At 37.9% G+C, this 57,671-nt stretch carries 50 protein-coding genes and 4 tRNA genes (2 of these 54 cut by a window edge); 17 read left to right on the top strand and 37 right to left on the bottom strand.

The genetic code is table 11. The annotated features are described in order from the left end of the window. The 4 genes from minD to DPX34_RS11205 form a co-directional block, all read left to right on the top strand. A protein-coding gene (minD, locus tag DPX34_RS11190) for a septum site-determining protein MinD (RefSeq protein WP_111978521.1) crosses the window boundary here: on the top strand, window positions 1-69 show its end. The gene continues 741 nt to the left of window position 1, outside the view; the window shows 69 of its 810 coding nt (coding positions 742-810); the start codon falls outside the window, past its left edge; it ends in the stop codon at window positions 67-69. Between the two features lies 1 nt (window position 70). Next, window positions 71-334: a cell division topological specificity factor MinE gene (minE, locus tag DPX34_RS11195; RefSeq protein ID WP_111978522.1), complete on the top strand. Its 264-nt coding sequence runs from the start codon at window positions 71-73 to the stop codon at window positions 332-334. 78 nt (window positions 335-412) lie between these two features. Then, window positions 413-1,030, top strand: a complete 618-nt coding sequence (locus DPX34_RS11200; RefSeq protein ID WP_111978523.1) for a LysE family translocator — start codon at window positions 413-415, stop codon at window positions 1,028-1,030. Window positions 1,031-1,065: 35 nt separating this feature from the next. Further along, window positions 1,066-2,088, top strand: coding sequence for a GGDEF domain-containing protein (locus DPX34_RS11205; RefSeq protein WP_111978524.1), 1,023 nt, complete (start codon window positions 1,066-1,068; stop codon window positions 2,086-2,088). 2 nt (window positions 2,089-2,090) lie between these two features. On the opposite strand, the gene DPX34_RS11210 is transcribed toward DPX34_RS11205, so the two are convergent. Both DPX34_RS11210 and DPX34_RS11215 read right to left on the bottom strand, forming a co-directional pair. Beyond that, on the bottom strand, window positions 2,091-2,642 hold the full coding sequence (locus tag DPX34_RS11210) for a rhomboid family intramembrane serine protease (RefSeq protein WP_111978525.1): 552 nt from the start codon (window positions 2,640-2,642) through the stop codon (window positions 2,091-2,093). 131 nt (window positions 2,643-2,773) lie between these two features. Beyond that, on the bottom strand, window positions 2,774-4,276 hold the full coding sequence (locus tag DPX34_RS11215) for a sensor domain-containing diguanylate cyclase (protein ID WP_157964701.1): 1,503 nt from the start codon (window positions 4,274-4,276) through the stop codon (window positions 2,774-2,776). A gap of 509 nt (window positions 4,277-4,785) precedes the next feature. On the opposite strand from DPX34_RS11215, the gene DPX34_RS11220 reads away from it, so the two are divergent. Further along, on the top strand, window positions 4,786-5,940 hold the full coding sequence (locus DPX34_RS11220) for a patatin-like phospholipase family protein (RefSeq protein ID WP_111978527.1): 1,155 nt from the start codon (window positions 4,786-4,788) through the stop codon (window positions 5,938-5,940). Window positions 5,941-6,035: 95 nt separating this feature from the next. Here the strand turns inward: DPX34_RS11220 and DPX34_RS11225 are convergent, their stop codons facing one another. From DPX34_RS11225 to DPX34_RS11240, 4 genes are all read right to left on the bottom strand, one after another. Continuing rightward, a complete protein-coding gene (locus DPX34_RS11225; protein WP_111978528.1) occupies window positions 6,036-6,488 on the bottom strand; it encodes a hypothetical protein in 453 nt (150 codons plus the stop codon). 75 nt (window positions 6,489-6,563) lie between these two features. Continuing rightward, window positions 6,564-8,051 carry a methyl-accepting chemotaxis protein gene (locus DPX34_RS11230; RefSeq protein ID WP_111978529.1) on the bottom strand — a complete coding sequence of 496 codons (1,488 nt, stop codon included), beginning with the start codon at window positions 8,049-8,051 and terminating at the stop codon, window positions 6,564-6,566. A gap of 14 nt (window positions 8,052-8,065) precedes the next feature. Beyond that, the gene (locus DPX34_RS11235) at window positions 8,066-8,821 is read right to left on the bottom strand and encodes a transporter substrate-binding domain-containing protein (RefSeq protein WP_198673685.1); all 756 of its coding nucleotides are present in this window, start codon (window positions 8,819-8,821) and stop codon (window positions 8,066-8,068) included. A gap of 304 nt (window positions 8,822-9,125) precedes the next feature. Next, complete coding sequence (locus tag DPX34_RS11240; RefSeq protein ID WP_111978531.1) at window positions 9,126-11,144, bottom strand: NADPH-dependent 2,4-dienoyl-CoA reductase; 2,019 nt, start codon at window positions 11,142-11,144, stop codon at window positions 9,126-9,128. A 220-nt stretch (window positions 11,145-11,364) separates the two neighbouring features. On the opposite strand from DPX34_RS11240, the gene sppA reads away from it, so the two are divergent. Further along, window positions 11,365-13,236 carry a signal peptide peptidase SppA gene (gene sppA, locus DPX34_RS11245; protein WP_111978532.1) on the top strand — a complete coding sequence of 624 codons (1,872 nt, stop codon included), beginning with the start codon at window positions 11,365-11,367 and terminating at the stop codon, window positions 13,234-13,236. A gap of 238 nt (window positions 13,237-13,474) precedes the next feature. Here sppA and DPX34_RS11250 read toward each other — a convergent pair whose 3' ends face one another. After that, entirely contained in the window at window positions 13,475-15,085 is a 1,611-nt protein-coding gene (locus tag DPX34_RS11250) for a glycoside hydrolase family 43 protein (protein WP_111978533.1), read from the bottom strand. A gap of 425 nt (window positions 15,086-15,510) precedes the next feature. Beyond that, window positions 15,511-17,118 (bottom strand): PAS domain-containing protein, encoded by a 1,608-nt coding sequence (locus tag DPX34_RS11255; protein ID WP_111978534.1) that lies wholly within the window; start codon window positions 17,116-17,118, stop codon window positions 15,511-15,513. A 287-nt stretch (window positions 17,119-17,405) separates the two neighbouring features. Between DPX34_RS11255 and DPX34_RS11260 the strand changes: the two genes are divergently transcribed. Continuing rightward, a complete protein-coding gene (locus DPX34_RS11260; RefSeq protein ID WP_111978535.1) occupies window positions 17,406-19,697 on the top strand; it encodes an ATP-binding protein in 2,292 nt (763 codons plus the stop codon). A gap of 236 nt (window positions 19,698-19,933) precedes the next feature. On the opposite strand, the gene nqrM is transcribed toward DPX34_RS11260, so the two are convergent. The 15 genes from nqrM to DPX34_RS11335 all read right to left on the bottom strand — a co-directional run bounded on the left by nqrM (window position 19,934) and on the right by DPX34_RS11335 (window position 33,151). Next, window positions 19,934-20,146, bottom strand: coding sequence for a (Na+)-NQR maturation NqrM (nqrM, locus tag DPX34_RS11265; protein WP_111978536.1), 213 nt, complete (start codon window positions 20,144-20,146; stop codon window positions 19,934-19,936). A 33-nt stretch (window positions 20,147-20,179) separates the two neighbouring features. Continuing rightward, the gene (locus DPX34_RS11270) at window positions 20,180-21,211 is read right to left on the bottom strand and encodes an FAD:protein FMN transferase (RefSeq protein WP_232824712.1); all 1,032 of its coding nucleotides are present in this window, start codon (window positions 21,209-21,211) and stop codon (window positions 20,180-20,182) included. 170 nt (window positions 21,212-21,381) lie between these two features. Continuing rightward, window positions 21,382-25,806: a pilus assembly protein gene (locus tag DPX34_RS11275; RefSeq protein WP_111978537.1), complete on the bottom strand. Its 4,425-nt coding sequence runs from the start codon at window positions 25,804-25,806 to the stop codon at window positions 21,382-21,384. Window positions 25,807-25,817: 11 nt separating this feature from the next. Next, window positions 25,818-26,252, bottom strand: a complete 435-nt coding sequence (locus DPX34_RS22295) for a type IV pilin protein (RefSeq protein WP_111978538.1) — start codon at window positions 26,250-26,252, stop codon at window positions 25,818-25,820. An 11-nt stretch (window positions 26,253-26,263) separates the two neighbouring features. Further along, a complete protein-coding gene (locus DPX34_RS11285) occupies window positions 26,264-26,866 on the bottom strand; it encodes a pilus assembly PilX family protein (protein WP_111978539.1) in 603 nt (200 codons plus the stop codon). A gap of 23 nt (window positions 26,867-26,889) precedes the next feature. Further along, complete coding sequence (locus DPX34_RS11290) at window positions 26,890-27,681, bottom strand: PilW family protein (RefSeq protein WP_198673688.1); 792 nt, start codon at window positions 27,679-27,681, stop codon at window positions 26,890-26,892. Window positions 27,682-27,747: 66 nt separating this feature from the next. Beyond that, window positions 27,748-28,257, bottom strand: a complete 510-nt coding sequence (gene pilV, locus DPX34_RS11295) for a type IV pilus modification protein PilV (RefSeq protein ID WP_111978541.1) — start codon at window positions 28,255-28,257, stop codon at window positions 27,748-27,750. Beyond that, window positions 28,258-28,779 carry a GspH/FimT family pseudopilin gene (locus tag DPX34_RS11300; protein ID WP_111978542.1) on the bottom strand — a complete coding sequence of 174 codons (522 nt, stop codon included), beginning with the start codon at window positions 28,777-28,779 and terminating at the stop codon, window positions 28,258-28,260. A 238-nt stretch (window positions 28,780-29,017) separates the two neighbouring features. After that, window positions 29,018-29,091, bottom strand: a tRNA-Cys gene (locus tag DPX34_RS11305). A gap of 31 nt (window positions 29,092-29,122) precedes the next feature. Further along, window positions 29,123-29,198 (bottom strand) — tRNA-Gly (locus DPX34_RS11310). A gap of 110 nt (window positions 29,199-29,308) precedes the next feature. Continuing rightward, entirely contained in the window at window positions 29,309-29,857 is a 549-nt protein-coding gene (pgsA, locus tag DPX34_RS11315) for a CDP-diacylglycerol--glycerol-3-phosphate 3-phosphatidyltransferase (protein ID WP_111978543.1), read from the bottom strand. A 354-nt stretch (window positions 29,858-30,211) separates the two neighbouring features. Continuing rightward, window positions 30,212-32,044, bottom strand: a complete 1,833-nt coding sequence (gene uvrC, locus DPX34_RS11320; RefSeq protein ID WP_111978577.1) for an excinuclease ABC subunit UvrC — start codon at window positions 32,042-32,044, stop codon at window positions 30,212-30,214. A gap of 6 nt (window positions 32,045-32,050) precedes the next feature. Beyond that, window positions 32,051-32,695 (bottom strand): UvrY/SirA/GacA family response regulator transcription factor, encoded by a 645-nt coding sequence (uvrY, locus tag DPX34_RS11325; protein WP_111978544.1) that lies wholly within the window; start codon window positions 32,693-32,695, stop codon window positions 32,051-32,053. Window positions 32,696-32,938: 243 nt separating this feature from the next. Beyond that, window positions 32,939-33,029: transfer RNA gene (locus DPX34_RS11330), tRNA-Ser, on the bottom strand. Window positions 33,030-33,060: 31 nt separating this feature from the next. Then, window positions 33,061-33,151, bottom strand: a tRNA-Ser gene (locus tag DPX34_RS11335). A 374-nt stretch (window positions 33,152-33,525) separates the two neighbouring features. Here DPX34_RS11335 and DPX34_RS11340 point away from each other — a divergent pair. The 5 genes from DPX34_RS11340 to DPX34_RS11360 all read left to right on the top strand — a co-directional run bounded on the left by DPX34_RS11340 (window position 33,526) and on the right by DPX34_RS11360 (window position 35,622). Then, window positions 33,526-34,194 (top strand): Bax inhibitor-1/YccA family protein, encoded by a 669-nt coding sequence (locus tag DPX34_RS11340; protein WP_111978545.1) that lies wholly within the window; start codon window positions 33,526-33,528, stop codon window positions 34,192-34,194. 82 nt (window positions 34,195-34,276) lie between these two features. Next, the gene (gene tusD, locus DPX34_RS11345) at window positions 34,277-34,663 is read left to right on the top strand and encodes a sulfurtransferase complex subunit TusD (RefSeq protein WP_111978546.1); all 387 of its coding nucleotides are present in this window, start codon (window positions 34,277-34,279) and stop codon (window positions 34,661-34,663) included. Further along, a complete protein-coding gene (tusC, locus tag DPX34_RS11350) occupies window positions 34,660-35,013 on the top strand; it encodes a sulfurtransferase complex subunit TusC (protein WP_232824713.1) in 354 nt (117 codons plus the stop codon). Before tusD ends, tusC begins: the two co-directional genes overlap by 4 nt. Window position 35,014: 1 nt before the next feature. Beyond that, window positions 35,015-35,290, top strand: coding sequence for a DsrH/TusB family sulfur metabolism protein (locus DPX34_RS11355; protein ID WP_111978547.1), 276 nt, complete (start codon window positions 35,015-35,017; stop codon window positions 35,288-35,290). Further along, window positions 35,284-35,622, top strand: a complete 339-nt coding sequence (locus DPX34_RS11360) for a TusE/DsrC/DsvC family sulfur relay protein (protein ID WP_111978548.1) — start codon at window positions 35,284-35,286, stop codon at window positions 35,620-35,622. Before DPX34_RS11355 ends, DPX34_RS11360 begins: the two co-directional genes overlap by 7 nt. Here the strand turns inward: DPX34_RS11360 and DPX34_RS22300 are convergent. The 6 genes from DPX34_RS22300 to DPX34_RS22445 form a co-directional block, all read right to left on the bottom strand. Further along, window positions 35,619-35,747 (bottom strand): hypothetical protein, encoded by a 129-nt coding sequence (locus DPX34_RS22300; protein ID WP_269815522.1) that lies wholly within the window; start codon window positions 35,745-35,747, stop codon window positions 35,619-35,621. The genes DPX34_RS11360 and DPX34_RS22300 overlap by 4 nt on opposite strands. A gap of 127 nt (window positions 35,748-35,874) precedes the next feature. Then, complete coding sequence (gene serS, locus DPX34_RS11365) at window positions 35,875-37,167, bottom strand: serine--tRNA ligase (RefSeq protein WP_111978549.1); 1,293 nt, start codon at window positions 37,165-37,167, stop codon at window positions 35,875-35,877. 40 nt (window positions 37,168-37,207) lie between these two features. Next, on the bottom strand, window positions 37,208-37,603 hold the full coding sequence (gene crcB / locus DPX34_RS11370) for a fluoride efflux transporter CrcB (protein ID WP_111978550.1): 396 nt from the start codon (window positions 37,601-37,603) through the stop codon (window positions 37,208-37,210). 124 nt (window positions 37,604-37,727) lie between these two features. Continuing rightward, on the bottom strand, window positions 37,728-39,059 hold the full coding sequence (locus DPX34_RS11375) for a replication-associated recombination protein A (protein ID WP_111978551.1): 1,332 nt from the start codon (window positions 39,057-39,059) through the stop codon (window positions 37,728-37,730). A gap of 3 nt (window positions 39,060-39,062) precedes the next feature. Further along, window positions 39,063-39,713 (bottom strand): outer membrane lipoprotein periplasmic chaperone LolA, encoded by a 651-nt coding sequence (gene lolA, locus DPX34_RS11380; protein ID WP_111978552.1) that lies wholly within the window; start codon window positions 39,711-39,713, stop codon window positions 39,063-39,065. A gap of 8 nt (window positions 39,714-39,721) precedes the next feature. Further along, window positions 39,722-42,439 carry a DNA translocase FtsK gene (locus tag DPX34_RS22445; protein WP_499698291.1) on the bottom strand — a complete coding sequence of 906 codons (2,718 nt, stop codon included), beginning with the start codon at window positions 42,437-42,439 and terminating at the stop codon, window positions 39,722-39,724. A gap of 392 nt (window positions 42,440-42,831) precedes the next feature. Here DPX34_RS22445 and ald point away from each other — a divergent pair, with 392 nt between their 5' ends. Then, complete coding sequence (gene ald / locus DPX34_RS11390) at window positions 42,832-43,962, top strand: alanine dehydrogenase (RefSeq protein WP_111978553.1); 1,131 nt, start codon at window positions 42,832-42,834, stop codon at window positions 43,960-43,962. Between the two features lie 301 nt (window positions 43,963-44,263). On the opposite strand, the gene hemH is transcribed toward ald, so the two are convergent. Next, window positions 44,264-45,232 carry a ferrochelatase gene (gene hemH / locus DPX34_RS11395; protein WP_111978554.1) on the bottom strand — a complete coding sequence of 323 codons (969 nt, stop codon included), beginning with the start codon at window positions 45,230-45,232 and terminating at the stop codon, window positions 44,264-44,266. Window positions 45,233-45,530: 298 nt separating this feature from the next. Here hemH and DPX34_RS11400 point away from each other — a divergent pair, with 298 nt between their 5' ends. Then, entirely contained in the window at window positions 45,531-46,676 is a 1,146-nt protein-coding gene (locus tag DPX34_RS11400; RefSeq protein ID WP_111978555.1) for a response regulator, read from the top strand. Window positions 46,677-47,050: 374 nt separating this feature from the next. On the opposite strand, the gene DPX34_RS11405 is transcribed toward DPX34_RS11400, so the two are convergent. From DPX34_RS11405 to kduD, 6 genes are all read right to left on the bottom strand, one after another. Beyond that, complete coding sequence (locus DPX34_RS11405; protein ID WP_232824714.1) at window positions 47,051-47,968, bottom strand: DUF4861 family protein; 918 nt, start codon at window positions 47,966-47,968, stop codon at window positions 47,051-47,053. Between the two features lie 24 nt (window positions 47,969-47,992). Further along, window positions 47,993-49,291 (bottom strand): TRAP transporter large permease, encoded by a 1,299-nt coding sequence (locus tag DPX34_RS11410; RefSeq protein WP_111978556.1) that lies wholly within the window; start codon window positions 49,289-49,291, stop codon window positions 47,993-47,995. After that, a complete protein-coding gene (locus DPX34_RS11415) occupies window positions 49,281-49,799 on the bottom strand; it encodes a TRAP transporter small permease (RefSeq protein WP_111978557.1) in 519 nt (172 codons plus the stop codon). Before DPX34_RS11415 ends, DPX34_RS11410 begins: the two co-directional genes overlap by 11 nt. 4 nt (window positions 49,800-49,803) lie before the next feature. Continuing rightward, window positions 49,804-50,808 (bottom strand): TRAP transporter substrate-binding protein, encoded by a 1,005-nt coding sequence (locus tag DPX34_RS11420; RefSeq protein WP_111978558.1) that lies wholly within the window; start codon window positions 50,806-50,808, stop codon window positions 49,804-49,806. A 159-nt stretch (window positions 50,809-50,967) separates the two neighbouring features. After that, window positions 50,968-51,810 carry a 5-dehydro-4-deoxy-D-glucuronate isomerase gene (gene kduI, locus DPX34_RS11425; RefSeq protein WP_111978559.1) on the bottom strand — a complete coding sequence of 281 codons (843 nt, stop codon included), beginning with the start codon at window positions 51,808-51,810 and terminating at the stop codon, window positions 50,968-50,970. Window positions 51,811-51,879: 69 nt separating this feature from the next. After that, window positions 51,880-52,644: a 2-dehydro-3-deoxy-D-gluconate 5-dehydrogenase KduD gene (kduD, locus tag DPX34_RS11430; RefSeq protein ID WP_111978560.1), complete on the bottom strand. Its 765-nt coding sequence runs from the start codon at window positions 52,642-52,644 to the stop codon at window positions 51,880-51,882. Window positions 52,645-52,996: 352 nt separating this feature from the next. On the opposite strand from kduD, the gene DPX34_RS11435 reads away from it, so the two are divergent. Further along, window positions 52,997-53,731 carry a FadR/GntR family transcriptional regulator gene (locus DPX34_RS11435; RefSeq protein ID WP_111978561.1) on the top strand — a complete coding sequence of 245 codons (735 nt, stop codon included), beginning with the start codon at window positions 52,997-52,999 and terminating at the stop codon, window positions 53,729-53,731. Window positions 53,732-54,254: 523 nt separating this feature from the next. On the opposite strand, the gene DPX34_RS11440 is transcribed toward DPX34_RS11435, so the two are convergent. Next, window positions 54,255-55,196: a LysR family transcriptional regulator gene (locus DPX34_RS11440; RefSeq protein WP_111978562.1), complete on the bottom strand. Its 942-nt coding sequence runs from the start codon at window positions 55,194-55,196 to the stop codon at window positions 54,255-54,257. A gap of 131 nt (window positions 55,197-55,327) precedes the next feature. Between DPX34_RS11440 and fdhD the strand changes: the two genes are divergently transcribed. Both fdhD and DPX34_RS11450 read left to right on the top strand, forming a co-directional pair. Beyond that, on the top strand, window positions 55,328-56,140 hold the full coding sequence (gene fdhD / locus DPX34_RS11445; protein WP_111978563.1) for a formate dehydrogenase accessory sulfurtransferase FdhD: 813 nt from the start codon (window positions 55,328-55,330) through the stop codon (window positions 56,138-56,140). Window positions 56,141-56,214: 74 nt separating this feature from the next. Further along, a protein-coding gene (locus DPX34_RS11450) for an FdhF/YdeP family oxidoreductase (protein ID WP_111978564.1) crosses the window boundary here: on the top strand, window positions 56,215-57,671 show its 5' portion. It continues 826 nt past the right edge of the window; only the first 1,457 of its 2,283 coding nucleotides appear in the window; the start codon lies at window positions 56,215-56,217; the stop codon falls past the right edge of the window.

The raw sequence follows: 57,671 nt of genomic DNA on the forward strand, positions 1-57,671 counted from the left end.
CAATCAGTCGACTTCCGCTTTCTAAATACTGAAAAGAAAGGCATCTTTAAACGTATATTTGGAGGATAGCATGAGTTTACTTAATTATTTTCGCCAAGAAAAAAAACCAGCAGCCTCTGTGGCAAAAGAAAGGTTGCAAATTATTGTTGCGCACGAGCGCAGCCGTTTTCGTAGTACTGGGCCTGACTACTTACCCGACCTAGAGCGAGATATTTTAGCCGTGATCCGTAAATATGTTGAAATAGACAGTGATGCGGTCACCGTTCAGCTTGATCAAAAAGCAGACGATCTTTCGGTGCTTGAGCTAAATGTAACACTGCCCGACGAAAAATAAATGCCTTAGGGTTGTTAAAAGATCCACTCGGTATTCCTAACTTATTAGGAATACCGATGCTTTGAGCCTGCAAGTAATATGTTATTCACACCTGAATTATTACTTTTTATACCCACTTTTTTTTTAGTTTCTATTTTACCCGGCATGTGTATGACTTTAGCATTAACCCTCGGTATGCAAATTGGGTTAAAGCAGACTTTATGGATGATGCTAGGCGAGCTAACTGGCGTCGCTTTAATTGCGTTTTCCGCCGTATTGGGTATTTCAGCGCTTTTATTACAATACCCAGATTTATTTACCATAATAAAAACAATTGGCGCGACTTACCTCTTTGTAACCGGCTTTCAGCTGTATACCAAAAAAGCGACGACATTAAAGCTTACAGAAACACCGTTTACATTAGATGCTAAGCAATTAATCGTGCAAGGCTTTATTACGGCAGTCGCGAATCCAAAAGGCTGGGTTTTTATGGTTACATTTTTACCGCCTTTTATTGTGCCAAGGTTACCCTTTTCACCACAGTTAATAACATTTATCGTTGTTATCATTATTATCGAGTTTTTTAGCTTACTCATTTACGCATATGGCGGAACAAGTTTAAGAAAGCTAATGACGAACTCAAAAAACATAAACGCTTTAAATAAAATATCCGGTGGATTAATGATGCTAGTTGGTGTTTGGCTAGGCATCAGTTAAACTCATATTAAATACTCTAAAACAGCAACATTAATATGACAGATGCGCTGGCACTCATAAATAATATGCGTAAAAATGAAGAAATTGCGCAAAAACTTTTTGAGATTGAAACACAAATATTAGGTTGTAAAAACAGCGGACAACTGTTTAATACCCTGTTTAAATCACTACAGCAGAAGTTTAATTTAGGTGGAGTCTATTTATTATTAAATAGTTCTGCGCCTATTAGTTTACTCTCACCCAATACAGCAAAACTCAATAATCAATTTTATAAACAGCATCCAAATATATTTTCGACTTCGCATCAACATTTTGAACGCTTTTTAAAAGGCGTGAATATCACACTAACAAATCGATTACATGAAGTTCCGGGTTTATTACCGGCTTCAATATTAAGTGATTTCAAATCACTGGCTAATATTCCTCTCTATGTAGAAGGTAAATTATTTGCCAGTTTAATTTTTACTGATAAAGCCGCAGATCGGTTTCACAACCGATTAGGCACTTATCATTTAGAGCAATTAGCCGTAAAAATATCGCTGTGTATCACGAATGTAATTGCACGTGAACAACTCGAATATTTAGCATCACACGACCCGTTAACCGGTATTAAAAATAGACGTTGTTTAGCCGAAACAATAAAATCAGAAATTTCGCGATATAAACGATACAACAACCCTTTTTCGATTATTTTTATCGACTGCAATAAATTCAAACAGATTAATGACACGTATGGACATGAATGTGGTGATCAAGTTTTACAATATATCGCTCAAACATTATCTCAACAAATAAGAGAATGCGATGATGTATTTAGATATGCGGGCGATGAGTTTGTAGTAACACTTTCCAACCAAACGTTAAACGAAGGGCAGCAAGTTGCTTTAAGACTACAAACCTACTTTGATACTCACTCATTAGTTTATAATGAACATAAATTACAACCTTCAATTAGCTGTGGTGTTGCACAATGTATGCAAGATGATCATATTGACCCTTTACTTAAAAGAGCAGACGATGCTTTATATCAACAAAAACACCGCCTAAATCCAAAATAAGTTTAAGCTTTTTTACGTGCTAAAAACCAAGCAGATAATATCCCTGCAATAACGCCAAAAAAGTGATATTCAAAAGAAATGTATGACCGAAAGCTAAATAGACTAAAAAGTAAACCACCATAGAAAATAAACACAACAATTGCTGTTAATATGGCTTTCCAATCTCGCTGAAAGTAGCCTAAGGCCAACAAAAAAGCCCACCAGCCAAACACCAACCCGCTGGCACCAATATGATAATTACTACGGCCAAAAAGCCATACAAGGATACCTGAAATTAAAACGATACTCACAAACGAGAGAACTAAATTACGGTAACCATGAAGAGATAAGATAAAACCTAAAATAGCGAGTGGAATAATATTACTAAAGAAATGCCAAAGGCTTCCATGTAAAAAAGGAGCCGTTATCACTCCCGTTAATCCACTTAAGGTACGAGGTAACAAACCGAGGTAATTAAGTGAACGAGCAGTGAAAAAATTAATCACTTCAATTATGATAATGGCGGCTAACAAACTACCTAAAAAAGTAAATCGTTGTTTTATTTTTTGTTCCATTTTATATATTCAACAAGACTAGATAAAATGATTGTAACGTTTTATATCGCTGATAAAAAATATTTGAACGTAATAATTGAGCTTATTGCCGTATAATTGGATAATCAAACCACAACTAAAATAAAAGCCACTTATTCATTAAAAAACTTAAACTGATTTTTACCATTGCGCTTGGCTTCATACATAGCGGTATCTGCATCTTTCATTAACGATTTTAAATCTTTAGTGTCTGCTGACATAAATGCTACGCCAATACTCACTTGTATAGAATACGCTATGGTATCAAGTAAAATGGGCGTTGCTAGCGACTTCAGTACGTTAAGTATAATAGTAGAGACAACATCTACCGAACTCACTTCCATTAACAGTAAATTAAATTCATCCCCCCCTACCCTCGCACAATGATCAGATGCTCGAGCTTGAGACTTTAATACTTGAGCTGTTTTCTTTAAAACTTCATCTCCTGCATCATGCCCATAAGTATCATTAACAAATTTGAAGTTGTCTAAATCAATATACACAAATGCATGTTGTTGCTTAGATCGTTTAACTAATGAAATAGCATATTTAGCATTTTCAAAAAAAGCGGCTCTATTCTCAAGTCCGGTCAGCGTGTCATAATAAGCAAGCTGATGTAACTTTTGGTTTGCAATTAGTTTGTCTTTATTCGTTAACGTTGCTCTTAATTGATCGACTAAAGCCGATACAAAAATAATTTCATCAATTGGCCATTGCCTAGCTGAACGTGAAATTATATTGAAAAATCCGACTAGTTTTTGTTCATATTTAACCGGAAAGAGCAAAACCGATCTCACATTCATTCCTTCTGGCAATAATTTATAAATAGCATCTTTAAATGGACTTTCACTCACATTTTCAATATCGAGGCACAATGAAGAATTAAGTTCAGTCAAAAAGTCATTCGATACATCAAAAGTTTGCTCATTTTTATCATCTGCTTTATTTTCAGAATCAGTCTGTAATTTAAAAAGCGACGCATCAATTTTTTTTATATATTGAACTTGTTGAACTAACAAACCACTTTTTAATTTATGGCAAATGATATTTGCGGCTTCGACATCATGCCCTTGGGTAATACTGTCACAAGATGAAATTTCGAATGTAATCGATTGACGCAATTGATGCTTTTCTAAAATAGAAAAGCGTTGTAATTCAGCTATTTTTTGTTCATCTAGCGCCTCCTCTAAAGCGTCCTGTGTTTCTTGTAAAGCTTTAGTTCTTGATGCCAAGATACTTTCAATTTGCCGTTCACTTTCAATAAACTCAGTATTATCGAAAATGAAGCCACTGATAGTCCAAATTTTTTCTTGTGGGCAATATTCGGCGAAGCCTTTATCTGTTACCCATTTAGTCACTGAATCAACTTTAACTCGATAATTAATTTCATAATCAGGAACACTTAAATCTGTAAAATATTCAGCTACGTTGTCACGATCTAATGTCCGGATATAGTGGTCACTTTTTTGTAAAATAGTGTCAACTGAACGACCCAATATTTTATCCACTTGACCTTGCAGCAAAACAAACCGTCGGGTGGGCTCAAGCTTAGCAATATAAAACACCGCAGGCACTTTATTCATAATTTCAGCAGATAAATTCATATCATTGGTCATGCGTAAACTCATTCAAAAATTTAGTTTATTATTTATTAATATAGCTTAAAAATGACAGTTCTGCGGTTTCAAACTTAAGTTTCATTTATTTATCTCTCTGAATTAAAACTAATTTTCTAGTTTTTTTTATTCGCAGCTTAAATACCTTTTAACTACACTTATAAAATCAGAGCCAATTAAAAATAAGGGTAAATAAATATAGTCAAAGCGATCGGGTTTTAGGGGCAGGTTTCTAGTTCCATACGAAACCGAAGTACTTACATCCATATTAGCAAAGCCGTCAAAGCTACCGCGTCCTGCTCTCGCCCCTTACCTGCATCCATGCAGGCAAGCTTCGAGGCGCCATGAGCATATGCTCTACTGTGCGATTGGTGTAAGTAAGCACTGACAATGAACCATAAAACCTGAGCGAGAAGACTATAGCAACATATTTATCTGTGCTAAAACGCATTAACAGCAATGATACTCAATTTATATATTATGTTTAACGTAGCAGTAAGGTTGTCTAAATGGGTAATACAAAAGCGAATAAGCATATCGGTTTAATTTTATCTGGCGGTGGCGCTAGAGCGGCCTATCAAGTAGGCGTACTCAAAGCCATAGCCACTATCGTGCCCAGAAATTACGGAATACCTTTTCCTATTGTCAGTGGAACATCTGCAGGTGCCATCAATTCTACCGCTTTAGCTTGTTATGCATCTTGTTATCATTTGGGGGTTAAAAAATTAGAATGGGTCTGGCGAAACTTTACAACCAATCAGGTATATCGCAGTGATTTTATGGGGGCATCCACTCACTTATTAGGTACTTTTTTTAGTAGTTCTCGAGCTGAATATGCGAATAAAAGAGCATCGAGTTGGTTTGATAATAACCCATTAAGAGAACTATTAACGAAATTGCTGGATTTTAAACGTATTGACCAAAATATTATAAATGGCTACTTAAAAGCCATTTCGGTTAATACTTCAAGCTACACAACCGCCGAATCAGTTTGTTTTTTTCAGGCAAAAAAAGATATACAAACTTGGCAGCGCTCACGCAGGCGTGGGCAAAAAAGTATGATTAATGTTGAACATCTTATGGCTTCTGCTGCTATTCCTATGGTGTTTCCGAGTATACAAATTCAACATGAACATTTTGGTGATGGTTCATTACATCAGCTTGCGCCATTAAGCCCCCCTGTACATTTAGGCGCAAATAAAATACTAATAATCGGACTATCGCAAAGAAAAAGCCCTGTTAACAATGCTTCGACTCAGAATAACCCACCCAAAACAGGTGCTATTATTGGTCACCTATTGGACACTATTTTCAATGAAGCATTAAATTCTGATTTAGAACGTTTACATCGAATTAATTCCACTTTAGATAATATAGAGATAGATAAACGTGAAACGCTTGGATTAAGAAAAATTGAAACACTGCAAATAACACCGAGCGAAAATTTTAATACGATCGCGAGCAAACATTATGACAAAATGCCCTATGCCATCAGAACGCTGCTTAAAACACTGGGGATCAGTAGTAAAACAGAATCCAGTATTATCAGTTATTTACTTTTTGAAAAAAGCTATACTCAAGAACTCATCGATTTAGGTTTTAAAGATGGGATGGATAGAATTGAAGAAATTAAAGCGTTTTTAGAAATAGACAAAAGTTTATAACAAACGAAATTAAGATAATAAAACATAAGCAAAGCGCCATTATATAGCACTTTCAACCTAGAATAATTTGATGTATATATGACTGCCTCAAATATTTATTGAGCCTTAATTGTAGTGGATAATCCCTTAAATTTGTCCACTATCGCCTTGTCTGATTTTAAAGGTAAACCTTGCTCACACTTATCTAACTTGTACATTTCGCCTAAAACGTGCTGAGCAAAAACAATTTTCCATTCACCCACAGTAAATTTATAGTCACGTTGATCGTTCTTTTGTACCAGATATAAAATTTCATCATTAATCGTAACCGGAGACTTAAACACACTAATCGGTTTTATTATAGTAATAATAGGGCCTTGCGCGCATATATCACCTTCTTGTTGAGTTGTCGGGCATAAAATTTGATTCTCTTGCACTTCAGCTAATAAAACAAGTTCACTCTTATCAAACCTTTCATCATGCGTTAATACGGGTATTTCACAGTTAAATGCAAATACAGGTAAATGAAACATCAATATAAATAAGCAAATCAATTTGGTTTTACACATGGGATTGGGTTCTCTATTTTTATGAAGCTACAAAAAAAGCCGCATACTGCGGCTTTTTTGGCGTAAAAACAAATTTTAGAACTTAAATTGCGATATTTTTTCTGATAATTGTCGCTCAACTTGAACCATCGCATCACTGCTTTGTTCCATGTCTTCAGATTCATTCGCTAATTGTAATGCATCTTCACATAAGCCTTCCATTGTTTGAGTCACTTCGCGTGTTAAGTTAGCTTGTTCTTCCGAGGCACTCGCCACTTGTATAATCATATCGTTGATTTGACTCATTTGCTCAGATATCTCTATAAATGAACCAGACGTTTTCTCAACAGAATGAATCGTCTCATTAACTAAGCCTTTACTCTTATGCGTTGCTTCAAATGATTCTTCAGCTTTGCCTTGCAGTGAAGAAATAATCGATTCAATTTCTTCGGTCGATTGACGTGTTTTATGGGCAAGCGCTCTAACTTCATCTGCAACCACCGCAAAACCACGACCTGATTCACCTGCTCGGGCCGCCTCGATAGCCGCATTTAAAGCCAGTAAATTAGTTTGTTCCGCAATGCCTTTAATAACATCTAACACACTACCAATATTATCACTTTCAGTACGAAGTTCAGTGGCTACCTCAGCAGTGTTATCCAGCTCGGTAACAAGTGATCTCACTAATCCTAGACTAGATTCTACACCGACTTTACTTTGGCCTGCAGTTTCAAAAGCAGATTGACTGGTTGCAGCCGTTAATTCAGCATTTTGCGCAATTTCTGCAGTGGCTTCACCTAATTGTTTTAAGTAAATCAACGATTGCTCAGTTTGTTCTTTTTGATGACGCGTGCTAGTAGAGGTTGTGTGACAAACATGACTAACACGGCCTGAAAGCTCAGCAAGATTACTCGCCCCTTGGGCAACATCAGATACAATCTCTTGCACAGTATGAATAAAACTATTAAAACTTTTGGCTAACTTACCGACTTCATCATCTGAAATAACAGGAACTCGTTGGGTTAAATCACCACCACCGGCAGCAATATCCGACAGAATACTCGAAACTTGTTCCACGGGTTGAACAACAATTTTACGTATCATGACAACAAGTATTGAACTCAGTAAAATCAGTGAGACTATTAATGTGATTACTTTTTCTATTAAATTATCAGTCAAGCGGTCATCAATCGCGGCTCGTGAATACCCGACGGTAATGCTACCAATTTTAGCCCCGTCTTCGCCTTTTAACTCAACTACTTTGGTAAAGTCTTCATCACCGTTATCACTTGTTTGAGCTAATTGTTTACCACGATGATCTTTAACCTCAAGTGATGATATTTCAGGTAAAGGTGTATAAGCATCGATGATGCTTTTTATTAATTTAAAATCATATGAAAAAACGGGATCTTGCAATATAACCAGAAGCTGCTTATCAAGCGAACGCTGTGTTTGTTCGTATTGTTCATTTTCTGCCGAAGCACTCGTGATATACGAAACAATTGAAATAGCCCCCAGTACAGCCAAAATGGTTGCGACGAGAGAAATGAGAATCTTGTTGGCAATTGAATTCGTTTTTATCATATTGCAACTTACCTTTAGTGTTTATAGGTTAGAGGATCAAACCATAGCTCACTACGATCTAATGGCGTCTTGTCCGTAAGTTGAGGATTGTTTATATCAAATACAATCCGGTCCTGTAAATTAGCATTATTTAACGCTTGTTGGACATTAGGGTCCGCAAAAAACAATGATTCTAATGTGCCATCACTAACCATCAGCTCAAGTTGTTGAGTTAAGTGTCTAGCAATGTCTTGTCTATCTTTTGGTACAAATAAATATGTTGGAGCTCGATATCGCACTAAAAGATAAGGGTCAACGGTTAAGTTGTATTTAGCTTCCCGTACAATCTCCCCCCAAGGTTCATGCGCACCACGAGGGAAGTAATCGAAGCGGCCCCCTTCAAGCATCGGAAATAAATTAAAATACTTTAGTTCTTTTATAACCGGTATACCATTCGCTTCTAAAATTTTAGTATCTGGCCAAGTTGTCCCTTGACCCGCAGAAAACTGCTTAAAATCGTCAAGAGTCTTAACATTAGAAAACATATTCCTGTTTTCTTTTTTTACAATCGCGACCCGCATACCCAGTAATCCTCGATATATAGGGATATAAACGGCTTGAAATTTCTCTTCCAATTCAAGGCTAGACATTCCCCATATAACATGCAAGCGCCCAGAGGCTAAATCTTCATTTTCTCTTGAGGTTGGTACATGTTGAAGATCATCATAAGGAAATTCAACAGCATACCGATTACCACGCTTTAATGCTTCTTTAACCACTCTTGAAGGCAATTCATTATCCGTAGATTTCCCCCGGACATAGACACTTTCTAGAGCAAAACAATTACCGTTAAATATCGCGATACTGATTAATATAAAAATTATTTTTGTTAGCGTCATCTGACTCTCAGTAAGTCTCTCTGCTTTACACTTATTTAATTCATCGTAACTAAGTGTAATAGGCAATTAAAAATATACTAGGAGTTCTAACATAAATATAACAAAAAAAAATTATACATACGAATGCAAGACGCTGTTTATTAAATAAAAGTAATGCCTATAGTGCAAGGAATTTATTCAAATTGTTAAAATTATTTTATAACTGAATTGCAAGACGCGCTGCCGCTTTAATGGCTTTTTGTGCGTCAAGCTCTAATGCTTCAGCCGAACCGCCGATACAATGCACTTTATAATTTTTATTAAGCAAAGCACGATATAATTCATTATCTGACTCTTGCCCAGCACAAACAATTATATTATCGACATCAATTACCTGATCTTTAGTGTCAATGCTGATATGTAACTGCTTATCAGTAATTTTCATATATACAACATTTTTAATCAATGATACTTGATGATTTTTCAAACTCGCCCTATGCACCCAACCAGTTGTTTTACCTAGATTTTTACCAACTTTAAAGTCGCTTCTTTGTAATAAATGTATTTTTCTAACTGGGGTTGGTTTTATTCTATTTTTAATACCACCAGCTGTATCTAACGCGGTATTAACTCCCCATTCGTTATACCAATGCGCTTGATTCTGTTGCTGAGCGTTAGTCGATATCACTAAATATTCGGCCACATCAAAAGCAATTCCTCCAGCGCCAATAATCGCGACATTTTGACCAACTGGTTTATGATCACGTAACACATCGAGATAACTGAGCACGTGCGGTTGTTCAATACCAGGGATATTAAGTTTTCTCGGTTTAATTCCCGTTGCAATCACAATTTCATCAAACCCGCTTAAATTTTCTTCTTTTACATAGGTGTTTAATACAAGGGTGACGCCATATTTTTTTAAGGTATGGTTAAAATAGCGAAGTGTTTGATTAAATTCGTCTTTACCGGGTATTTGCTTAGCATAATTAAACTGACCTCCAATTTCGCTATTGGCATCAAACAAGGTAACGTGATGCCCTTTTTGTGCAGCATAACAACTAAAGGCAAGTCCTGCTGGACCAGCACCAACAACCGCTAAATTTTTTGGTTTATCTACCCTGCCTAAATGGTATTCGGTTTCATGGCATGCAAAAGGATTAACTAAACAGCTTGCTCGTAATCCTTTAAATACATTATCTAAGCACGCTTGATTACAACCAATACACGTATTAATGGCGGCCTCTTCATTATTTTCAGCTTTATTAACCCACTCTGGATCAGCTAAAAAGGGTCTAGCCATGCATATCAAATCAGCTTGACCACTCGCCAGTATATTCTCAGCGACATCCGGCATATTGATTCGATTAGTCGCCACAACAGGAATAGTACTTATTTTTTTTAGCTTTTCAGTTGCATAAACAAAAGCAGCCTTAGGCACCGACGTCACAATTGTTGGCACTCGCGCTTCATGCCAACCAATTCCAGAATTAAATATAGTGACACCTGCTTGTGTTAACGCAGACGCCAAATAGTTAACATCGTCCCATGTCATACCGTCTTCGACTAAATCAGCTAACGAAATCCGAAAAATGATAATAAACTCATCGCCCACTTGCTGGCGAATCGCCTTAACAATTTCAATTGCGAGGCGGCTTCTGTTTTCGATGGTTCCTCCCCAATTATCTTTACGTTTATTTGTGCGAGGGGCTAAAAATTGGTTAATAAAGTACCCTTCCGACCCCATGACTTCGACACCAGAAAACCCCGATTTTTGGGCTAACTTAGCCGAATGAGCAAATTGCTTAATGGTTTTACGTATTTGTTTATCAGAAAGCGCTTTAGGTTTAAAAGGAGAAATCGGAGACTTTATCGCCGAAGGCGCCACATTAAAAGGGTGATAAGCATAGCGACCCGCATGAAGTAATTGTAAGCACATTTTGCAGTTATATTGGCTAACGCGCTCAGTTAGTTTTTTATATTTATTGAGTTGCCATCGAAAAGAAAGCTGCGAGGCATTAGGGGTTAAACGACCTTTAAAGTTAGGGCTTATTCCCCCCGTGATAATTAAGCCAACACCACCTTTGGCACGTTCTTCATAAAAATGTGCAAGTTTATCAAAACCGTTTTTTTCTTCTTCTAAGCCAGTATGCATCGAGCCCATAATAATTCTATTTTTTAACTGTGTAAATCCTAAATCTAATGGCTGAAAAAGGGTTGGATAGTTAGTCTGCATAAATCACCTCAATCTGGTCTGACCACAGTATTAACAAAGAATTAGAGAATGTAAAGGCATTGTTAAAACACATGAATTAACATTGGCTTAAGATAGATGATATTAACAGGCTTAACATGTAGATTTTTACGTGTAAACTAAGAACATAATATTAACCACTATTTTCATAGTCGTTAATCAACCCACATTAAACCTATATTTCATTATCAGCAGGATGATTATGACCCAGCAAAAATCAACTATCGGCAGAATATTTTCAGCACTTTGGGGTATGATAAATACCACGCGTAAGCTTATTATTAACCTGATTTTCTTCTCTATTTTATTTGTTATTCTAGCTGCAATTATGGCTGAAGATGAACAAGTTAATATACCTCAAGATTCTGCGTTAGTACTTGATTTAAGTGGCGATATTGTAGAGCAATTAAGACCCATTGATCCGGTCGAAGAATTTATGGCCGAAGCTTCTAATAGTAACAATAGGCCGCAAGAAATTTTACTTTCGGATATTATTTTCACTTTAGAAAATGCTGCTGGCGATCCACGAATTAAAGCCGTTGTATTACGCTTGCAAGATTTAAAAAGCGCTAGCATTAACAAATTGCAACTCATTGGTAACGCGCTGGATAAAGTTAAAACAGCTGAAAAAACAGTTTATGCCATCGGTGATGTTTATACCCAAAATCAATACTTTTTAGCCAGCTATGCCGATAAAATTATGTTAGATCCAATGGGAGCCGTGATGATTGATGGTTTTGGCGCCTATCCAACCTATTATAAAAGCGCACTAGAAAAGTTAAAAGTGAGTACTCACATATTCCGTGTGGGCACATATAAATCAGCTGTAGAACCTATGATACGTGACAACATGAGTGAAGCAGCTAAAAAAGCAAATCAAGCTTGGGTTGACGCTTTATGGTCAATTTACAAACAAGAAGTCAGTGAACGTCGCAATATGGCGACAACAAATTTTGATGAAAATTTAAGTACATTTACTGAAAAGTTTTTAGCTGCGGATTCAGATTTTGCAAAATATGCTTTAGATAACAAATGGGTCGACGAATTAGCAGATAGACAAACTTATCGTTCAATAATAGCCGAAAATGTGGGTTGGAATAAAAAGAAAACCAGCTTTAAGCAAATCTCATTTAAAAAATACCTTAACGTGATCAAACCCGTATTAGCCATGCCGAAACACAATGATAACCAAATAGCGGTTATTTACGCTAAAGGTACTATTTTAAACGGTCACCAAAAAGCAGGCGATATTGGCGGTGATAGTACGGCTCAATTATTACAAAAAGCACGCTTAAATGACAAAGTAAAAGCCGTTGTTCTTAGAATTGATAGCCCTGGTGGTAGTGCATTCGCAAGTGAAATTATCCGCAAAGAAATAGACTTAATTAAAGCGGCTGGTAAACCCATTGTGGCCTCAATGAGTTCAGTTGCAGCATCGGGTGGATATTGGATAGCAACCAGCGCAGATCAAATTTGGGCAAGCCCCTCTACAATCACCGGATCCATTGGTGTGTTTGGTATGTTTATGACATTTGAAAATACACTCGATTATTTAGGGGTGCATACTGATGGTGTTGGCTCAACCGAATGGTCTGGCTTAGGTGTAACTCAGCCACTTAATAGCAAAATAGCGCATGTGATCCAAATGAGCGTAGAGAAATCATATAAGCAATTTATTTCTTTAGTGGCAGAAACACGTGATATGACAGTTGAACAAGTTGATAAGATAGCCCAGGGTCGTGTTTGGACCGGTTTACAAGCAAAAGAACTTGGATTAGTTGATGAGCTGGGTAATTTTGATTCAGCAATAGCCGCTGCAGCAAAGTTAGCTGAATTAGAAAACTATGACACGATAACCATTGAACAAGAGCTTTCTGCACAAGAGCAATTTATTAAAGAATTACTCGGCAATATTTCGAGCTTAGACACACAATCTCAGCAGTCAGAAAACATTACCAACAATAGCAAATTAGCGACTTTATTAAATACGATCATGACTCAATATAACGATATCGCTAAGTTAAATGATCCACGCGGGTTATACGTGCATTGTTTGGCTTGTCCAACCGAGTAATACTCAATTTATATCGACAAAATAAAGCTTAACCAACGAGCCTAAGCAAAAAAGCCACTGTGTTTTACAGTGGCTTTTTAAATAGCGATATAGTCTTCTCGCTCAGGTTTTATGGTTCATTGTCAGCGCTTACTCGCCCCAATCACATAATAGAGCATATGCTCATGGGGTCTCGAAGCTTGACGGCTTCCCCTAAAACCTGATCGCTTTGACTATACCTGAAAGATCGGGTTATCTATCATTGCTCAATATAGTTAAAATAGGCAAAATCAGCTTCTTTCATTCTTCCGGTAATGTCAGCGGCAAACAAGCCAACAAAAGAGCCAGTAAAACGGAATATATCCCCTCCAAATTCATCAGATAAACATACCGCATTCAACTTGGGGCCAATAGCGTGCCAAGTATTATCATTAATCGACCAACTAAATTGATAATACACATCTTTCAACTCTACTTTTAATTTTACGGCTTCGTTGCGAGGTAACAATACTTTCTCAGCACTTTCAGCATAAACGTTATTTGTATACTGAACGATCTGAAGGATTTTCTCTTCTTTGTCATTAATTGTGACATTTAAAAAGTAATGATTACCTTTATCATAATAAACAATCAAACCCGCCATTTCTTGGATCATATTAGGCTCAAATTCCAGCTCAGTCTCTGCGCAAAAAGACATCGCCTGCACCCGTCGAGCTAACATGCTCTGTTCAAAATTTGAGTATAAGTAGTGTTGGCCCCGTAAACGTAAAAAGCCAGGTCGCGCTTTTAAACTGCACCAGTGTTCTGCGATCGGATCACGCAAAGTTTGAAAGTGTTTGTTAACATTATCATTTGCAAAGTCATCACATAAAATATCGATTGGCCACGGATGCGGAACTAAATCAGGCGCTTCAACTTCAATATCACCGGTTGTCGTGCCATTGGCTAGATAGGGCCAATCGTCATGCCACAATACTTTTTGTATTGCGGTTTCTCGACCTAGTATACTAAACCCTCGACCCCAAGTTTCACCATGGTTATACCCTTCTGGGTCTAAAACCGGTCGACCACACAAATGAGTCATGTACCATTCGCCAGTTTGAGTTTCAACAAAAAACCCATGCCCGGTGCGTTGAAGCGGTGCATCGCCTTTATATCGTGAAGTGATAATAGGATTAGTTGGGTGTACCTCATACGGACCCATGATATTTTTGGAACGACATACTGTCACCGCATGTGAAAAACCAGTTCCCCCTTCTGCCGTCACTAAATAGTAGTAACCGTCTTTTTTTAGCATTTGTGGACCTTCGGTTCCACCATATTCAGTTCCGTTAAATATAGGCTTTATATCACCAACGGGTTCTTTCAATACAGGATCAAATTCTTGAATCACGATACCGCCAAAGTAGTTGCGGTTTAAACGACCATCCCATTGTAAATTCAGAATATATTTTTTTCCGTCATCATCATGAAATATAGAGGGATCAAAACCAATCGCTCCAATAGAAATAGGATCAGACCAAGGCCCTTCAATTGTTTCAGCGGTTACAACCCAACACGGCGTAGACATCCATGAACCACCTCTACACGCTTTAGTATTAGCAAAAGCTAACCAAAATAAACCATCAGAATAAGTTAATGCAGGAGCCCAACAACCGGATGAATTTTCAGCGCCACGTAAGTCAAGTTGCTGGCGAGTTGTTAAAACGCGATCTAATAACCGCCAATTAACGAGATCTCTTGAATGGTGAATTTGCACCCCAGGAAACCATTCAAACGTTGAGGTCGCAATATAATAATCATCCCCTACTCTGCAAATAGATGGATCAGGGTTAAAACCAGGAAGAATAGGATTAATTATCATCGTCATAAATTACGCTCATTAAAAATTTAAATTGGCTAAATGAGGTTAATTTTATCTCACCATAATGAGCCAACATATTTATTGATAACAAAATGATAACGCAAACATTTTAATTAGTCATTTTTACAATCAAGAAAAACATTACGTTTTTTTATTCATAATTAACGTTTTACTGCTTAATCTCATTCATCAGTAGTAACAACATAAAATAGGAAGAGAACAAAAAAATTAGATATAGCCAAATGACTTCAAGATGCGGGATTTAGTGGGAATTTAAATTGATTAATGCAGAGGTTAAACAAGCTTATCACTCCCTTTAAACTGGCATGTATTTATCTCGCCTACAGGACGTAGGTGCTTAGCGTGAGCAGAAAGTAGATGATGTACCTAAGTCTACTTGATGTCAGACTTAGGTATACACGAGTCACTTTTTAATTTTCGTTCGTATTGGGTGTATTAATATGTTCAGAGATCAAAAGGATGTGGGTTAATTCATCAACAGATGATTGAATCGGAAAGCAAGTAAACGCTAATGTAGGTACATTAAGTTTATTCTCGCTATTAGTCATATGGGTAGTAATCGATGTTTTGGATTCAAAGCATTGCATCAATATCTTATTAAACTGGCCAGCCAATGGATCAGGTAAAACTTGACCAAAATCACTGACAACTGATTTATTGATTAAATCGCTTTGTTTTGCATTAATAAAGCGTTCACACTGTTGGTTAACCGTTTGAAAAATAAAGTTATCAAAATCAATAACCTTCATAACTAATACTGCGTGATTCAAGTAAGTGTATAAATTATCAAGCACTTGATTTTGTTTTGCTAATTCATCTTTTATTTTTTTACGATAATCAACCTGACTTAACGTGCCGGCAATCACTTTATGCCTGTTTGTCGAGCTTGAAATAGCGCAACCTTTTACCAGAAATAAACTATATGAACCTTGGTTGTTGCGTCCAACATATTCATGATAAAAGTGCTGATAACCTTCTAAATGTCGACGTAAAGATTCTATAACCTTCTCTTTTTCATCAATATGGATATGATCAACCCAAGTATCAAAATTCGCCGCGTTCGGGCTTTCTTCTGCTCCAATCATTTTAAGCATTGCATCCGAATACCAAACAAGGTTGTTATCCATGTCTAACTCCCATGCCCCATCTTGGCTTGAATCTAAAGCTCGCTCTATTCGTTGGTGCGTTAAAAAAGTCTCTTTTTCTGCATTGATAGTATCTGAAATGTCATGTAACAACATCATGGTTCCAATATTATTGGTGTTTTTACCATCGCATAATGTCACTTCAATCGGAATAATTTCGCCCGTCAATAACTTTCCTTGGCTTATAAATACATGCTTGTCTTGCCCTAAATGCCGTTGCTTTTCAAATAAAGATAATTTTTGACGTAGCTTTTTACCGCCATCAACAAATAAATAGGTAAAATCATCTAACTCTAACGTTTGAATATCAACCCCAAATAAATCATTGGCTCGCTGGTTAGCTAATACCACACGGTATTGATCATCGAGTAAAATCGCGCTAACAGGGATACCATCAAAAACAAATTTAAATGCTTGCATAGACTCTAATTCGGTATGCAAATTTATATTTTCATCCGTTTTTCTTTGTAAGGCTTGACGAGCTGATGTCATTTGAGCCGGTGTGGGTAAGTGAATGGCTTGAGGCAGTAGCTTGAAAACATAAATAGCAGTAACTAATGAAACCGTTGCCGTTATTAGTTTTGTAAGGCCATGTAAGCCATAAATACCTTGCCAAACAGTGATAATACCCACAATATGAGTTACACCACAGGCGACAATAAAAATAGAAAAGAGCTTTAATACTTTTTGATCTTTAATGTCTTGAGCTCTTTTACGCGCAAAAATAATAATTGCAATAGGGATAGAAAAATAGGATAGCGCAATAATCATGTCTGATACGACATGAGTCCACAATATATGGGGCTGCCAAATATAACAGTGCCCATGAGGCATATACTGGCCGCTAAAAAAGGTCGAAAAAAAATCGCTCATTCAAATGCACCTATAAAATATATTTGCTCACGTAACTACGGTTAAAAAACACGACTCAGTTCAAAAACGATAGCCCTGCGCTCGTAGCTAAAATAAATATAGCTAACATCTTATATTTCTCAACTTTATTAATATAACCGGTCATCGAAAGATCAATTAATTCAATATATTAAAACAGAATAGAGCGTTAAAAGTCTTTGGCAAAATGACTAAAAGATAACTATGCTATGAAGATAGTTAATACAAAATCGAAATCGATTTATGCATCATAAAGGCTTTATAAAGTTATGACATTAAAAAGTCGTTTGGCTTTGGTATTGTTTATATTTGGTTTGTCGATTGCTACTGCTATCGTATTAATCATTGATCGATTAACGATTGAGAAATTTAATGAAACCAACGCTCAGTTACTTTTTGCTAGTCATGGCTCTCTCAGTAATCAAATAAACTTGTTACTTAATAATACCAAACAAAATATTCGTTTGATTTCAAGTAGAACTCAATTAAGAGAGCTAGTTCAACAACTTAACCAAGATATTGAGCCAGATCGGGCGATTAATAAAGCTAAGATTTTTAGAATATTAAATGATGCTAAAAAGGCGCATCCATGGATTAATAATATTGAAATATATAATATTAGCGGTGAAATATTGGTATCAAGTCAATATGCAATTAACAACACAGATACAAAATCATCTCAGGGTTTAACCCTAGCAAGTCAACATATTCAAATATCGTTACCCACAAATTCAACAATTGACTCTTTAACCGATTTTACAACGGTACTTGCGCTAAATAATCAACTCGTTGGTTATATCAAAGTTCAGATAGTCTTAAATCAATTAGATGACCTATTAATTCAAGACAAGTTATTTAATAAGAAATTTACGGCTCAAATTTTAGCCCCCAATGATAAAGGTGAGTTTTACCGTGTATTTGGCGCCAAAGACATATTACTCGATAAAATATTACTTGATGGGTTATCAACAGCAGAAATGAGCGATAAACACACTAAAAATGAGATATCGACTATTACCGTTAAAGGAGTCGAAATTGATTACATTCTTTCTACTATTCCTTCGACAAATTGGCAACTGGCAATAACACATCAAAAATCCAACCATTTTTATAATTCAACTTTAGTCAGTGCAGATTACTTTACTTTAGTTATTGGTGTTTCAACAATTGCAGGGCTTATCGGGCTATTTTTAGCACATATTATAGTAAAGCCCATCTTACATATAACAAATTCAGCCCAAGCGATAATTAAAGGAGACCTCAAAGCGCGTTCCAATATTGCTGATAGCTCAGAGTTAGGTCGCTTAAGTTATGCCATTAATACATTAGCTGATTTACTTATCGCAACCAACTTATCTTTAGAGCAAAAAGTCAATGCTAAAACCCTGGCCTTGAAATCAATTTCACAAGAAGCGGTGGTGGACAGCCAAAGAAAAAGTGAATTTTTATCGAATATGAGCCATGAAATAAGAACCGCTATGAATGGGGTAATGGGAATGGTTAACCTACTCTCAAATACCCCTTTGACAAAACAACAACTCGATCTCATCAAAAATTTATTATTAAGCGGCGAGAACCTTTTAATCATCGTAAATGATATTTTAGATTATTCTAAAATTCAACAAAACACGATTGAGCTTGTACCAAAACCATCAGAGTTAAAATCTTTAGCCGATATTATCTATAATACCTATATTCCTTTGGCCAATAGCAAAGGCTTGGTTATAAACTTAATCATTAAACCCGATATACCAAGCGTTTTAATTTATGACAAAACGCGTTTAAATCAAGTTATTAGTAACCTCATGGGCAATGCCATTAAATTTACTGAATCAGGCTCGGTAAACTTAACTTTTTCATTAATCGAAAAAAATAATGAAACTTGTAAGATTGGGATCACAATAAAAGATACCGGTATAGGTATACCTGAATCATTCTTACCCAAATTATTTACTCCTTTCGCACAAGAAACAGTAACCAATCAAAAACACATATTGGGAACAGGCTTAGGGCTTGCTATCAGTAAGCAATTGATAGAGCTGATGCAGGGGAAAATATGGGTCGAATCTCAGTTACATGAAGGAACAACCTTTAAAATTGAATTGGATTTAGGCTACTCAGATACATTTGAATTAAACCAAACCAAAGTGACTTATAACTTTGCGAAATTTACACACGCAAAAATACTGCTAGTTGAAGATAATGAAATAAATCAACATGTCGCACTAGCCAGTTTAGAACAGATAGGATTAAAAGCCGATTTAGAGTGTAACGGTCTAGAAGCCGTTAAGTCGATCAAAACGACTTCATACGACTTAATTTTAATGGATATTCAAATGCCATTAATGGACGGTGTAGCCGCTACAAAAGAAATTAGAAAAATCAGTACCCTATCTAAACAGCCGATTATAATTGCCTTAAGTGCCAGTGTGTTGCAAAACGAATCTAACAAGTATAAACAAGCTGGAATGCAAGATGTGCTAGCAAAACCAATAAATATGAGTGATTTAAAAGAGAAACTGCATAAGTGGCTTAAATTGAGTTTATCACCACAGGAATGATATAGTCTTCTCGCTCAGGTTTTATGGTTCATTGTCAGCGCTTACTCGCCCCAATCACATAATAGAGCATATGCTCATGGGGTCTCGAAGCTTGACGGCTTCCCCTAAAACCCGGTCGCTTTGACTATAAATAACAAGAGATACGGTTCCTTATCTCTTACTGCCATTATTAAATGACAAATTTAATAATGACTTTACACGGTATTAAAAGTTACGTTTAAATCAAACGGTTGCCTTTAAATAATTCGATTTTCTTGCCAAGATTTTTCTTTTTCCATTTTAGCTTTACGTTTATCGCAAGGGTCGTCACAATCACACGCTTTATCAATGCCAATTGAGCTTAGGCCACCGCAACTACCACTAATGCTTTTACGTTGCACAATATAACCAATCGCCATGGCAAAAACGACAATTAGGAACATGGCAAAAACAAGCAAAAAAATCTTCATGACAACCTCAACATAATTAATACTACTAACAAGCTAATTTAAATAAGGGCTGAACGCCTTACTGTATTTAACTTCAAAACCTTGCGGCGATTTTATCACAAGATAAATAGCTAAGTTGTTCTTTTCCGCAAAAGCGAGGCCTTTTTCTGTTCCCAACACATTAATCGCAGTGGCAAACCCGTCAGCCATCATAGCCGAATCGTGAATAACCGTTACTGAAGCGAGTTTATGCGTAATTGGCTTTGCGGTTACCGGATCGATAGTATGTGAAAAGCGTGTGCCATCTTGCTCAAAGTAGTTACGGTAATCACCTGAGGTTGCGATCCCTTTATCAATTAAAGAGATTATTTGTTGTATACCCCGATCATGACTTGCTGGCTTCTCGATCGCAACACGCCAATTAGAACCATCAAGTTTTTTGCCTGTTGCTCGCATTTCGCCGCCAACTTCAACCAAGTAACGGCTTATAGATTTATCATCTAAATATTCGGCTATTTTATCAACAGCAAAACCTTTGGCGATGGCCGATAAATCGATATAAAGTTGATCTTGCGTTTTAATTAAGCTCCGGCCTTTCACTAAAATTTTATCTAAACCGATAAAATCTTTAGCTAGCACTAATTCTTCGTCCGTTGGCACTTGAACCACTTTTCCACTTGGACCAAAGCCCCATAAATTAACTAAAGGGCCAACCGTAATATCTAAAGCACCTTGAGTACTCACACCTATTTCGATGGCTTTTTTAACAACATAAGCGGTATCTGTTGATACCACAAAAGGTTCATCGGTGGCGTGTGAATTAAATCGACTAATTTCTGAATCATGGCGGTAAGTCGACATTTGATCATTTACCGTTTCAAGTAGCTCATCAATATCGTTATAAAACTGCTCGGTAAGTAATTGTTGCTCTGTCGCGTAAAATTTAACACTAAATGTCGTGCCCATTGTTTTACCTTGTAGCATAACTTGCGTCATTTCAGACTTTGAAGAGTCAACACAACTGGCTAAAAATAATAATAAACAGATTATTGAAATTGATTGGCTAATAGATTTAAGCAAGCGCAAAGGATTGTCCTTAATAACGGTGATTGGTCTAACTCAATAAATAGAGTATAAAATTGATGTTAAATGAATTATAGCAGTAAATAAAAAGAGGCTGCAGCTGCAACCTCTCTATTATTGTTATTTTTTAAATATTTTGACTAAATGGCGATCAGTAAATTATTACCAATAAGTTAATAAAGTTGACGCCAGTTAATCTGTCCTGTCATCGGGTTTTCACTGCCAAAACACATGATGTCACCATTATTTAAACTAACACAATTAGAGTCGATGAATTTCTTTTTATCATCTTCATCTTCGTCTTTGGGATCATCACCGTCTTCACCAGTAGGACAATCAACAGTGCAATTATCATCGGTATCATCGGTATCTTGCGGTGGAATAATGATCACATTCGGACTTGAAGCAATGCCATCGAGTAAAGTATGCGCTTTAGTGCGCCATGTTTGACCAGTGTGAATATTCAACTCCATATACCAGCTTTGACCGCCACCCACACATGGATCTGAGTTAGGAATTAAAGTTGTAAAGCTCACCTTATTAGTTAATAAAAAGGCATCGGTCGTTTGACGCTCGCCTTTATTATGTGGGATTGTATCTCCCGTATTAATTAAGTCGATATAGAAACCCAAATCATTCTGCCAATCAATGACATTTTTAGACAAATATCGATGTTCTGCATCTTCCGATTCAATTATTTGTACCATTAATTTACTGTATTCATGTATATTATCTGTCGCAGAAAAAGCGCGCACATCACTAATTTCTGTACTTTGGCTTAAGCTTTTATCGGTTGGTTTTTTATCCCATAACACATAAAAACTTTGTGTTGCTTGGCCAGATGTTTGATTATCAGTTGTTTCAATATATTTACCCGTACCAAAGGCAACTAACAAACCTTTGTTTAAACCTTGAGGATGTGCTGCGACAACTGGGCGTGAAGTAATGGGTTGAGCAATATAATTATCATCGCCATCTTGGCTTGGGCTTCGTGCTTTGAATAAAGGAGAAATACCATCAGACGTGGCTTTACCCCAATTATCAATACTGCTGTTGGATACATCAAATGACCACATATTACCAAATAAGTCACCGGCATAAATTTTATCCGCCACACCATCACCATCTACATCGATTACAGCAGGATTAGACATCGCATTAGGCCTATTTAACCCTAAAGGATCATGAGAGCCGTCAATACCCGTCTCTAATTTTTTAATGAGAGTGCCATCTTCTAAATCAGCAATGTAGATACTGCCTTCCGTTTCGTCAGAATTGTAACCGTTGGTAAATATCACGCCAACTTTGCCATTAGCTAATTTTGCAATAGTAGGGGCCGCTGCAGAATAACCAATACCTGCAAAGCTCCCCTTAGCTTGAATTTCCCAGAGAAACTGACTGGTAGAAGGCTCATTAGAGAAATCTGAAACATCAATAGCGTATAAACCTTTTGCGCCGCCGCCTAACGTTCCTACAACTACTGTTTTACCATTTTCATTAGTAAAACCATTAAGAGAACCATCCACCGTAGGCTGATGGATATAAGTAAGGCTAGTTAAATCAGCTAATTTGCCATATATTTGGCTAGGGACATATGCCGCAAGCTCTTTACCATTATCGGCATCAACAATATGCACCATGCCGTCATTAGCACCAAATACGATTACAGGTTTTTTAACGTTATGGCCATTCACATCACCCACAATATAAGGCTTAGAATTAACAATATCACCTAAAACAGAATCCCGACCTCTAAAGTTCTTACGATCTACGTTAAGTTCATGATACCTCGAACCTTTGAGGTATTGAACAATAGCATTCACATGATTACGTTTATACCAAGTTTTAGAAGAAACGATATCTTTTAATAATGCTTGAATCTGAGATAAGCTATAAAAATCACTACGGCCACCTAAATCTGCATTCACTATTTTGTTAAACTCGAAGACCTTTTGTGTATCATCATTCCGGCTAAAAACCTTGCGATTATTGGCTCCTATTTTATCTATTTTTTCAGCCACACTCCAAGTGTAATCAGTTTTAAAACCACCTTTACCATCTGCTTCAAACGCTTTTAAGTCACCACTCCAAGTACTGCTATTAAAAGACGCTTGAAAACGCCGGGCACCACTTTTAAGTACAGCACTATCAAAGATAGGCGAAACAGAAGATGCGGTTCCATCGTTAAAAACCGAGCTAAAAGCCTTGTTTAATTGTGTTTCTAATTCGCCTGGATTAGTTACAGGGAAATAACCGTCAGGATTTTTATTTATATCTTTATCACTATTCCATTCAACATCGACATCAGGTTTGAAATTATTATTTGAATCTTTAAACCAACCCCATTTAGCGGCATACCATAAAGGTGGTTTTAAAAAGCTACCGGCGTTTGAGCTAGCACTTGGTTTGAAAATACGCGTTTGTGTTAAGGGTAAATCGGTATTATCTACGGGAGTCTTATTACGGCTATTATTAGGATATGGTCGATCACCCGGTAACGTATCCAGGTAGTAGGCTACTGCTCGACCATCTTTGTCTTTTACATCCAAATAAATACCGTCTTCACTCGAGCCTGAAACAATGTAACCTGCATGTTGGTCTATACCACCACCAGCATAGGTTGAATCGATTGTGAACTCTACAGCTAAAGCACCACCAACATTAATAACTTCGAAGCTATATTTTACGATCATATCCATATCATGATCAGCACCTTGCTCTACATCTTCAAAGTTAATGCTAAACGTGCCACTTGTACCATCATCAGATAACGATTCTATATAATAATCTACAATTGTATTAGTTGGTTGAAATTGTCCTTTAGCTGGATTTATTCTATCTAAATTGTTCCAACCAACTGATTTAGCATAAGGAATAAAAGTAATTTTATCATTACCTACTGGAACTATAATTTGCGGTAATGGGGATGAAAGCGCAACAGCTAATGTTTGAACTTGTTGCCGATCTTGTTTTGTTGGATTAATATCGCTTTTATAACCATAGTGTGCGACACCAGCAACAGAATAACTACCTTCTTTGGTGGGCTCTTGTGGGGCTAAACCACGGGCTGTAGATAAGTTAGAGACTTGTTTAGCCGTTGGTGCACCAATAGTATTAGATGAGTCTCCTGCCGAATCACCTATAAAATAATAGCCACCTTTAACTCCTTCGCTATCTGATATAGTGTCTAATAATGTTGCTATATTAAATGCTTCACCATTATTTAAGACAGAGCCATTATACGATGCATTAGAAAATGCAGAACCAGGTAATTGATCTGAATCATATGATGGATTAGGGTCACCTATAACCATATTATAGGCCGCCGCACAATATTGACGATTTTCGTATGGGTCATCCCATGGCACAGTAGTTAAACCAAAGCCATCATCAGTATCATAACTAGAACTTGGGGCTTTAGCTCCAGAGAAGTATCTCAAACTCTCGTATAACATCTCCCCTAATGGATTCCCCCATGATACACAATTCTTATCATCAGGATTGCCTCTATCAGTGATAGCTCTATTGGTGATCCAACCACAGTCACCTGCATATTTATATTCGTTTCCATCATTCCCTTCAGGATCCGAAAAGCCAACTATTCTTAACGTATTAATGGTGTTAACAATTCCAGTACCGGATTTAAATTGACCAGTATTTGAATTAACTTCACTGGCAAAATTAGCCATAGCTTGACGTAATACACCACCTGATAAATTTTTCTTATAACTCCCGGTAATTAAGCCAAATTCCATTTTTCCTTCTTCACCATACGTGTGTAATAATCCAGTCGGTTTATAATAAGTATTAGTTCCATCAGTGTATTTTTTACAATTAGATTCTAATAATCCTTCGACACAAACCTTAACTCTTACTTCAAATAAGTTTTCATAAGAGCCATTTAAAACAGGTCGCTCAGTACTCGCCCAATTCCAAACCTCTTCAGTATCGTTAACAATTTTATGTCTTAATTCAGGCTCACCATCGTTTACAAAAGTTGCAGTACCAAAGAAAAACTTTTTACCTTCAGCCGGAGAACCAACCCCTGCATAATCAGAAATATGAAAACCATCGACTTCATATGATGTATAAGCTTTAGCCCAACTATGGGCATCTTGAGGTACGTAAACCCGCTCTAGAACAGTTGGTGAATCAGAATCAGTAGAACGATAACCACCGTATAAAACTTTACGTAATATATCCATACGGGTCATCGTTAAATAATTTAAATAATCCCCACTCCAATGTGCGCTCGTACTGCACTTTTTATCATCGGTTTCGCTTTTAGGTAAAAACATTTTATTGCTAGTACTATATTCATAACATTTAAATGAATCAAAATAGCCAGAATAATTAATTTCTGTTGGTTTATATTTATAATCAATTACACCATCTTGATTAATGTCTGAAGCATCGTTATAAGCTTCATAATATAGGGAATGATCACGACTCATTACCAGCATCATCATAGGTGCGGCATCTTGCCCTAAATACAGCGGTTGCGTCGCTAAATTTAAAGACGTTGCTTGAGAAGGCACGCTGAGCAATAAACTGGTTATAGCCAGTAAAGTATTACGGATGTAAATGGATTTAGACATAATTTCTTCCTTTACCAACAATAATCGTGGCTAGCTGATGTGCTTTGATTACTCGATAAACTTAAAGCCCCACACGGGTCATCAGCTTGAAAAGAGCCTGATTTAGGTGTCGCGGTTAAGGTATAGCTGGTGTTATTACTCAAAATAGCAGTAAGTGTGTAGTTGTTTAAAAAATCATCACTGCCTTTGTAATACGCTAAGCTCTTATCTGACGCGACGCTGCCTTTTAATGTTAAATTTAACGCATAATAACTTTCTAACTGCTGTGCCGCTTCAAACAATATGCGTTTAGCCTCTTCTCTGTTTGCTTGAATAAAATATGAGTTATAACTTGGGATCGCAATAGTGGCCAAAATGCCAATAATGGCGACCGAAATCATAAGCTCGATTAAGCTAAAACCGTTAATTTTTTCGATTTTTATTTTATTTTTGATTTTATTTTTCATTCTACTTTCACTTATTCCATGATCGCATAGTAGGCTTGTACTAAAGTTTCTGAATCGCCAAGGCCATTAGCTTTAGCTGTAATACGAAATAACCGACGCTGTGGCGGATTAACACCTAAAACTAACCCTTTGTCTATTGCAGCTTCTTCAATTACATAGGTAGGGCTACCGCTTAACACTGCGCCATCAGCATCTGTTACTTGAATTTTTTTAGTCGTACTTGCCGTCCAAACGGCTTCATCAATCCACCATCGATACGTTTTATTAGCGCCATCTACAAAAAGCGGCATAATAACGCCATCAGCATCTCCGACTTTTAACATTTCAGGCTTAGTGTAGGCATTATCAATAATCGTTGTTTGTGCGTTTGAAATAGCCGTCTCAGCATTAACAAAGCTCAGCGTGTTATCAAAAAAAGTGGCGCTATCCCGTTTAGCACTCATGACCTGTTTACCGATAGCAATACCGGTAATAGCAAGTACTAAAATAGCAACCAAAGCGGTAAATAAAGCCGCACCACGCTGCTTGTTACTCGGTTTTGATGGTTGATTTGAAGAATATTGGGCTAAAAAGTTCAGGTTGAAAAAACCAATATGTAAATTTTTGAGTTTCATGGTAGACCTCAAATAGGCAAATTTTATTCGTTTTGCAAGAGTATAGTTTCAGTAATAACTTGTCGGGCTTTATAATCGTTACTCGCCGCAACCGCTTCGCCAAGCAAGTTATAAGTTCTTTCATTCTTAAGCAAATCTAAATCTCGATTTTGCGCCGTTAATAAAGCAATGCGAATCCGATTGATAGCAGTCCAATCTGTCACTTCATCAGCGGTTAAATATCTAAACTCTTCACCGGTTGCGTTAGAACCAAATAACACTTGCATGTTTTCTACGTCTTCTTCAATGGCTATAGGTGTTGCTTCGGAATCCACACAAGTTAACCAATTATCGGTTGATATATAAAAAGCAATAAACTCTGAAACACCAGAATCAATCTCAGTGCCATCACAGCGGAATACACCGCCATCATCATCACCAAAAAAGCGAACGGCAATGACATCGGTATCTTCTTTAGCGTTAGGATAGGTTGTTTGATTATTTAAGCCCGTCACAATTTGCTCAAAAGTCCAATCAAATTCGGTATTAGCCACTTGGTTAACTTGATCTTGCTGTATATTTTGAATTAAATCATTTTGGCTGCGTTGCCCTGCTTGTTGTAAATAAACTCGCATAGAAAATAGCGACATCCGGTTTTTTTCAACTAACGTTTTATTACTACTCACCGCTTCATATGATTGCACTGAGCTAAAAATAGAGGAATAAATACCGCCTAACACAATAAGTGAAAGCACCATGGCAATGAGTAATTCAACTAAACCAAAACCTCTATCTTGCATATGCATTGCTTGTTTACGCATTAGTAATTTAGGCATTACCTGTTTACGTACTACCTCTTTACACATTGCCTGTTTACGTATTAAAGATACTTGTCGCACGATTTATTGAACCCACAAGGTTAATTCACGGCATTGATGCCCTAACCCACTTTTATTGGCAGTTGAGTCACAGTTTTCAACACCACTGCCACTCAATGCTGCATCCCATGTCACATTGATAGTCATGATATTATCATTTCTTGTAATACTAAAACGTAATTGAGGAATAGTTGCACTGGCTAACGTATACCAATCAACCACTTCATACAAAGCAAATTCAGCACTATTACAAGTTGCAGCAACGCCCAAACATGTTTTTTCAGTTGTTGGGGCAACACCATCATCTAAATTAGATAAATTAAATTCATTATTAAGCGCTGAATCTGGTTCAGCAGCAATACGTTGTGCTAAATCAAGCATAGCGGTATTAACAGATTGGGTAAATCGAGAGCTATGTACACTTTGCATCGATGATAATTGAAGCTTGGTATGGCCTAATACCCCAATTGAAACGACAATCAAAGCAATTAGCAATTCAATTAATGTAAAACCAGTACTAATACGTTTATTCATTTATTCAGTAGACTCTTGCGCGCAATATGTTTTTGAGGTTCCGGTAAATCTGACTCTGCCTAAACGAGTAATTTCTATTTTTTCGTCATAACCATCGGTCAAATTACTGCAAAAGGTAAAATTAGTCGCCGTTGTTAAACCATTAGGCGAAAACTCTAGTTGCATGTGATCAGCTTCTAAATTAACAGATAAACCATTTTTTAACGAAACAGGCACAAATTCATCATTATCTTTAGTATCATCTCTATTTGAATCAACATAAACAAGCCAGCCATAGCCTTTTTCCCATTTATTGCTACATTTATCACCATCGGTGGTTGGACATAAGTAAGTGGGTTTCTTTTTGGTAAGGGCTTCGCGTTTAGCTACGTTAATAGCCGAAATGAGTGAATCTCTAGAGGCACGTTGATTGCTTTCGTCAAAGTATTCATTAAGTGAAGGCACAGCCACCGTCATTAAGATACCCATGATCGCAAGCGCAATTAATAGTTCAATTAAATTAAACCCTTTCTGCTTCATCATTTACCCCCCAAACATCATAAGAAAAATACAAAAAATGGCGACTTAACCCCAAAACACACACTAACAAGTCAGAATACTATATTAATACATAAAATTGTATGAGAAGTATACAGAATTGTTGTTTTGGGTCAATAATATTACCTAGGTGTATAGAGAGTTAAAACAGGGGATAAGCCTTAAATATGAATATATAGAAGCTAGGGGCTTAATTTAAAACAAAGGGGGTAAAATCAGAATATGGAGGCGGAACCCGGAGTCGAACCGAGGTAGACGGATTTGCAATCCGGTGCATGGCCACTCTGCCATTCCGCCTCATATACGCTATGAGGTAGCGATTAAAATTTGGAGCGGCTAACGAGACTCGAACTCGTGACCCCGACCTTGGCAAGGTCGTGCTCTACCAACTGAGCTACAGCCGCTTATATCCAGATGTTCTCTAGAGAACGGAACGCATTCTACAAACATATTTGAATGAGTCAACATTAATTTTAAAAAAAATGTCTGTTTGGTTAAAGGCTAATCAGTTAGCTTACTTTTCAACCATCAAATCAGGCCAAGCGGCTTTTATATAAACCATCATAGACCAAAAGGTTAATACTACGGCTATATATAATAAAGCTAAAGAACTCGTGTATACCCAACCATCAACGTGCATAATTAATCCAGTCAAGGCCATTAATTGCGCCATCGTTTTCCATTTACCAATGTTACTTACCTTTACTAAACCGCGTTTACCCAATTCAGCCATCCATTCACGTAAAGCTGAAATCAATATTTCTCGGCTCACCATAACCACAGCCGCAATAGTAATAACCCAAGATTGATATAATTCAACCACCATAATTAAGGCGGTCGCCACCATGAGCTTATCAGCGACAGGATCTAAAAAAGCCCCAAAGGCGGTATGTTGTTTTAATCGTCGAGCCAAATAGCCATCTAACCAATCGGTGAAAGCAGCAAGGGCAAAAATAAATGAAGAAGCTAAGAAAGCCCAGCTATAAGGTAAATAAAAAATGACTACAAAAACAGGGATCATCATGATCCGCATTGCAGTTAAAGTATTAGGTATATTCCACATGAAACTATAAAGCCTTTTAATAAGGTCTGTTGATGTACTAATCTATTTTTTTATAGTCTTCTCGCTCAGGTTTTAGGGTTCATTGTCAGCGCTTACTCTCGACTTTGGCTCCTGCGTCGTTCTAACACCTAAATCCATTTAGGCGGCTCCAATCACATAGTAGAGCATATGCTCATGGCGTCTCGAAACTTGACTGCTTCCCCTAAAACCCGATCGCTTTGACCATATTCACTCGCTAATTTACATTTTTTGCAAATTAGCGCTCAACTTAAATATTCATTAATTCAATATGAAGAACGTTAAGCTGACAAGTTCAATAGACCCTGATTTGGCTTTATTCTCGCATTATCTAAATCACTTGTCATGTAGATGATTAAAAACGATTTCGGCAACTTTTGGGCTAATACCAGGGACTTTAGCTATTTCATCGATTGAAGCGGCTAATACGCCTTGCAAGCCGCCCATAAATTTAAGCAAAGCCTGACGCCTTTTAGGCCCAACTCCCGGAATAGATTCTAATTTTGAAGCTTTAGCGGCTTTACCTCGTCTATTGCGATGTCCTGCAATTGCAAACCGATGAGATTCATCTCGCACGTGTTGTACTAAATGCAAAGCGGGTGATGTTGGATCTAATTGTATGGTTTCGTGATTACCGGCCATTATTAAAGTTTCTAAACCCGGTTTACGGCTTGTTCCTTTGGCAACGCCAATTAATGTCGGTAGTTTATATTGCCATTCAGAAAAAAAACTTTCAGCTTGAGACAACTGCCCCTTACCACCGTCAATCAATAAGACATCAGGAATTTTGCTATCTTCAGTCGCATTTTTAAACCGCCGAGCCAAAGCTTGAGCCATTGCAGCATAATCGTCACCCGGTGTAATACCTTCGATATTATAACGACGATAATCTGCTTTTAACGGCCCTTCTCGATTAAATACAACACAAGACGCAACGGTTTGTTGACCCATTGTATGGCTAATATCAAAACACTCAATACGTAAAATCGGCTTATCAAGTTCTAATGCGGTATCTAAAGCTTCAAAGCGCTTTTGCACAGATAAGTTTTCTGTTAATCGACTCTCTACCGCAGTTTTAGCGTTAGTATTAGCTAGCTTAGCATAACGAGATTTCTCTCCTCGCTGAGGTACATAAAATTTGATGTTTTGTGAATGAAATTCGCTGATAGCCATTTCCAAACTACCTTGCTCTTCAATAGAAAAAGGTAAAATAATTTCTTTACTAGGCCGGCGATTATGCTCATTGGACAAATAAAACTGACCAATAAACGCCGTTAAAATTTCGACTTCTGAGGTTTCTTTAGGCATTTTAGGGAAGTAACTTTTACTGCCCAGCACTTTACCGTCACGAATAAATAGAATAAAAACACACGCAATTCCCAATTGAAAATCAAACCCTAGAATATCCAACTCTTGATGATCACCGCTAACCCATTGCTGCTCTTGCACTTTGCGCAATGCACTAATTTGATCTCGATATCGAGCGGCCGATTCAAACGCTAAATTTTGACTAGCTTGATCCATTTTAGCGATCAAACTTTCAGTAACTTGTGTATCTTTGCCTTGCAAAAATAATTTTACAAATTGGACTTGTTCATCATAGTCTTTATCTTCTACATAACCGGCGACACAAGGCGCTGAACACCGTTTTAATTGATGTTGTAAACATGGACGACTGCGAGCCCGGTAATATGCATCTTCGCATTGTCGTACCGGAAATATTTTTTGCATTAAACGTAAACTGTCACGTACCGCACCCGATGAAGGGTATGGGCCAAAATACTGTCCCGCACCTTTACGCGCGCCACGATGCAAAGTTAAGCGAGGATGTTTGTGATTAGAGAGCAAGATATAAGGGTAAGATTTATCATCACGTAACAATACATTATATTTTGGCATGTATTGTTTAATGTAATTGTTTTCTAATATAAGCGCTTCTGTTTCGGTGTGGGTAACCGTTACATCGATGTGCGCAATGTTATTAACCAGCGCAATCGTTTTATTACTATTGACCGATGTTCGGAAATAAGAAGAAACGCGCTTTTTGAGGTTTTTAGCCTTACCGACATAAATAACGACTTTATCGGCATTGTACATTCGATAAACGCCGGGCTTTTCGGTAAGGTTACTTAAAAAGGCTTTTGAATCAAAGGGAAGAACGGACACGATCAATAACTACAATTTATTTGTATCTAACATACCATGTCTAATCGCTAGATGAGTTAATTCAACATCACCACTAATATTTAACTTTTCAAACATGCGGTAGCGATAACTATTTACTGTTTTTGAACTTAAATTAAGTTGATTTGATATATCTTGAACTTTTTCACCCTTAGTGATCATGAACATGATTTGCAATTCACGTTCAGATAAAGAATCAAACGGGTTTTCTTCACTGCCGCTTAATTGCCCTAAAGCCATTTGCTGTGCAATATCGGGTGCTAAATATCGCTGGCCAGAATGAACCTGTCGAATCGCTTTGATCATTTCATCAGGCCCTGCCCCTTTAGTGAGGTAACCGGATGCACCAATTTGCATGACTTTAGCTGGGATAGGGTTTTCGGTATGTACGGTTAAAAAGATAATGCGAGTATCAGGGCAATAGCGAAGTATTTTTTTAGTCGCTTCAATACCACCAATTCCAGGCATGTTCATATCCATCAAAACAACATCAGGGTTATGCTTTCTGCAAAATTGTACTGCACTTTCACCGGTATCGGTGTCGCCTACAACTTTGATCCCTCGAATATCTTCTAAAATCCTTTTTATACCCATTCTAACTAATTCGTGATCGTCAACAAGTAAAATGTTAATCAAGAGGATACTCCAAATACAAATATGATTCTTTTTACGCGCCACGTTTATGCGACTTAAGAGCTAAGAAGTTAACAAATTTTTAAAATTTGTAAAGCTAATTATCGAGCCATTACTTTAAGTTAGACGTTTTTTTAGAAGCACTTAACAGAAACGAGTGTTTTGGGATTTTAAACACCATCTTATTGATCATAATAAGAATTAAATTATTTGAATTTGACATTTAGATTGGATTTTGCAAGGGAGTGGCGGTGAGGTAGGGATTTGAACCCTAGGTACGCTACAAACGTACGCCGGTTTTCAAGACCGGTGCTTTCAACCACTCAGCCACCTCACCGCAGTAAAGAATATGACAAATTATTTTAGAGTGGCGGTGAGGTAGGGATTTGAACCCTAGGTACGCTACAAACGTACGCCGGTTTTCAAGACCGGTGCTTTCAACCACTCAGCCACCTCACCGCAATAAAATGTCTGTCCAAATTGACTGGGTCACTTTGGAACGGCGCGAATATTAATGGCTTAAGTTTAAGATGTAAAGCGATAATTCTATTTTTTTACCATATTAGGTTCGTTCGCTTACAAAACAACCAAAGCGGTCTTTTTATCAGCAATTTGAACAAAAGTGAGTTCGTAATAGAATCAACCCCGGCTTTCTCTTATATCAATTGCATGACCTAGCGGCTTTTTAACTCATCTCATCAAATCACTATTCCATCTCAATCAACTATATTTTATTTAGATATTTAAAATGACTTGAATTAATATGATCGCAGCCTTATCTAAGGTAGTATTGGAATAGGACGTTTAAAGTATTTTTAACTCAGAGGTAAAAAATGGAAAATAACACATTACATGCCCACGCAAGTTCGGCTTCAGTATTAGAAACAAATAAAGTTTTACGTAACACATACGCATTATTAGCAATGACATTAACGTTCAGTGCTGTTACAGCGGGTGTGTCAATGGCAATGGGGCTTAGCCACATGATGGGCTTAGTCTTATCATTAGTTGGCTTCGGTTTAATATTCGTTGTAAATAAAAAAGCAGATACCTCTTCAGGCATTTTCTGGGTTTTTGCATTTACCGGTGTATTAGGTGCTGCATTAGGCCCAATGTTAAATCACTATTTAGCCTTTGCTAACGGCCCTGCACTTATTATGCAAGCACTTGGCTCTACTGCTGTTATCTTTTTCTCACTTTCAGCTTATGCATTAACAACTAAGAAAGACTTCTCTTTTATGGGTGGCTTTTTAATGGTTGGTTTAGTGATGGCTATCATCGCAGGTATCGCCAATATCTTTTTGCAAATTCCAGCGATGCACCTAGCCATTAACGCTATAGTTGTATTAATTATGTCTGGTTTTATTTTGTTTGATACAAGCCGAATTGTGAATGGTGGCGAAACTAACTACATTCGTGCAACCGTAGGCTTATATTTAAACATTTATAACTTATTCACCTCATTACTTGCTTTATTAGGTGCATTTAGCAGCGACGATTAATAAAGAACTTTATCCCTAAGTTACATCAGGATAAAATACAAAGCCCCGTTTTTCGGGGCTTTGTTGTTTTTAAAGAGGGCATATGTCTACTTTTCTATTGTTTATAACCAGTCCACCCAGCTCACAAGCAGCGCTAAGCGCGATCAAATTCGCACATGCCGCTATTAGCAACCACCACCAAATAAGCGCTGTGTTTTTCTATGGCGACGGGGTTAATAATGCCAATGCGTTACAAGCACCACCTTCTGATGAAACAAACATTCCACATGAATGGCAAAGTATCGCACTTAAACATAATACGCAGTTATTAGTCTGCTCTGCAGCAGCTCAGCGTAAAGGGGTATTAACACCATCAGAAGCTGACTATCACGGCTTACAAGGTCATAACCTGGCTGCTCCTTTTGAAATAGCGGGGTTAGGTGAATATGTGCAACTGCAAACACAAGTCACACAGGTGGTACAATTTTGAAAACCGCGATATTAATGACACACTCACCCTTTCAAACAGAAGAAGGCCGTGAGGGTTTAGAGCTAGCATTAGCACTGGCAACTTACGAACAAACTGTCGCTTTATTTTTTTTTAATGAAGGGGTTTTACAGTTGAAAAATAATCACATTGCGTCAGATCTCAGCCCGAAAAATTATACCGCTACGTTTAAAGCATTGGGATTATACGATGTGGAAGAAGTTTACGTGTTGGAAGACTCACTCGCCGATTATCAATTACAAAATACAGATTTAATCGTTGATGCTAATGTACTTGCTCATGATGATTTCTTTCAAAAACTAAATACCTGCCAAAGACAATTGAAGTTTTAATATGAACACATTAATAAATTTAACCCAGTTAATTTCTGACACACACATTATTCAGATCAAGACTCAATTATCCAACAGCTCATCTACACTGTTACTAAGCCAAGATGGCGTATATAACATACCGTCTTTAGATGAACTTTCAGTCCCCTTCTTAATTTTGCAAGACGATGCCCAATTAAGAGGGATCTCAATAGATGATTTAGAATCACAGCAAGTTATTGACTACTCGCAATTTGTTGAATTAACTTTAACCCACCAAGCGGTTCAAAAATGCTAAACACATTGAAAATACAAAACAGTGAATACGTTCTAGATAAACATGGCTATTTACAAAATCACTTAGAATGGAATGAAGAAATAGCGTTAGCAATGGCGCTAAGCGAATCGATAGAGATGACAGATGCACATTGGGAAGTGGTTAACTTTGTGCGAGATTTTTACCTTGAGTACAACACAAGCCCTGCGATGCGGCCATTAGTTAAAGCAGTGGGTTTAACGTTAGGTGTCGATAAAGGCAACAGCCGGTATTTATTTACTTTGTTTCCCAAGGGCCCAGCTAAACAAGCAACCAAAATTGCAGGTTTACCAAAGCCAGCTAAATGCCTTTAAGCATTAGCCGTCTGATAGGTATCAAATGCATTAAAACCTAAATAAAGTACGCCGAATACTACCGCCACAATAACAAACCAATACACTGCTTTTAAAAAACCACGCACTAATTTAGCAGAACTCATAATATAAACGCCTCAACATTATTTTACTAAGCTAAGTAAACTCAGCAAAATAAATACTTTATGTATACCCGAGTCACTTCAATATGCTCGTTAAGCATCTTGAAGTGACTCGGGTATAATTGTTATCTTATGCACTAATGACCGTGCAACCACCCATATAATTTTGCAACACTGCAGGGACGGCAATTGAGCCATCTGCTTGTTGATAATTTTCTAATATCGCCACTAACGTACGACCAACCGCTAAACCCGAACCATTCAAGGTATGTAACAATTCAGGTTTTTTCTCTGACTTACGTTTAAAGCGAGCTTGCATACGGCGCGCTTGGAAATCTTGCATATTTGAACATGATGAGATTTCGCGATACGTATCTTGTGCCGGTAACCAGACTTCTAAATCATACGTTTTAGCCGCACTAAAACCGATATCACCGCTACATAAAATAACTTTGCGATACGGTAATTCAAGTGCTTGTAAAATAGCTTCAGCATGCCCCGTTAATTCTTCCAAAGCCTGCATCGAATCTTCAGGTTTAACTAATTGTACTAATTCAACTTTATCAAATTGGTGCTGACGAATTAAACCACGTGTATCACGGCCAGATGAACCCGCTTCAGAACGGAAACAAGGCGTATGAGCCGTTAATTTAACCGGTAATTGCTCTTCATCAAAAATCTCACCCGACGCAAGATTAGTCACAGGTACTTCAGCCGTCGGTATTAATGACATACCTAAGCCGCTTTCTGTTGCCGGTTTAGTATGAAATAAATCTTCACCAAATTTAGGTAGTTGACCCGTACCATACAAAGCTGATTCATTAACTAAATAAGGCACATATAATTCAGTATAGCCGTGATTACTCGTATGGGTATCAAGCATGAATTGCGCTAAAGCACGATGCATTCTGGCAATTTGGCCACGCATAACAACAAAGCGAGAACCAGACAGTTTAGCTGCACTTTCAAAATCTAATCCTTTGGCAGAGTTGTCACCTAAATCAACATGATCTTTAGGTTCAAAATCAAAGGTCGGGATCGTACCCCACTTAAGAATTTCAACATTTTCAGATTCATCTTTACCGGGTGGTACTGATTCATCGGGTATATTAGGCACTAAAGACGTAATCGCATTAACTTGATTTAACACATCGTCTAACTCAGCTTTTGCCGCATCTAGCTTTTCTCCTAAGTCACTCACTTCAGCTAATAAAGGCGCGATATCTTGGCCTTGGGCTTTAGCTTTACCAATATTTTTTGAACGTGAATTACGTTCATTTTGTAATTCTTGCGTTGCAACTTGTAAGGCTTTGCGCTTTTCTTCTAACGCAGTAAAAGAAGCCGTATCTAAATCAAAGCCACGTAATTTTAATTTATCAGCCGTAATGCTGATATCATTTCTAAAATGTTTAGGGTCTAACATTTGTATCTCAATTCGTTAATAAATACACAATCAAAAGTGATTAGGTAGATTGGGTTAAAATAGCCAATTTGCTGCCTAACCACACTGCGATCAGACAAACAAACACATTTAACAAGATATTTAATACAGCTTTAAGCCAAGCACCTTGCTGCAATAATAACAACGTATCAAACGAAAACGTCGAAAACGTTGTGAGCGCACCAAGAAAGCCAATACCAATAAACGTCCGCCAAGGAAAAAGGTTTAAATAGCCCTGCTCTATTAAGCTATATAAAAAGCCAATGAGCAATGAGCCGAGAACATTAACAAGGAGAGTGCCCAACGGAAACGATTTACCAAAAAAACTCACCATGAGTTCTGATAGAAAAAACCGTAAACAAGCGCCTATAGCCCCACCTGCTGCAATAAAAACATAAACATTTATCCCACTTAACATGATGTTTGTCCTTATTAATGTCTTTTAACTTATTCTAACAGGAGTTAGTGAGCAAAAACCACGTCTAGGTTATAAAAATTACATTTGTTATGCTCTTCTTACTTAAATCTTAAAAGGCATATCATTAAGCTTGTTGATCAAGATCGCGCAAATAATCAAGTTTTGCTTTTATCTGCTTTTCTAAACCTCTATCAGTCGGCTCATAAAAACGCGTGCCAACTAATTCTTCAGGTAAATACGTTTCGCCTGCCGCATAAGCATTAGGTTCGTTATGTGCATAACGATATTCAGAACCATGCCCCATATCTTTAAGTAAAGCAGTTGGCGCGTTACGTAAGTGTAGAGGCACTTCAAAATCAGGCTGTTCAGCAACAGCCGATTTTGCTTGGCTAAAAGCCATATAGACGGCATTACTTTTAGCAGCACAGGCCATATATACAGCTGCTTGTGCAATCGCACGTTCTCCTTCAGCCGGACCTACACGTGTGAAAGTGTCCCATGCATTAATCGCCATTTGCATCGCTCGTGGATCTGCATTGCCAATATCTTCAGACGCAATCGCTAATAACCGGCGTGCCACATATAGAGGATCAACCCCCATTTTTAACATTCTGGCAAACCAATATAAGGCAGCATCAGGGTTAGACCCTCTTACGGATTTATGAAAAGCAGAAATCAAATCATAAAATATATCGCCGCCTTTATCGCCAGCAGAAGGCCGATACTGAAATAAGCTCTCAACATCAGTCCGCTCAACAAAACGTTCACCTTGTGAATTAACATCAAGCATATCGGTTAATGTTTCAAGCGTATTTAACAAATTGCGTGCATCACCACTGGCTAGATCAATCAGCGCTTTTTCTGCTTCGGGTGAAAAAACTAAACTCGCAGATTCTAAGCTTTGCTCGGTACGTACCTTAACCGAATCCAATACTTGTTTTAATTCGCTCTCTGTGTGTTTTTTAAGTAAGTAGACTCGAGCACGAGAAAGTAAAGCGCGGTTTAATTCAAAAGATGGGTTTTCGGTTGTTGCCCCAACAAAAATAACGGTTCCATCTTCAATAAAAGGTAAAAAAGCATCTTGCTGACTTTTATTAAAACGGTGTACTTCATCAACAAATAACAAAGTTTTTCGACCACTTTGCAAAGCCATGTTTTTGGCATTTTCAATGGCTAATCGAATATCTTTTACCCCAGATGTAACTGCCGACAAACGCTCAACATGCGCATTTATATAGCGAGCAATCAATTCTGCGATTGTCGTTTTACCGGTACCCGGTGGCCCCCATAATATTAAAGAATGTATTCGGCCTTGTTCAATGGCTTTTCTTAGCGGTTTACCCGCGGATAAAATATGACTTTGACCAATATAGTCTTCAAGTTTTAGCGGCCGCATACGCGCTGCTAGGGGTTGGTTAACCGAATCAAAATCAAACATATTAGTTGTTTCTTTCATCGGTTAATCTATTTTTATCGATGTTCGTTGATCATCTAAATCGGTATTTTCAGGTAATGTAAAAACAAAATCTTCATTACTAAACGGTGTACCTAACACCACATTTTTAAAGGTATAAAGGCTATTTTGGCCTTGTCTATCCGCAATTTTTAATTGAGTTACAATTGCACTTTTGGCTTTAAAGTCGATAACAATTGATTCAACCAAACTGTCAGGATCCTTAACGGTTATGTTAAAACTATCAGCGCTCAATTGAGCAACAGAATAGCTTTGCCAGATATTATCTTCTACCTGTAGTAGTAACAAAATAGGGTTATTCAGCAATGCATCTTTAAGCCAAATAGCGGTCACTTGCTCAATTAATGGATCATAAAACCAAATCGTTTCGCCATCACTTTGTAATACATTTTCATCAGGTGTTAATGTGTGCCAAATAAATCGATTAGGTTGTAATAGCGTCGTTGTACCTTCCGATGCTTGAATTTCTACATTTTGGCTGTCGTAAACCTTTTGTACAAACTCGGCTTTAAAACTATTTATATTATTAATACGCGCTTTTAGCGCTTGAGTGGGTCCATCTAACGTTATTGCCGCCTGAGTAAAAAAACCAATAAATAATAAACTGAAACAATACAACTTAATTTGCTTAAACATATTTTACCTTAATCTTTGGGTGCTGCTGAGGCGAGCACTTCTCTTGAACCATTATGTCCGGCAGAACTTACAATGCCGCTATTTTCCATTTGCTCAACTATATTTGCTGCGCGATTATAACCAATTCTAAATTTACGTTGCACACTCGAAATAGAGACTTTGCGTGTTTCGGTTACAAACGCAACGGCTTCATCAAACAATGCATCAAATTCAGTATCGGCATCCGATTCTGACGTTTCACCTGGTAATAAAATTTCATCTTCACCGCTTAATACATCTTCAACATAATTAGGTTTACCGCGTAATTTCCAATCGGCAACAACCGCGTGAACTTCATGGTCATCTACAAATGCACCATGTACCCGTGTTGGAATACTGCTTCCGGACGGCAAATACAACATATCCCCCATCCCTAATAATGCTTCAGCACCTTGTTGATCTAAGATGGTTCTAGAATCAATTTTTGACGAAACAGATAAGCCAATACGAGTTGGGATATTCGCTTTAATAAGCCCAGTGATAACATCAACAGAAGGTCGTTGAGTCGCAAGAATTAAATGAATACCCGCAGCACGGGCTTTTTGTGCAATACGTGCAATTAACTCTTCGACTTTTTTGCCAACTATCATCATCATATCGGCAAATTCATCAATAACCACCACAATGCTAGGCAACGTGTCTAGCTCAGGCGCCGATTCATGCATCGTGTCACCCGGCTGCCATAATGGATCATGCAATGGTGTACCGGAGTTTTTATTTTCGTTAACTTTGGCATTAAAACCTTTTAGATTACGCACGCCAACCGCAGCCATTAATTTATATCGTCGCTCCATCTCACCAACACACCAACGTAAAGCATTTGAGGCATCTTTCATATCCGTTACGACTTCACATAATAAATGCGGAATATCTTCATAAACTGAAAGCTCAAGCATTTTAGGATCGATCATGATCATACGCACTTCTTCTGGCGTCGATTTATATAAAAAGCTCAAAATCATGGTATTCACTAACACAGACTTACCCGATCCCGTTGTGCCGGCAACAAGCACATGCGGCATTTTACCTAAATCAGCGATCACAGGTTTACCGGATATATCAGGCCCTAGCACCATCGTCAGTGGTGATTTAGCGTCAGCAAACTCACTACCTTCTATTACTTCACTTAAGCGTACTGTTTCACGATGTTTATTGGGTAGTTCTAACCCTATATAAGGTTTCCCGGGAATAACTTCAACAACACGCACCGCCACCGTTGATAATGAACGCGCTAAATCTTTTGCTAAATTAGTAATGGCTGACACTTTTATACCGGGTGCAAGATCAAGTTCTAACCGGGTAATAACAGGCCCTGGGCAAACAGCAACCACATCCGCTTTAATTTTATATTCCAGTAATTTAGCTTCAACTAAGCGTGCTACCGCATCCATTTCCTCTTGTGTTATTGGGTTTTGTTTTTTATCTGGTCGATCGAGTAAAGCAAACGAAGGCACTCGACCTTCTGGTTTATCTGGTACATCGGGCAACATTGCTGACAACGAATAGGGATCAACCGTTTCATTCGCTACTACTTTTATATGCGCTTTTTCTGGTTGTGTTTCAGTGATACTTAATTCTTGATTAGCGTCTGGGTTACTTACACCCTGATTTAAATCCGTGTTATGAGCTAAGCTCTCAGCGAGAGTCTCACTTTCAAAGTTTTGTAATGATATTTCCGGTTCAATACGCTCATTTTGTGCGACTAATTCTTCAATATCAACCTGCGACTCTTCCGTTAATACTAAAGGAACGTCATCAACATTTTGCTTGCCTTTTTTGTCTTTCTTGTCTGATTTATCAGCAAAAACATTAATTTTTTGCTTCCAGCGCTCTAAGCTTTTATAGGGTTTTTCTTCTTCTGTATCAGTGGTTTTACTGTCTTCATTATCATTTTTTTCAAGTTCGCTATCCGTTATGCCACCCGTTAATTCTGTTGGGTATTCTCTTACGTGCGGCTTATCATGCGATTTTTTAACTTTTTCTTCAGCGAGATGACTCTTTTCTAGGTCGGCTTCATCAGGTGTTTCGACCGCAATATCGGCTTTTGGTTCTGTTTTGAATATGGCTTTAAGCCACAATGCAAAACGACATAAGCTAGACCAAACAAATAGAGCCGTTTTGATCGTGTACTTCCCCGTATTATCAATAATATCAAGCCAAGAAATACCAAACAGTAATGTAAAACCCGTACAAAAAAAGCAAAGTAATAATAAAGAAGAACCAACAAAATTAAAGTAAGGTAAAAGCGCTTGGCTGATCGCATCACCCATCAAGCCACCAGAAGAAAAATAATAAAGATCATTTACATTTAAACTGGCACTCGAGGTTGCGGCAATAATGATGAGTAGCAGACCAATTATTTTTAAACCAAGTGCAAGAAAATCAGTTTCAAAAAAACGTTGTTTACGCCGGAACATAGCCCAGCCCATATAAGCAACAGCCACGGGTACTATGTATGCAACCACACCTAAAAAAGCGAAAAGTAAATCGGAGGCCCAAGCGCCAGCTGCGCCAGCTGCATTTTTTATTTCACCAGGATAAGCCGATTGACTCCAACTTGGATCTTCAGGTGCAAACGAAAATAAAGCTATTTGCAAAAACAATGCAAGCCCTGCGGTTAAAATTAACCCTACTTCTAAAAGCCTTTGTATCCCTGTCATTTGTTCTTTACTCTTTAACTCAACCAAAAAATACACCTATCATTTAATTACTCGCTTATTCTAAGCATATTCAACGATAAATCACACAATCACGTTCATTTAATTTTTAATAAGCAAAGCCGTCAAAGCTACCGCGTCCTGCTCTCGCCCCTTACCTGCATCCATGCAGGCAAGCTTCGAGACGCCATGAGGATATTTTCTACAGTGTGATTAGGGCCGCCTAAATGGATTTAGGTGTTAGAACGACGCAGGAGCCAAAGTCGAGAGTAAGCGCTGACAATCAGCCCTAAAATCTGAGCGAGAAGACTATAATTTGTTAGCCCGATTTCAAGTTTATAAAAAATGCCATCACTTAATATTTAGTGCATACGATAATTTGATCCTACACTGACTAAAAGCACTGAGCTTAGAGGTTTAAAATGATTATTGGTGTACCTAAAGAGATTAAAAATCATGAATATAGAGTTGGTTTAACCCCATCTAGCGTCTATGAGCTAGTAGAACAGGGTCACACCGTTTGGATTGAAAAAAATGCAGGGCTTGGCATTGGCTTTACTGATGAAGACTATAGCCATGTGGGTGCAAAAATAGCCTCAAACGCGACCTCTATTTTTGATTGTGCCGATATGATTGTTAAAGTCAAAGAGCCACAGTCGACCGAACGAGCTCTGTTGCGCGAAAACCAAATTTTATTTACTTATTTGCACTTAGCACCTGACCGCACTCAAACACTTGACTTGATACAATCTAACGCTATTTGTATCGCTTATGAAACGGTGACTGATCAGCAAGGTGGGCTACCCTTACTTGCGCCAATGTCGGAAGTTGCCGGTCGAATGTCTATTCAAGCAGGCGCTCAAGCGTTAGAAAAATCTAACGGCGGTAAAGGTTTATTATTAGGTGGCGTACCCGGTGTTGAGGCTGCTAACGTTGTGATCATTGGTGCAGGTGTTGTTGGCCGAAATGCATTACAAATGGCAGTCGGTTTGGGCGCAAATGTCGTGATCATTGATAAAAACATACAGGCTTTACGTTTAATTGATGGGCTATACGCTAATAAAGTAAAAACCATTTATTCAAACCAAAGTAACATTGAAAAATACTGTTTAGTGGCTGATTTAGTTATTGGTGCGGTGCTAATACCAGGCGCAGCTGCACCTAAGTTGGTCAGTGAAGCGCTTATAAAACGTATGCAACCCGGTTCAGCTGTCGTCGATGTGGCGATTGACCAAGGCGGTTGTTTTGCCACATCTAAAGCCACAACGCATTCAGATCCAATGTTCAAAGTGCATGACATTGTACATTATTGCGTTGCTAATATGCCTGGCGCGTTAGCAAAAACAGCAACAGTCGCATTAAATAATGCAACGTTGCCATACATATTAACCATTGCAAATCAAGGTTATAAAACCGCGTTACGTGAGAACCCCCATTTATGCAATGGCTTAAATATATACCGCGGCCAAGTCACCAACCAAAGTGTCGCTCTGGCCTTAGGTTTAACTTTCACGCCAGCGGGTGATGCTATAGTCAAAGCGATCGGGGTTTAGGGGCAGGTTTCTAGTTCCAGGCGAAACCTAATAAGTACTGACATCCATGTAAGCAAAGCCGTCAAAGCTACCGCGTCCTGCTCTCGCCCCTTACCTGCATCCATGCAGGCAAGCTTCGAGACGCCATGAGCATATGCTCTACTATGTGATTGGAGCCGCCTAAATGGATTTAGGTGTTAGAACGACGCAGGAGCCAAAGTCGAGAGTAAGCGATGACAATGAGCCATAAAACCTGAGCGAGAAGACTATATACATTAAGCCTTTACACTATCAATGTAGAATAACGACAAATCAGCGAAGCCTAAATATTTCGCTTGAGTAAATCAACCAGAAAACCAATGTGGGCAGGCTCAGCATTTAACGCGGGTATATACCGATACGCTTTGCCACCGGCATCCATAAATATTTCCTTGTTCTCTACCGCCATCTCTTCAAGTGTTTCTAGGCAATCAACTGAAAAAGCAGGACAAATTACATCTAACGCGTCAACGCCTTTACTTGGTAACTTTTCAAGCGTTTTATCGGTATAAGGTTGTAACCATTCTTCTTTACCCACTCTTGATTGATAACATAATAGCCACTCTTCAGCATTCAACCCAAGTTCAGCGGCCACGCGTTGTGCTGTTTGTTCACATTCGGCTTGATAGGGGTCACCCAATTTCACATAACGTTTAGGAATGCCATGAAACGAAAACAATAATGTATTTTGATGACCTTGTTGTGCCCAATGGTCACGAACACTTTGCGCTAACACTTTAATATAAGCCGGATCTTGACAATAAGAGCCAATAAATCGCAATGCAGGTAAAACGCGTCGTTGCTTAAAGTCATTCGCTAACACATCAAATACAGCCGCCGTTGTGGTAGCCGAATACTGAGGGTATAAAGGTAAAACAACAATATCGTTTACGCCTTTAGCTAATAAACGATCAACAGCAGAACTAATAGAAGGGTTTCCATAAGTCATACCCATCTCAACTGGGTAATCAAGCGACTCTAGCTTAAACTGTTCGGTTACCGCATCAACCTGAGCTTGACTATAAACACGTAAAGGTGAGCCATTTTCAAACCAAATACTTTTGTAAGCCTGTGCTACTTTTTTGGGCCGTACATTTAAAATTATACCGCGTAAAATACATTGCCAAAGCCATTTAGGGTAATCAATAACCCGCTGGTCAGATAAAAACTCAAGTAAATAACGCTTAACAGCCGCTGGTGTCGGTTCATCAGGCGTGCCCAAGTTAACTAATAAAATACCTTTTTTATTCACTACTACGTCCTAAACATAAAAATTAATCGAGAAAATAACAACCGTCACAAGCATTGCCCGCGACCTTAATACGGTAGTTTTCATACTTACGTTCATAAAAAGTTACATTATTTTATATTAATTTAGGATCAACTGTTATTTTTTAATCATCCTAACTAGACTCAATGCATTCTGTGCACAATAATTTATAAAGACAGTCTAAATAGCTTTAATCAACAAACCATTAAAGGCATTTTTATCGCGTTTATCCTGTTTGGGTGATCAGAATATTTGAGAACAAAAATGAAAGGGAGTATGTGTGAAAGATAAAATATTAATCATAGATGATTCAGAAGACGTTTGCTCAATGCTAACCTTGCAACTGCAAGACGATTTTGACGTTTTCACTGCAAATGATGGCTTAAAAGGGATAGACCTGTTTACTCAACATGAATTTTTAATTGTGCTGCTTGACGTCGAAATGCCAGGTATGGACGGATTTGAGGTCTGTGAAAAATTAGGTCAAATCGAGGTTTTCGAAAAACCATCGTTTATATTTATATCAAGCCATGATGACGAAGAAACAACCTTACGTTGCTTTGAAGTGGGCGCAGATGATTTCATATCTAAAAATAATGAAACAACGGTACTAACCAAAAAGCTTAAATCACTTGTTCGTTACAAACGCCTAATTAACAACTTACATCAAGAAGAAGAAAACCTCACTAATCTAGTCAACACCACGTTATTGCAAGCCTCGTTTTATGGCAGTTGCCTTAATTTAATGGCTGATATCCAATTAGCACTAACCGAAGATGCAATAGCCGATTTAGTTTTTAATTTTATGAAAGGTCAAGGGTTACTCACCGCCATGTCGTTTAGTCATGGTGAACGCGTTAATTATTTTGATCAACAACATAAACTCTGTAGCCCAATTGAGAAAAAAGTCTTTACGCTATTAAAAGATAAAGGTCGTATTTATGAATTCGCTGACCGTATGATGTTTAACGATAGCCATTTCTCTTTGTTAATTAAACATATGCCAGCCAATGAAACTAATGAGTATGGTTTGTTGATTGATGTACTAGCCAAACTCGTACCGGCTATCGAAATGCGCTATCGCGCACTTATTAATGCTAAGCAGCTTGAAACCGCAAAAGATTCATTACAGCAAGCGGTGGGGCAAATTCAAGATGCAATTGTAGGCTTACAAGTTGAAAGACAAAAAATCATCGATGATATCGTGATGAAAATAGGCTTGAGTTTTCACGAAATGGATTTTACCGGTGAACAAGAAGACTTTTTAGTTAATTTAATTGAGACCAGCGTTGTTCAGCAATCAGATAACAATGACAAGTTTATGAGTATTAATCAGCAGCTAAATCAAACGATTGAATCAATAAAACCTGAAGAAGATGTGCCTTTTGCACAAGAAGATGCGTCAAGCGATGTAGAGCTATTTTAGCACAGCTAAAAAAGACTATTGATACAAAAAACGGCCATTGTTAAACCTCTTACTGAGTTTAACAATGGCCGTTTTTATAATGACTTTAAACAGCAATTCCCTCAATCTTCATTGATTGCTGACAATCGTTAAGGGTATAAGCGAACTGAAGTGAAGCAATAAAACCTAAAGAAGAGGTACCTTTTGCACAAGAAGATGCGTCAAGCGATATAGAGCTATTTTAGTACCGCTAAAAAACAATATTGATACAAAAAAACGGCCATTGTTAAACCTTTTACTGAGTTTAACAATGGCCGTTTTTATAATGACTTAAAACAGCAATCCCCTTTAATCATCATCCATTGCTGACAATCGTTAAAAGGGTATAAGCGAACTTAAAACGTGGTTTTATATTGATTTAAATAGTTTAACCATTTATCCATCGTTGTGATGTCACCCGCTTTTTCCCAACCATAACCCGCGTAATATTCAATTTGACCTTTCGCATTGGTTTTAGAAATAAACACAGCATGACCTTGGTCTCTTACGCCATTAGATTCAATGATTTTTACGTCATCTATTAGTTCTGGCTGCATTTTAACGCCGACACCTAAACCACTGCCATCTAATACTTCCCATGCTGCTAAATAGCCACCATCTTTATTCCATTCAGGTTTCGCTTTACCATCATGCGTTGCAACACCAATAGTCACCGGTAAATTAATAGCTAATTTGTCGTTTTTCCAAAAAGTAGAACTAACATGAAATAAGCGGCTACCGGCCTCAATACTAATTGTTTTTTGCTCTTTGTAATTATCGCCAGCAACCGTATGATCATAACTTAACGTAAAAACAGTCTTATCATGCGTTTGCGATAAAATTTTCCAATCAGTCCAGGTTTCTAATGGCTCGCGTTTATTATTTAACCATAATGATGTACTGCCACAACCGGCAGAATCACCTACATGGTAGTTATCTAAACCTTCACCATTATCTTTATGGTACGAGATATTCTCTTCAGAATGACGCTTGTACCATAAATTGATAATAGGGTAATTAACTCGCTTTAACCAACAATCAACGCCCGAATTCTCAGCGCCAGAACGTGCAGCAGGGCCGTAAGCTCTAAACGCAACTAAATCATTTTCCCATGCAAAATCATCTTTACGTTCGGGTACATGGCGCGCATAAGTAACGGCAGTTGCTTCGCTTGCAGCAGATGCATCTTTAGAAGCGTCATCTTGAGTTACCATGCAACTCGTTAATGCAATGCTCAATAGTGAAATCGGTACGATGGTTTTAAAATTATTCATTATTATACTCTCTTAATTACTCGCTTACATTAAGCCTAAAAGGGTCGGTAAAAATTCACTAACAGCAGGTACAAATGTCACAACCATTAAAGCAACAAACATAGCTAAATACAGGGGTATCATCGGTTTAATTAACTTATCAATTGATGTGTTACCAACAGAGCAACCCACAAACAACACCGAGCCTACCGGCGGAGAACATAAACCAATCGACAAATTAAGTACCATCATTACACCGAAATGAATCGGCGACATACCTAAACTTTCAGCTATTGGTAAAAAGATAGGCGTAAAAATTAACACCGCTGGTGTCATATCCATGAACGCCCCAACCAAGATTAAAATTAAATTAATAATTAATAAAATAATGATTGGGTTTTCACTAATCGTTAATAACGCATTACTGATGGTTTCTGGTATGTTTTCATACGACAACATCCATGACATGGCAGACGATGCAGAAATTAATAATAAAACGATAGCTGAGATTTCACCCGCTTTTAGAAATAGAGGTTTAAGTTGATCAAGTTTTACTTCTTTATAGACTGGCACCGCCAATATTAACGAATACAAAACCGCAATAGCACCGGCTTCAGTTGCCGTAAATATACCGCCTAATATACCGCCAATAACAATAACGATTAACACTAAGCTTGGCACAGCAGCCCAGACTTTTTGCGCAACTAATTTTAACGGTAATGCGGGTTCTGTCGGAAAACCATTTTTCATGGCATATACCGCACAAACCATCATTAACAATGACGCTAATAAAATACCCGGTAAGTAACCAGCAACAAACAAAGCTGAAATTGAAACACCACCACTCGCAATCGCATATATAATAAGAATATTGCTTGGCGGTATAATCATACCCGTCGTTGAAGCTGCACACGTGACCGCAGTTGAAAACTCGCGGTTGTAACCTTTTTTCTCCATTTCGGGGATCATAAAGCTACCAATGGCACTGGTCGCAGCAACCGCTGAGCCTGAAATACTACCAAACAAGGTACAAGACATAACATTAACTAATGCTAAACCACCTGGTAACATACCAATAAGCGCCATAGCACATTCAATGAGTTTGCGAGCAACACCGCCCCGCCCCATTAACAAACCTGATAACACGAATAACGGAATAGCCAGTAACGCAAAGCTATCTAAGCCACCCACCATTCGCTGTGCAACCGTAGTGGTAGCCGGTATAAAGTCAATGCTAATAAGCATTGCTGCAACAGTCGAAACACCAATACAAAAGCTAATGGGTACATTTAAAGCCAGTAGTAAAAAGAAAATACAAATTAAAACTAAGCCACTAAATTCCATGATTATCTCCTACATGATTATTATCGTTATCATGGGTATGTTGTTGAAAGGCAAGCCATAACTTATCAACCGCGTTAAAAGTAAAAATAACACCTGCAATGGGGACAATGCTGTATACATAAGCCATTTTAACGCCTAATACAGCTGAAGTTTGTACCGGTACAAGCGTGGTATAAACTAAAGAAGCACCACCAATCACTAAAACAATCACGGCAAAAATTAAAATAATAGTGTGTACAAAAAGCTTTAATTTCGCTTTTGGTTTACCGGTTAGTTTTTGGTCTAAGATATCAAGACTTAAATGTGAATCATTCTGATAACAATAAGTAGCTCCTAATAAGCCTAACCATATCAATAAAAAGCGAGACACTTCTTCTGAGGTCGAGCTAGGCGCTTGTAAAACATAACGTGAAAAAACTTGCCAAAGCACAGTAAACACGATTAAAACCATGAGTAAAACTAGGCCATTAGCAATCAGAGAACTGGATATTTTTTTAAATGTATTCATCAAATTATTCCTCGGTGCTCATTGCAGCAATGCGTTTTAAATATTCACCCACAATAGAATCGTCATACTTAGCGTGTAAATGTTTAACGGCCGCGATGAATGGTGCTTTATCAGGGTAAGTCACGGTTACCCCCGCTTCTTTAACCGCGGCTAATGCTTCATTTTCAGCCGCAAGCCACATTTCACCCTGTTTTTTAGCGGCATCAGCCATCGCTAGTTTTAACCAGCCACGTTGTGTTTCTGTTAAATTATCAAAAATATGCTGACTCATGATGATCACATCAGGAATAGACGTATGTTCATTTAATGTATAATTAGGGCAAATTTCGTAATGACGAGAAAGATAAAAGCTAGGTGGGTTATTTTCGGCACCATCTACAACCCCTTGTTGTAAAGCTGCATACAATTCACCCCAACTAATTGGCGTAGCTGCACCGCCAAAGGCTTCAACCATTTTAACGGCGTTCAAACTATTCATAACACGAATTTTAGAACCTTCAACATCACTTGGTTTCTGCACCGACTTTTTACACGTGTAAAAACTACGGCTACCCGCATCAAAATAACCTAAACCCTGTAAACGAGCATAGTTAAGTGAATTTAGAATATCTTTCCCTATGTCACTTTCAAGTACCGCTAAACGCTGATCACGGCTCGAAAAAACATACGGCAGACCAAACAAACGCATATCATCAACAAAGCCTTCAAGCGTAGCAGCCGAGACTTTCGTCATGGCTAAGCTGCCAATTTGTAAAAGCTCAACTAATTCACGCTCCGAGCCTAATTGACCACTTGGATAAAGTTTTAAGTTCATTGCACCGTTTGAATGGTGCTCTAATCTTTCAGACATAAACAACATGGCTTTATGTACTGAATGCTCAGTGTCGAGCGTGTGACCGACTCGTAAAGTTAATTGAGAACTTTTTTCTGAACAACTTAATAAAAAAACGCTCAGGAAAAAGCAGTAAATCACCTTATATTTCAGTTTGCATTGATAAAAGCTAAACATCCGAACTCACCCTAATAACAGTCTATAAACCAAATAAAATTAACCTTTCATCATCGATATAAACTAATGACAAGGAAAAAAATCGGGTAATTCCGTCTACCCAATTACACACAAAGATAGTTCAACAGAACTTACTTAGTAAATCTTTAAACTGATTAATTAACGTAATTCAGCAGCTGAATATTTATCCATATCGTTGTAATCAAGGTTTTCACCTGCCATACCCCAAACAAATGAATAATTAGTAGAACCAGAACCACAATGAATAGACCAAGCAGGCGAAATAACAGCTTGCTCATTACCGGTCCAAATAACGCGAGTTTGTTTTGGTTCACCCATGAAATGCGCTACACCTTGATCTTCAGGTAAATCAAGATACAAATAAGCTTCCATTCGACGGTCATGTTGATGAGCAGGCATCGTATTCCATACACTACCCGGCTTTAACGATGTTAAACCCATTTGTAATTGACACGTTTCAACAACACCACTCACAATTAACTGAGCAATCGTTCTTTCATTTGATGTTTCTAAGCTGCCCATGTTTAAAACATTGGCATCAGCTAAAGTGATTTTTTTATCTGGGAATGATTTGTGTGCGCAGGCTGAGTTGATATAAAAACGCGCTGAGTTATCAGCTGAATCACTTGAGAAAGTGACTTTTTTGTCGCCTGCACCAATATATAATGCTTCTTTATTGGCTAGCTTATATTCTTTATCATCAACGGTAACAGTACCTGCCGCACCGATATTAATAATTCCCATTTCGCGACGTGATAAGAAAAAATCACTTTTTAACGGGTCAATAGCATCTAACTCAATAGCCGCAGAAGCCGGTACAACACCGCCAATAATATAACGGTCATAATGCGTATAAATAAGGTTTAATTTATCGGTTTCAAATAAATTATCAGCTAAAAAATGTTCACGTAATTGCTCTGTATCAAAAGTTTTAGCTTCGTTTGGTCCAACGGCGTAACGAGTTTCATATTGAATAGTCATGTTTAAATCCTGTCAGTAAATTAAATGTAGTCATCAAGCTTAAAATTAGTGTAGCGAAGTCGTTAAAAACTAGCGTGCTAACCAACCACCATCAACCGCTAAGATATGACCGTTTACATAGTCACTAGCCGAAGTAGCTAAGAAAACAGCCGCGCCCACTAATTGCTCAGGCTCACCCCATTCGCCAGCTGGAATGCGAGCTTGAATTTGTGCATTACGCTCAGGGTTGTCTTGTAAAGCTTGCGTGTTATCCGTTCTGAAATAACCAGGGGCAATCGCATTAACTTGAACATTACTGGCAGCCCACTCATTGGCTAAAGCACGTGTGATACCCGAAACACCATGTTTACTCGCTGTATAGGCTGGAACCGTCATACCACCAGAGAAAGAAAGCATTGATGCAATATTTACAATTTTACCGCCGCCATTTTTAATCATTTCACGGCCGATTAATTGGCTTAATTGGAAAACAGAATTCAAATTAACGTTAATGACTTTTTGAAATTCTTCGATAGGGTACTCAGCAGCAGGGTAACGAGAAATAGTACCGCCGTTATTAACAAGCACATCAACTTTGCCCGTGATTGCTAATGCATCTTCAGCAAGCTTAGTCACGGCGTCAGTATCTGAAAGGTCAGCAGCTAAACTATGTGCTACGCCACCCGCTTCTGTTATTAGGCCAACCGTTTTATCTGTGCCACCAGCTGAAGAACTTGCACAAATAACCACCGCGCCGGCTTTTGCTAAACCTAAAGCGAGAGCTTGACCTAAGCCTCGGCTCGCGCCAGTAACTAAAGCTGTTTTGCCTTCTAAAGAAAAAAGTTCATTTTGCATAATTAGTAACCCATAAAGTAATTAAAGTAATTTGACTTAGTTTTGTCAGGTTATCATACAACATGACAAAATGACAAGCATTGACATATGTAATTTATTAACAGATATTAAATAAGCAAGAGCACATTATGTTTTAACACTTTTTACACGCGTGTAAATACCTTGTTTTTAACTTGTTATTAAATAAAACACACTTATTGCTCTAATTTAGACCGATATAAATAAGAGATCACCTTATGTGTTGTTAACATGTTGCAATACAGGAATTGAGCGCGGTAAAATTATTTTAACGCATACTTTAATGATTAACGCTTGATGGCGTTGATGAAAAACAACCCAGAGATAATTTAAAATGAGTCACTTCCAATTAAGTCAGGTAAAAAAATCACGCAGTTTGGCCAGTGAGCTTGCTGAATCATTACGTGATGAAATTGTGAAAGGGAATTTTAAAGTGGGTGAAAAAATACCCGCCTCTAAAGACATAGAACAACAAGCAGGTGTGAGTCGCAGCGTTGTGCGAGAAGCGATTGCACAATTAAAAGCTGAAGGCTGGGTCGACAGTAAGCAAGGCGTTGGTGTTTTTGTTATCGAAAAAACCACAACAAATACATTTGAAATTACCGCGTCTGAATTTGAATGTATTCATAATGCGATCCAAATATTAGAGCTACGCTTATCGGTTGAAGTAGAAATGTGCGCCATGGCAGCCGAAAACCACAGTCGCTCTCAAATCACTGAGATATATGACTGGATGCATAAAATGGAAGATAAGATCGCAAAAGGAGAAGATGCGGTAACTGAAGACCTTAATTTTCATAAAGCGATAGCGGATGCATCGGGTAACCCATATTTCACGCGTTTTATTGATTACATAGGCTCTGGCGTTATACCGGCTCGCGATATTATCACCCAAAATAATCCAGAACCTTTTGTTGAAAACTTTTTAGAAATAATTCAACAAGAGCACCGTGAAATAGCGGATTCAATCAAATCAAAAAATCCGGATCTTGCTCGACAAGCCGTTAAAGCACACTTAGGTAATAGCATCCAAAGACATAAACTGCTCGCAGAAGCAATCATTGGCTAGGTTTGGAACCGTTCTCATAATATGAAAGGTCAACGGTAAACGTTCGGAAGAATGAATAATAAGTAAAGGATGGGCTGAGCCGTTGAACGAAATGCAGCCCTAATCTCCCCCCGGAGCGTATCAAATACTGGGCTGCATCGTTCGGGACTTTTCAGAAAACAATTAAAAATGACGACCTATCTTGAACACACACGTATAACAAACCCAAGAAATAAACCTACATTAGTAATAAATCCAAAAAGCCCCTGTTAGTCTAATTAAGAAAGCTTAACTAGACTTCAACACTTTACCCACAAAACCCGCTACGTCAGTGTAGTTGCCTTATGCATAAAGTTATTGATTCAAATAGATTTTATAAACTTTAGTTATTATGACGCAAAGTCATTAATATGTTCAACATTTAGTTTATCTATAAAGGTCTAATTAGTTATATGCTTTAATTTACGCCTAATAACTTCAAGGTGCGACTTCAAGGTGCGACTTCAAGATGCAAATGAAGCTTGTTGCAGTTACTTGAGTATATTTACCTTAAGCAATGTTCAATAAAAACGGTAGAGACTAGCGAGTTATTTTTACGACGAGCGATCAAAACGGTTTCAGCCACTTCAAATGCTTCCGATATTTCTCGGTACGGTAATTCAGCATGTTTAGCGGTTTCTAACGTCACAAGTGCACAACCGATGCCTGCTTTAACGGCGCTAATTAAATGAAATACAGAATTCGTTTCAAACACAATATCGACCTTTTTTTGTAAAGGCTGTAATAACTCATCAATGTACTGCCTAAATTGCATATCTTGGCTGAGCAAACATAACGGAAACGTTGTGATATCTTGTAATAAAATTTTTGCTGGCTTACTTATGGGCTTGCTCTGTGTTTGAGCATTTTTTGGCGCTGATCGCTTTGATGGTAAACCAGCCACTTGCATTGCTTGATTAGCCTTATCCGTCAACAATACCGCTAATTTAACTTGACCCTGAAAATGAACATCAAACTTACCACGAGACGCGTTATTCATTGCGTGCTGAAACCCAAGCCCTAAATCGATGGCATGATTGGCAAGTTGTTCCATTATTTGTTGGTTAGTCAACACTGCCATTTGCACTTTAACATTGGGGTAAACATCTCTAAAAGATTTGATCAAAGGAATGATATCTAACTGGCATTGAGGAACAACACCCACTCTTAAAATACCTTGCAATTGGCCTGATTTGGTATTTAAACTTCGCTTTAGTTCATGATAATCAGCGATTAACGCTTCAGCTTTTATTAAAAAGTGCTGACCTTCAGTCGTCAACGCTATAAAATTATGCCCACGTATCACCAATTCCACATTAAGTTCAGCTTCTAACTTTTTAATACTATTTGATAAAGTAGGCTGTGTGATAAAACAAGCTTTGGCGGCTTTTGCAAAATGTTTTTCGCGTGCCAGCGCACAAAAATACTCAAGTTGTTTAAAATCCATTATTGACCTTATTACCTATGCTCGATAAAGTTGATAGCTAAAAACTATTAAATCATTCAGATAATCAATTATTTTAGCTATTAAGTTTACACTAAAATAAAGCGACAAACTGAGTCGAGTTTAATCATCAAATGCTTATAAACAACCCAATAGAACAACTCGTTGAGGAAAGCCCTATTGCGATCAATATTAATGGGCTTAACTACGCGGTAATGATGGCAACTCCAGACGATCTCGATGATTATGCAATCGGTTTTTTACTGAGTGAAGGCATCATTGAATACGTTTACGATGTCCACGATATTCAAATACAGAAGCTCGATGAGCACGTGCAAATCAATATTGAAGTTGCACAACGCTGCTTTACTCGTTTAAAACATCAGCAACGACAAATAAAAGGCACAACCGGTTGTGGCTTGTGCGGAAAAAAAGCCATTGAGCATGCCTTCCCCCCCTTAACAACCCATTTATTGCACACTCAAGCACCTTTAAAAAAATCACAATTATTACACATTAAAAATGAATTAAACCAATGGCAAATAAAAGGCCAACAAACAGGAGCTATTCATGCCGCTTTTTGGTTAAACCCACAAGGTAAAATACTCACTTGCCGCGAAGACATCGGGCGGCATAACGCAGTTGATAAAATAATAGGCACGGCCCTAACCCATAAATACCTCAGGCAAAATGCCAGTATTTTAGTCACGAGTCGATGCAGTATTGAGTTAGTACAAAAAGCGATAAAGGCACAGGTCAGCAATTTAATTAGCCTTGCATCGCCCAGTCAGCTCGCGGTTAAAACGGCCGCTAAAGCCAACTTAAATTTAATTCACATACCAAGAAAAGATTTACCTATTTATTACCACCGAGCAACCTATTCTGCTCAACGTTATAAACCCGATGAGCCTAACACTCATGCATTAAAAACGGTCTTACTTTTTTAACTCAAATAAATCAGACCCAAGCGTATTGAGTTTTTTACGCAACGACTTATCAATAATCACAATAGAATTTAACTATGTCACTCAAAAAAGCGTCAACTAAAGCAGGTGGAATGCCATCAGTGCAATCTACACTTAAACATGTGTTACAAAGCCATAAAGCAGGCGCCAATATCAAAAATTTACTCAATGTAAATCAACAAAGTAAAGGTTTTGATTGTCCGGGTTGTGCTTGGGGCGACAGCAAAGAAGGTGTTTTTCAATTTTGTGAAAACGGCGCTAAAGCCATTGCTTGGGAATCAACCAATAAACAAATCGGGGCTGATTTTTTTGCTCAATATAGTGTCACGCAATTAATGAAGCAAAGTGATTATTGGTTAGAATACCAAGGCCGAATTGAAGAGCCATTACGGTATAACCCACAAACCGATCATTACGAAGCCATACCTTGGCAACAAGCCTATCAAATCATTGCCCAAAAATTAAATAGCTTAGAAAACCCAAACCAAGCCGAATTTTATACTTCGGGTCGAGCCAGTAATGAAGTTTCGTATTTATATCAATTATTCGGTCGTCTGTATGGCACTAATAATTTTCCAGATTGCTCAAATATGTGCCATGAAGCCAGTGGGGTTGCCCTAAATGAAGTCATTGGCGTGGGTAAAGGCACGGTCATATTAGATGACTTTGATCATGCAGATGCCATTTTGGTTTTTGGGCAAAACCCGGGTACAAATCACCCCCGTATGATGAATACATTACGCAAAGCCGCTAAACGCGGTTGTAAAATACTCAGTTTCAATAACTTAAAAGAAGTGGCTTTAAAGAAGTTTGCCAGTCCGCAAGATCCCATTGAACTGCTCACATCCAAAGCGACAACCATCAGCCACGCTTATTTCACACCCAGATTAGGTGGCGACATGGCCGTGATCCGCGGTATTGTTAAATGCTTATTAACTGATTTTCCTGATCGAATTGATCATCAATTTATCAAACAGCATACCGCAAATTTAACGGATTATTTAAATGCGGTTAAACAAACAACTTGGTCACAAATCACAGAGCAATCGGGGTTGGCACAAACTGAAATAGCTCAAGCCGCTAAGACAATCGCTGAAGCGCCTAATGTTATTTGTACCTGGGCAATGGGCATTACACAGCACAAACATTCAGTTGATACGATAAAAGAGATCGTAAATTTACAGCTGCTCACCGGTAACATAGGTAAAAAGGGAGCAGGCTTATGCCCTGTGCGTGGCCACAGCAATGTGCAAGGCAATCGCACCATGGGCATCAACGAAAAGCCCACTGCCGAATTTATTACCACATTAGCCAATTTTTATAACGTTGAGTTACCTTATACCGCAGGACACAACGTGCATTACGCATTAAAATCGTTAACCGAAAAAAACAGTAAAATGCTTATCTGTTTAGGCGGCAATATCGCGGCAGCGGCCCCTGATACGCAATATACTTATCAAGCTTTGCAGCAAAGTGAACTTAGTATACAAATAAGTACCAAACTCAATCGCAG

Source organism: Algibacillus agarilyticus, from assembly GCF_003286125.1.
In the GTDB taxonomy this organism is placed as follows: domain Bacteria; phylum Pseudomonadota; class Gammaproteobacteria; order Enterobacterales; family Alteromonadaceae; genus Algibacillus; species Algibacillus agarilyticus.

What these genes read in the sequence shown, in the direction of transcription:
- DPX34_RS11285 (WP_111978539.1), bottom strand. Translation starts at nt 26,866, where the DNA reads ATGAAACTCAAAAATTTACATATTGGTTTTTTCAACCTGAACTTTTTA.
- DPX34_RS11210 (WP_111978525.1), bottom strand. Translation starts at nt 2,642, where the DNA reads ATGGAACAAAAAATAAAACAACGATTTACTTTTTTAGGTAGTTTGTTA.
- DPX34_RS11300 (WP_111978542.1), bottom strand. Translation starts at nt 28,779, where the DNA reads ATGATGAAGCAGAAAGGGTTTAATTTAATTGAACTATTAATTGCGCTT.
- DPX34_RS11405 (WP_232824714.1), bottom strand. Translation starts at nt 47,968, where the DNA reads ATGAATAATTTTAAAACCATCGTACCGATTTCACTATTGAGCATTGCA.
- nqrM (WP_111978536.1), bottom strand. Translation starts at nt 20,146, where the DNA reads ATGAAGATTTTTTTGCTTGTTTTTGCCATGTTCCTAATTGTCGTTTTT.
- DPX34_RS11440 (WP_111978562.1), bottom strand. Translation starts at nt 55,196, where the DNA reads ATGGATTTTAAACAACTTGAGTATTTTTGTGCGCTGGCACGCGAAAAA.
- DPX34_RS11275 (WP_111978537.1), bottom strand. Translation starts at nt 25,806, where the DNA reads ATGTCTAAATCCATTTACATCCGTAATACTTTACTGGCTATAACCAGT.
- pilV (WP_111978541.1), bottom strand. Translation starts at nt 28,257, where the DNA reads ATGAATAAACGTATTAGTACTGGTTTTACATTAATTGAATTGCTAATT.
- DPX34_RS11205 (WP_111978524.1), top strand. Translation starts at nt 1,066, where the DNA reads ATGACAGATGCGCTGGCACTCATAAATAATATGCGTAAAAATGAAGAA.
- minE (WP_111978522.1), top strand. Translation starts at nt 71, where the DNA reads ATGAGTTTACTTAATTATTTTCGCCAAGAAAAAAAACCAGCAGCCTCT.
- kduI (WP_111978559.1), bottom strand. Translation starts at nt 51,810, where the DNA reads ATGACTATTCAATATGAAACTCGTTACGCCGTTGGACCAAACGAAGCT.
- DPX34_RS11355 (WP_111978547.1), top strand. Translation starts at nt 35,015, where the DNA reads ATGAACACATTAATAAATTTAACCCAGTTAATTTCTGACACACACATT.
- DPX34_RS11220 (WP_111978527.1), top strand. Translation starts at nt 4,786, where the DNA reads ATGGGTAATACAAAAGCGAATAAGCATATCGGTTTAATTTTATCTGGC.
- DPX34_RS11200 (WP_111978523.1), top strand. Translation starts at nt 413, where the DNA reads ATGTTATTCACACCTGAATTATTACTTTTTATACCCACTTTTTTTTTA.
- DPX34_RS11415 (WP_111978557.1), bottom strand. Translation starts at nt 49,799, where the DNA reads ATGAATACATTTAAAAAAATATCCAGTTCTCTGATTGCTAATGGCCTA.
- serS (WP_111978549.1), bottom strand. Translation starts at nt 37,167, where the DNA reads ATGTTAGACCCTAAACATTTTAGAAATGATATCAGCATTACGGCTGAT.
- DPX34_RS11215 (WP_157964701.1), bottom strand. Translation starts at nt 4,276, where the DNA reads ATGACCAATGATATGAATTTATCTGCTGAAATTATGAATAAAGTGCCT.
- DPX34_RS11225 (WP_111978528.1), bottom strand. Translation starts at nt 6,488, where the DNA reads ATGTGTAAAACCAAATTGATTTGCTTATTTATATTGATGTTTCATTTA.
- DPX34_RS11290 (WP_198673688.1), bottom strand. Translation starts at nt 27,681, where the DNA reads ATGCCTAAATTACTAATGCGTAAACAAGCAATGCATATGCAAGATAGA.
- DPX34_RS11240 (WP_111978531.1), bottom strand. Translation starts at nt 11,144, where the DNA reads ATGCAGACTAACTATCCAACCCTTTTTCAGCCATTAGATTTAGGATTT.
- DPX34_RS11410 (WP_111978556.1), bottom strand. Translation starts at nt 49,291, where the DNA reads ATGGAATTTAGTGGCTTAGTTTTAATTTGTATTTTCTTTTTACTACTG.
- ald (WP_111978553.1), top strand. Translation starts at nt 42,832, where the DNA reads ATGATTATTGGTGTACCTAAAGAGATTAAAAATCATGAATATAGAGTT.
- DPX34_RS22295 (WP_111978538.1), bottom strand. Translation starts at nt 26,252, where the DNA reads ATGAAAAATAAAATCAAAAATAAAATAAAAATCGAAAAAATTAACGGT.
- fdhD (WP_111978563.1), top strand. Translation starts at nt 55,328, where the DNA reads ATGCTTATAAACAACCCAATAGAACAACTCGTTGAGGAAAGCCCTATT.
- DPX34_RS11420 (WP_111978558.1), bottom strand. Translation starts at nt 50,808, where the DNA reads ATGTTTAGCTTTTATCAATGCAAACTGAAATATAAGGTGATTTACTGC.
- DPX34_RS11340 (WP_111978545.1), top strand. Translation starts at nt 33,526, where the DNA reads ATGGAAAATAACACATTACATGCCCACGCAAGTTCGGCTTCAGTATTA.
- tusD (WP_111978546.1), top strand. Translation starts at nt 34,277, where the DNA reads ATGTCTACTTTTCTATTGTTTATAACCAGTCCACCCAGCTCACAAGCA.
- DPX34_RS11230 (WP_111978529.1), bottom strand. Translation starts at nt 8,051, where the DNA reads ATGATAAAAACGAATTCAATTGCCAACAAGATTCTCATTTCTCTCGTC.
- DPX34_RS22300 (WP_269815522.1), bottom strand. Translation starts at nt 35,747, where the DNA reads ATGAGTTCTGCTAAATTAGTGCGTGGTTTTTTAAAAGCAGTGTATTGG.
- DPX34_RS11360 (WP_111978548.1), top strand. Translation starts at nt 35,284, where the DNA reads ATGCTAAACACATTGAAAATACAAAACAGTGAATACGTTCTAGATAAA.
- crcB (WP_111978550.1), bottom strand. Translation starts at nt 37,603, where the DNA reads ATGTTAAGTGGGATAAATGTTTATGTTTTTATTGCAGCAGGTGGGGCT.
- DPX34_RS11255 (WP_111978534.1), bottom strand. Translation starts at nt 17,118, where the DNA reads ATGAGCGATTTTTTTTCGACCTTTTTTAGCGGCCAGTATATGCCTCAT.
- DPX34_RS11250 (WP_111978533.1), bottom strand. Translation starts at nt 15,085, where the DNA reads ATGACGATGATAATTAATCCTATTCTTCCTGGTTTTAACCCTGATCCA.
- sppA (WP_111978532.1), top strand. Translation starts at nt 11,365, where the DNA reads ATGACCCAGCAAAAATCAACTATCGGCAGAATATTTTCAGCACTTTGG.
- DPX34_RS11435 (WP_111978561.1), top strand. Translation starts at nt 52,997, where the DNA reads ATGAGTCACTTCCAATTAAGTCAGGTAAAAAAATCACGCAGTTTGGCC.
- pgsA (WP_111978543.1), bottom strand. Translation starts at nt 29,857, where the DNA reads ATGTGGAATATACCTAATACTTTAACTGCAATGCGGATCATGATGATC.
- DPX34_RS11375 (WP_111978551.1), bottom strand. Translation starts at nt 39,059, where the DNA reads ATGAAAGAAACAACTAATATGTTTGATTTTGATTCGGTTAACCAACCC.
- DPX34_RS11260 (WP_111978535.1), top strand. Translation starts at nt 17,406, where the DNA reads ATGACATTAAAAAGTCGTTTGGCTTTGGTATTGTTTATATTTGGTTTG.
- kduD (WP_111978560.1), bottom strand. Translation starts at nt 52,644, where the DNA reads ATGCAAAATGAACTTTTTTCTTTAGAAGGCAAAACAGCTTTAGTTACT.
- lolA (WP_111978552.1), bottom strand. Translation starts at nt 39,713, where the DNA reads ATGTTTAAGCAAATTAAGTTGTATTGTTTCAGTTTATTATTTATTGGT.